The sequence below is a fragment of the Herpetosiphonaceae bacterium genome, assembly GCA_036374795.1.
Lineage (GTDB): Bacteria > Chloroflexota > Chloroflexia > Chloroflexales > Kallotenuaceae > LB3-1.
This window is the reverse complement of sequence record DASUTC010000270.1, coordinates 1-44,243: the sequence shown is the minus strand read 5'-3', so window position 1 is coordinate 44,243 and position 44,243 is coordinate 1. Positions and strand designations below refer to the sequence as shown.

General features: G+C 63.4%; 42 protein-coding genes. 23 read left to right on the top strand and 19 right to left on the bottom strand.

From position 1 onward, the window contains the following. Positions 1-363: S4 domain-containing protein (locus tag VFZ66_20930; protein HEX6291662.1), on the bottom strand; the 363-nt coding region annotated here is incomplete at its 3' end. 408 nt (positions 364-771) lie between these two features. On the opposite strand from VFZ66_20930, the gene VFZ66_20925 reads away from it, so the two are divergent. From VFZ66_20925 to VFZ66_20910, 4 genes are all read left to right on the top strand, one after another. Then, complete coding sequence (locus tag VFZ66_20925; protein HEX6291661.1) at positions 772-1,575, top strand: DUF72 domain-containing protein; 804 nt, start codon at positions 772-774, stop codon at positions 1,573-1,575. A gap of 296 nt (positions 1,576-1,871) precedes the next feature. Next, positions 1,872-2,357: a hypothetical protein gene (locus VFZ66_20920; GenBank protein HEX6291660.1), complete on the top strand. Its 486-nt coding sequence runs from the start codon at positions 1,872-1,874 to the stop codon at positions 2,355-2,357. A gap of 531 nt (positions 2,358-2,888) precedes the next feature. Continuing rightward, entirely contained in the window at positions 2,889-3,215 is a 327-nt protein-coding gene (locus VFZ66_20915) for a protease inhibitor I42 family protein (GenBank protein ID HEX6291659.1), read from the top strand. Positions 3,216-3,291: 76 nt separating this feature from the next. Next, on the top strand, positions 3,292-4,311 hold the full coding sequence (locus tag VFZ66_20910; protein ID HEX6291658.1) for a C1 family peptidase: 1,020 nt from the start codon (positions 3,292-3,294) through the stop codon (positions 4,309-4,311). Positions 4,312-4,450: 139 nt separating this feature from the next. Here the strand turns inward: VFZ66_20910 and VFZ66_20905 are convergent, their stop codons facing one another. After that, positions 4,451-5,260, bottom strand: a complete 810-nt coding sequence (locus VFZ66_20905) for an isopentenyl phosphate kinase (protein HEX6291657.1) — start codon at positions 5,258-5,260, stop codon at positions 4,451-4,453. Positions 5,261-5,537: 277 nt separating this feature from the next. Between VFZ66_20905 and VFZ66_20900 the strand changes: the two genes are divergently transcribed. Then, positions 5,538-6,281 carry a response regulator transcription factor gene (locus VFZ66_20900; protein ID HEX6291656.1) on the top strand — a complete coding sequence of 248 codons (744 nt, stop codon included), beginning with the start codon at positions 5,538-5,540 and terminating at the stop codon, positions 6,279-6,281. A gap of 37 nt (positions 6,282-6,318) precedes the next feature. On the opposite strand, the gene VFZ66_20895 is transcribed toward VFZ66_20900, so the two are convergent. Both VFZ66_20895 and VFZ66_20890 read right to left on the bottom strand, forming a co-directional pair. Then, a complete protein-coding gene (locus tag VFZ66_20895) occupies positions 6,319-7,290 on the bottom strand; it encodes a squalene/phytoene synthase family protein (protein ID HEX6291655.1) in 972 nt (323 codons plus the stop codon). Between the two features lie 77 nt (positions 7,291-7,367). Then, complete coding sequence (locus tag VFZ66_20890; protein HEX6291654.1) at positions 7,368-8,300, bottom strand: cobalamin-dependent protein; 933 nt, start codon at positions 8,298-8,300, stop codon at positions 7,368-7,370. Between the two features lie 171 nt (positions 8,301-8,471). Between VFZ66_20890 and VFZ66_20885 the strand changes: the two genes are divergently transcribed. The 4 genes from VFZ66_20885 (at position 8,472) to VFZ66_20870 (ending at position 12,870) form a co-directional block, all read left to right on the top strand. Then, positions 8,472-8,726, top strand: a complete 255-nt coding sequence (locus tag VFZ66_20885) for a YggT family protein (protein HEX6291653.1) — start codon at positions 8,472-8,474, stop codon at positions 8,724-8,726. Positions 8,727-8,801: 75 nt separating this feature from the next. Beyond that, positions 8,802-10,418, top strand: coding sequence for a fused MFS/spermidine synthase (locus VFZ66_20880; GenBank protein HEX6291652.1), 1,617 nt, complete (start codon positions 8,802-8,804; stop codon positions 10,416-10,418). A 142-nt stretch (positions 10,419-10,560) separates the two neighbouring features. Next, positions 10,561-10,941 carry a hypothetical protein gene (locus VFZ66_20875; protein HEX6291651.1) on the top strand — a complete coding sequence of 127 codons (381 nt, stop codon included), beginning with the start codon at positions 10,561-10,563 and terminating at the stop codon, positions 10,939-10,941. Positions 10,942-11,109: 168 nt separating this feature from the next. Next, entirely contained in the window at positions 11,110-12,870 is a 1,761-nt protein-coding gene (locus VFZ66_20870) for an amidase (protein HEX6291650.1), read from the top strand. A gap of 117 nt (positions 12,871-12,987) precedes the next feature. On the opposite strand, the gene VFZ66_20865 is transcribed toward VFZ66_20870, so the two are convergent. The 5 genes from VFZ66_20865 to VFZ66_20845 form a co-directional block, all read right to left on the bottom strand. Then, positions 12,988-13,977, bottom strand: a complete 990-nt coding sequence (locus VFZ66_20865; GenBank protein HEX6291649.1) for a histidine kinase — start codon at positions 13,975-13,977, stop codon at positions 12,988-12,990. A 139-nt stretch (positions 13,978-14,116) separates the two neighbouring features. Further along, positions 14,117-14,755, bottom strand: a complete 639-nt coding sequence (locus VFZ66_20860; protein ID HEX6291648.1) for a response regulator transcription factor — start codon at positions 14,753-14,755, stop codon at positions 14,117-14,119. A gap of 32 nt (positions 14,756-14,787) precedes the next feature. After that, entirely contained in the window at positions 14,788-15,951 is a 1,164-nt protein-coding gene (locus VFZ66_20855; GenBank protein HEX6291647.1) for an alpha/beta hydrolase, read from the bottom strand. Positions 15,952-16,016: 65 nt separating this feature from the next. Further along, complete coding sequence (locus tag VFZ66_20850) at positions 16,017-16,442, bottom strand: VTT domain-containing protein (GenBank protein HEX6291646.1); 426 nt, start codon at positions 16,440-16,442, stop codon at positions 16,017-16,019. 185 nt (positions 16,443-16,627) lie between these two features. Then, on the bottom strand, positions 16,628-17,272 hold the full coding sequence (locus VFZ66_20845; protein ID HEX6291645.1) for a DUF305 domain-containing protein: 645 nt from the start codon (positions 17,270-17,272) through the stop codon (positions 16,628-16,630). Between the two features lie 146 nt (positions 17,273-17,418). Here VFZ66_20845 and VFZ66_20840 point away from each other — a divergent pair, with 146 nt between their 5' ends. Then, entirely contained in the window at positions 17,419-18,015 is a 597-nt protein-coding gene (locus VFZ66_20840; protein HEX6291644.1) for a DJ-1/PfpI family protein, read from the top strand. A 10-nt stretch (positions 18,016-18,025) separates the two neighbouring features. Here the strand turns inward: VFZ66_20840 and VFZ66_20835 are convergent, their stop codons facing one another. Next, positions 18,026-18,916, bottom strand: a complete 891-nt coding sequence (locus VFZ66_20835; protein ID HEX6291643.1) for a LysR family transcriptional regulator — start codon at positions 18,914-18,916, stop codon at positions 18,026-18,028. Further along, positions 18,913-20,295, bottom strand: coding sequence for an L-seryl-tRNA(Sec) selenium transferase (selA, locus tag VFZ66_20830; protein HEX6291642.1), 1,383 nt, complete (start codon positions 20,293-20,295; stop codon positions 18,913-18,915). The genes VFZ66_20835 and selA overlap by 4 nt, the downstream gene beginning before the upstream one ends. A gap of 10 nt (positions 20,296-20,305) precedes the next feature. Between selA and VFZ66_20825 the strand changes: the two genes are divergently transcribed. The 3 genes from VFZ66_20825 to VFZ66_20815 all read left to right on the top strand — a co-directional run bounded on the left by VFZ66_20825 (position 20,306) and on the right by VFZ66_20815 (position 22,573). Further along, positions 20,306-20,545: a hypothetical protein gene (locus tag VFZ66_20825; protein HEX6291641.1), complete on the top strand. Its 240-nt coding sequence runs from the start codon at positions 20,306-20,308 to the stop codon at positions 20,543-20,545. Between the two features lie 151 nt (positions 20,546-20,696). Beyond that, the gene (locus VFZ66_20820) at positions 20,697-22,055 is read left to right on the top strand and encodes a M20/M25/M40 family metallo-hydrolase (protein HEX6291640.1); all 1,359 of its coding nucleotides are present in this window, start codon (positions 20,697-20,699) and stop codon (positions 22,053-22,055) included. A gap of 83 nt (positions 22,056-22,138) precedes the next feature. After that, positions 22,139-22,573 (top strand): CBS domain-containing protein, encoded by a 435-nt coding sequence (locus VFZ66_20815; GenBank protein HEX6291639.1) that lies wholly within the window; start codon positions 22,139-22,141, stop codon positions 22,571-22,573. A 61-nt stretch (positions 22,574-22,634) separates the two neighbouring features. Here the strand turns inward: VFZ66_20815 and VFZ66_20810 are convergent, their stop codons facing one another. Beyond that, positions 22,635-23,798 carry an aminotransferase class I/II-fold pyridoxal phosphate-dependent enzyme gene (locus VFZ66_20810; GenBank protein HEX6291638.1) on the bottom strand — a complete coding sequence of 388 codons (1,164 nt, stop codon included), beginning with the start codon at positions 23,796-23,798 and terminating at the stop codon, positions 22,635-22,637. 99 nt (positions 23,799-23,897) lie between these two features. Next, positions 23,898-24,164 (bottom strand): hypothetical protein, encoded by a 267-nt coding sequence (locus VFZ66_20805; GenBank protein ID HEX6291637.1) that lies wholly within the window; start codon positions 24,162-24,164, stop codon positions 23,898-23,900. 130 nt (positions 24,165-24,294) lie between these two features. On the opposite strand from VFZ66_20805, the gene VFZ66_20800 reads away from it, so the two are divergent. From VFZ66_20800 to VFZ66_20780, 5 genes are all read left to right on the top strand, one after another. Next, positions 24,295-25,560, top strand: coding sequence for a carboxypeptidase regulatory-like domain-containing protein (locus tag VFZ66_20800; protein HEX6291636.1), 1,266 nt, complete (start codon positions 24,295-24,297; stop codon positions 25,558-25,560). 111 nt (positions 25,561-25,671) lie between these two features. Continuing rightward, a complete protein-coding gene (locus VFZ66_20795; GenBank protein ID HEX6291635.1) occupies positions 25,672-25,914 on the top strand; it encodes a carboxymuconolactone decarboxylase family protein in 243 nt (80 codons plus the stop codon). A gap of 36 nt (positions 25,915-25,950) precedes the next feature. After that, entirely contained in the window at positions 25,951-26,241 is a 291-nt protein-coding gene (locus VFZ66_20790) for a hypothetical protein (protein HEX6291634.1), read from the top strand. A 92-nt stretch (positions 26,242-26,333) separates the two neighbouring features. Beyond that, on the top strand, positions 26,334-27,887 hold the full coding sequence (locus VFZ66_20785; GenBank protein HEX6291633.1) for an acyl-CoA carboxylase subunit beta: 1,554 nt from the start codon (positions 26,334-26,336) through the stop codon (positions 27,885-27,887). A 154-nt stretch (positions 27,888-28,041) separates the two neighbouring features. Beyond that, positions 28,042-28,401 (top strand): STAS domain-containing protein, encoded by a 360-nt coding sequence (locus VFZ66_20780; GenBank protein ID HEX6291632.1) that lies wholly within the window; start codon positions 28,042-28,044, stop codon positions 28,399-28,401. Positions 28,402-28,517: 116 nt separating this feature from the next. Here the strand turns inward: VFZ66_20780 and VFZ66_20775 are convergent, their stop codons facing one another. Next, positions 28,518-29,369: a bifunctional 5,10-methylenetetrahydrofolate dehydrogenase/5,10-methenyltetrahydrofolate cyclohydrolase gene (locus VFZ66_20775; protein ID HEX6291631.1), complete on the bottom strand. Its 852-nt coding sequence runs from the start codon at positions 29,367-29,369 to the stop codon at positions 28,518-28,520. A gap of 152 nt (positions 29,370-29,521) precedes the next feature. Continuing rightward, entirely contained in the window at positions 29,522-30,382 is an 861-nt protein-coding gene (locus VFZ66_20770; protein ID HEX6291630.1) for an LLM class flavin-dependent oxidoreductase, read from the bottom strand. 789 nt (positions 30,383-31,171) lie between these two features. On the opposite strand from VFZ66_20770, the gene VFZ66_20765 reads away from it, so the two are divergent. The 5 genes from VFZ66_20765 (at position 31,172) to trpA (ending at position 39,776) form a co-directional block, all read left to right on the top strand. Beyond that, positions 31,172-32,863, top strand: coding sequence for a sialidase family protein (locus VFZ66_20765; protein ID HEX6291629.1), 1,692 nt, complete (start codon positions 31,172-31,174; stop codon positions 32,861-32,863). Between the two features lie 555 nt (positions 32,864-33,418). Beyond that, positions 33,419-36,478, top strand: a complete 3,060-nt coding sequence (locus tag VFZ66_20760) for a S8 family serine peptidase (GenBank protein HEX6291628.1) — start codon at positions 33,419-33,421, stop codon at positions 36,476-36,478. Between the two features lie 110 nt (positions 36,479-36,588). Then, positions 36,589-38,124 (top strand): S8 family serine peptidase, encoded by a 1,536-nt coding sequence (locus VFZ66_20755; protein ID HEX6291627.1) that lies wholly within the window; start codon positions 36,589-36,591, stop codon positions 38,122-38,124. A gap of 154 nt (positions 38,125-38,278) precedes the next feature. After that, positions 38,279-38,911, top strand: a complete 633-nt coding sequence (locus tag VFZ66_20750; protein ID HEX6291626.1) for a glycerol-3-phosphate acyltransferase — start codon at positions 38,279-38,281, stop codon at positions 38,909-38,911. A gap of 76 nt (positions 38,912-38,987) precedes the next feature. Continuing rightward, complete coding sequence (gene trpA / locus VFZ66_20745; GenBank protein ID HEX6291625.1) at positions 38,988-39,776, top strand: tryptophan synthase subunit alpha; 789 nt, start codon at positions 38,988-38,990, stop codon at positions 39,774-39,776. Positions 39,777-39,902: 126 nt separating this feature from the next. Here trpA and VFZ66_20740 read toward each other — a convergent pair whose 3' ends face one another. The 4 genes from VFZ66_20740 to VFZ66_20725 form a co-directional block, all read right to left on the bottom strand. Then, positions 39,903-41,858, bottom strand: a complete 1,956-nt coding sequence (locus tag VFZ66_20740) for a UvrD-helicase domain-containing protein (GenBank protein HEX6291624.1) — start codon at positions 41,856-41,858, stop codon at positions 39,903-39,905. 62 nt (positions 41,859-41,920) lie between these two features. After that, a complete protein-coding gene (locus VFZ66_20735; protein ID HEX6291623.1) occupies positions 41,921-42,511 on the bottom strand; it encodes a response regulator in 591 nt (196 codons plus the stop codon). Positions 42,512-42,516: 5 nt separating this feature from the next. Beyond that, on the bottom strand, positions 42,517-43,356 hold the full coding sequence (locus VFZ66_20730) for an SAM-dependent chlorinase/fluorinase (GenBank protein ID HEX6291622.1): 840 nt from the start codon (positions 43,354-43,356) through the stop codon (positions 42,517-42,519). A gap of 366 nt (positions 43,357-43,722) precedes the next feature. Next, on the bottom strand, positions 43,723-44,243 hold a 521-nt coding region (locus VFZ66_20725; GenBank protein HEX6291621.1), incomplete at its 5' end, for a hypothetical protein.

Sequence of the window (44,243 nt, the reverse complement as noted above, 5' to 3'; positions counted from 1 at the left end):
ATCGCCGTCGTCGGTCAGGAGGATCAGGCCCTCGCTATCCGCGTCGAGCCGCCCAACCGGAAACAGGCGGCGGTCGCTTGGCACCAGCCCGACGACGGTCGGACGATCGTGGGTATCCTGCGCGGTCGAGATCACGCCAACCGGCTTATGCACCATCAGGTAGCGATATGGATCGCTCGGCTTGCGCATCTCGACAAGCTGGCCGTCGACGGCGATCACATCGGCCTCAGGATCGACCCGCGCGCCAAGCTCACGCACGACACGACCGTTGACCGTGACTCGCCCGGCCATGATCATATCTTCGGCTGGTCGCAACGCGGCTACGCCCGCTTTTGCTAATACTTTGTGTAATCGTTCAAGCATATCAACAGATCATCTCGTGCAACGTCGCGTAACCTTTTCGTCCCCTTTCGATGTCAGATCGGAACGTCATCCTGGGGGAAGCCTGGTTCGCGGTGCCTGGCCCTACGTGTGCGCGCCCTCGACTGAGGGCGTACCCGTGCGCCGTCCGGCCTGGGGCTTGGGGAGTCCCCCAACATTCCCCACCTTGATGCAGAATCGGCTGTTTTCCACAGATGCGCCCTGATTCTGCACCTGGAATTAGGTTGCTACCTAAGCAAGACTCGCGCCGTGACGGTCTATACGTTCTCTGCGGCAAGAATAGGGCCACGCGCAAGGACAATATCAGGCTATCATACCATGTCGTCGTAGGGCGTGTCGCGCTCGCTGTCACACGGATCGTGTATGATCGTGGTAGGGAGGAACATGATCATGAGCCAGAGCTTGATTCATCTGGGAACGTCGGGCTGGAGCTATGACGATTGGGTCGGGCCGTTCTATCCCACGGGCACGACCACCGCCCGGTATCTCGCGGTCTATGCGCAGCAGTTCAACACCGTCGAGATCGATGCGACCTTCTACCGCTCGCCCAGCCTGACGATGATTAAAGCGTGGCGCGAGCGCACGCCCGCCGATTTTGTGTTTGCCGCGAAAGTGCCGCGCTCGATCACCCACGACCGCGAGCTGGTCGATGTCGAGGCCGATGTGCAGGCATTCGCCGAGATCATGCGAAAATTAGGCGATAAATGCGGCCCGCTCCTGTTTCAGTTTGCGCCATCGTTTACCGCCGAGCATTTCGCCGATCTGGCCGCGCTGCTGCCCGCGCTGCCCTCGGATCTGCGCTGGGCGGTGGAGCTACGGCATAAGAGCTGGCTATCAGAGCCGCTCTACGATCTGCTGCGCGCGCATAACGTGGCGCTGGCGCATGTCGATCTGCCGTGGATGCCACGGACCACGCCGGTTACGGCGGATTTCGGGTATATCCGCTGGCTCGGCGATCGGCGAATGATCGCCGATGACTTTAGCTATGTGCGGCCTGAACTTGAGCGCGCCGCCGATCTTGACTGGTGGGCACGTCAGATCGGGCGGATGCTTGAGCGCGGCCTGCATGTGTTTGCCTATGCCAACAACCACTATCAGGGACACTCGCCGGCGACGATTCGCGCGATGCAGGCGCGGCTGCATCTGCCGGTGAGCGCGCCCCAGGAGTCGCTTGAACAGTCGCAGCTCTTCTGAGCCGTTCTGTGCAACAATTTGTGCCCGGCAGCGTCATAGCAGCAGATTGGAACCAAGGAGTTAACGCTATGCTCTGCACAAAATGCGATACCCCCAATGACGAAAATGCGCGCTTTTGTCGAATCTGTGGTACGACATTCTCTGCTCGCGCGGCTCAGCCTGCCGCTCCGCAGCCGACGTACACGTTCACCAACGCACCGATGACTGGCCCGATCTGTTCATCATGTGTGAGAGCCAATCCAGCGGGCGCGCGCTTTTGCGTCTACTGTGCCTCCCCGCTGAGTCAGCCCGCCGCGATGCCGTACTCTGTGCCGACGATGCAGCCCGCGATGGCGCAGGGCATGACGACGAACGTCGTAGTCAACTACACGCCGCCACAGCCGTTGAGCGTTATCCTTGACAGCAGCACCAACCTATTGCTGCGCGCGATCTGGTTCTTCCTGATCGGCTGGTGGCTTGGCCTGGTCTGGACGATCTTCGCCTGGCTCTTCAATCTGACGCTGATTGGGCTGCCGGTGGGCCTTATGATGTTGAACGCGATCCCGCAGGTAACAACGTTACATCATCAGCCCGGACGCCAGCCCTATCGTTATGCGCGCCCGATGAGTCCTCAGCAGCCATTGGCGCTGCGCGCGATCTGGTTCGTGCTGATCGGCTGGTGGGCCTCGCTGGTCTGGTCAATTATTGCCTGGGCGTTCTCGCTGACATTCATCTTGATGCCGATCTCGTTCTGGATGTGGAACCGCATTCCGACGATCACGACGCTCGCGGCAGAACACTAGAACCCGGTACAGCACAAGCGAAAGGGAGCCTGCACGCTCGCAGGCTCCTTGTTGTATTGGCAGCAACGCTCCGTATCGAGCACGAGGCATCCCGATCTTGGATGCGGCATGTGTAACGAGATCTCTCCGGCCCGTTAACGAGTCGCTACGCACAACAGGGCATCGTTGATGTAGCCTAAACAGGCACAGAATCTCCACCAGCACAGTTCAGATGATGTGGTTTCGCTCTTTCTCAGGTTTGGCGTTCAAACGATGACAAAGCCACGCGCATGTATCGATAGCATCGGGCGTACGGATGAGCCGAAGATCTAGTGTGGCGGTACGGCTCGACGAAGATGCCGCATGGCGGCTCGATGATATGTCGGTACGATCCAACAGATTGGACGTGCTACCAGTATGAACTGGCGCATAAGAATGTCAGTCCGCGCACTTGTGATCCGCATTGCTCTGGTCCTCTTGCTGACAGGCTGTAGTCAACAGCTCGTCCCGGCAAGCAACACGCCAGAGTCATCACCTCATGGTTCGGCAACTATGGAACCAGTACCAGTATTTCGTGATCCGGCACAGCCGGTCGACGTGGCGCTTGGGCAGGTGTTCACAATCAGGCTTGAGTCCAACCCAAGCACCGGCTACCAGTGGCAGCTAGCCCAGCCGGTAGACGAGTCGATCGTGAAGCTAGAGGGGTCGGAGTACCAGCCGCCAGCTACCGTGCTGCCCGGAGCAGGCGGCACAGAGGCGTGGACATTCCGCGCGGTTGGTCAGGGCGAAACCTCGATCGCCTTGAAGTATATCCGGCCCTGGGAAAAAGAAACGCCGCCTGCCGAGCAACAGACCTTTGCTGTTGTTGTTCACCAGTAAGACATAAAGGAGGTGCCGATTCTAACCTCTCGTGAGCTGATGGCTTAAGCTTCGGCAACATACAAGGAGGTATGTTATGGTCGTCCAAGACGTCGCAGCTCAAAAAGACCTTCGCATAGAACCAACGCCGCTCCCCTCGCCAGCGTTCACGCCCGTCTTCAATGCAAAGATCGAGGTGCCGGAAACCGGCGCAGTTGTCGGCACGGGCTGGCTGCCCCCGGTTCCCGATATGCGGGACTATACGACGGAGCAGCCGGAGATTGCCAAGATTCAACAGGCGCTAAAGATCGCGCCGATGATGCGGGGCAATCTGGCTACCTTGCCGACGATCGTCGATCTGCGCCAGTGGTGCTCTCCGATCGAAAACCAGGGCAGGCTCGGCTCATGCACCGCTCATGCGGCGGTCGGGATCGTCGAGTACTTCGAGCGCCGCGCCTTTGGAAAGCACCTGGACGGCTCGCGGCTCTTTGTGTACAAGACGACGCGCAACCTGATGGGCGTCGCAGGTGATACCGGAAGCTGGCTGCGCTACACGATGGGCGCGCTGCGGCTGTGCGGCGTGCCGCCGGAAAAATACTGGCCCTATACCGATCGCACACAGCCCGGCCCGAGTCACGAGCGGACCTTTGACGAGGAGCCGTCGTCGTTCGTCTATGCACTGGCCGAAAACTACGAGTGCCTGAGGTATTTTGCCCACGATCCGCTGGGCCAGAACCTCCAACCGGCGGCGGTGCTTGAAAGCGTGAAGCGCTATCTCGCCGCAGGAATCCCCTCGATGTTCGGCTTCTTCGGCTTCCCGTCGTTCGGCGCTGCGGATGTCACGGGTGGCTTCCCCTATCCGGGTCCGAGCGAGCGCGCCATCTGGGGCCATGCGGTCGCTGCGGTTGGCTACGACGATACCCTCGTGATCACGAACACGCAGCACAACATTAAAACCAAGGGCGCGCTCCTGCTGCGCAATTCCTGGGGCACCACCTGGGGCGATCACGGCTACGGGTGGCTGCCGTATGACTACGTGTTGAATCGACTGGCGATCGATTTCTGGTCGATGCTGGCGATGGAGTATGTGAACACGGGCGAGTTCGGGCTAGACTAGATCGCGGCGCTGTATGCGACGAGCCGCTAAAGCGTCTGCGGCAAGGAGGTCTGACGCCTTCGCCGTGGGCACCTGAGTAAAAAGGCGGCGTAATCACTGCCAGGGCGACGCAATAGTCAGCCCTGGCAGTGGCTATGTCCTAGCGCCTGATCAGCGTGCCCGCGTCGATCGCCTCGCCGTACAGCGCGCGCCGCAGGGCCGTCGGCTCCACGCCAATCAGCAGCACGTCCAGCCCTGGCACCGACTGTACCAGGCTCCACATCTGCGCGACCTTGGCGGCCATGCCGCCGGTGACATCAGTGCCGTGCGACGCGCCCGTCTGCTCCAGCACCGTCTCGATGTTGGCAGCGCTAATCTGCGCGATCCGCACGGCGGTGGGATCATGGCGGGGATCGGCGGTGTAGACTCCGGCCTCGCCGACCAGCACGATCCGTCGGGGCTGGATCTGAGGCGCGAGATAGGCGAAGAGCTGCTCGGTTGAAATAATCGCCGCGCCCTGAAGACGATCCAGCACCACATCGCCGTACACCACGGGCACGATCCCCACGTCCAGCAGCCGCTCAATCACCGGCAGCGCCAGCTCGCGCAGCGTGCCGCCCTCCGCGCTCGCCGATGCTAGCGGCTGTACGCCTACGGCGCTGACTCCGGCCTCCAGCAGCGCGGCAACGACGATCCGGTTGAGGCGGCCCATCGCGTCGGCAACGCGCGCCACGCCCTGCCAGCCCAGGGCATCATGGACGCCATGCTGCGTGCCGTACTGCTGCGCCCAGTAATGCCCGAACGAGCCGCCGCCGTGGCCGATCAAGAGCCGCAGCTCGGGCTGCTCCCGCAGTGTGGCCGCGATCGTCGTCGCGACGGTGTGCAGCGTGGCGGTGTCGAGTGCTTCGGGCTGCGTCTTGTCGGTAAGGATCGAGCCGCCCAGCTTGATGAACATGCATGTTGTACTCATATTTGAAGATCCAGCCGTATCGTTAAGCATGTTTTTCAGTTTCTTTAAGTGAATCCTTCGTTTCTCGTGCGGGCTCGAGGAGCCTGTGCGGGAACCAGCCGATTCTGCATCGGAACGGGGAATACTTGGGGGACGCCCGCGCCGGGTATCATGTGGGGCGCCATGCCCAGAGGGCACCCGACATGACACCCGCATGACACCCGCATGACACTCGCCCCGGCCTGATGGCACACTACGGAAGGCCCTTGATGTATTCGTTGCTCCGAATGAGGTTGCTATGCTGCACCCCCTCCCTACCCTGGCTGGCATGAGCATTCAGGCATCGGCCAGCTCTCGTCCTATCCACCAGCATACCGCATTCCCCATGAAGGCCGAGCTGTGTAGCCGTGTCCTGATCGTCGACGATCACAGTCTCTTCCGCCGGGTTGTGCGCGATGTCCTCGATGAACATCCGCAGCTTGCCGTCGTTGGCGAGGCGGCAAACGGCACCGGCGCGCTTTCGTTGGCGCTTGAGCTGGTGCCCGACATTGTTGTGCTGGACATGAACCTGCCGGACATCGATGGTATCACAGTCACGCGACAGCTGGTGCAGGCGCTACCTCAAACGCGCGTGGTGATCCTCACGATCGCCGCGAACGACGATCTAATCGTCGCGGCGGTGCGGGCGGGCGCCTTTGGCTTCTTGACTAAGGACATCGAGCCGGATGCACTGGTACGCGCGATTGCGGGTGTGATCGATGGGCAAATCGCGATGTCGCGGCAGACAGCGGCGCGGGCGCTGTTTCATTTTCAGCGCGCCAGCCACGCCGAGGCTTCGCCGGTTGCCAGCTTGACGGATCGTGAGATCGAGGTGATGGATCTGCTCGCTGAGGGCGCGACCGACCGACAGATCGCCGATCGGCTGGTCATTGCCGAGTCGACGGCCAAAAAGCATGTGCAGCATATTCTGCGCAAGCTCCAGGCGCGCAACCGGGCTGAGGCGGTCGCAAAATACCGCCAGGATCGAGCGCGGCTGCGCTAGCGCGCTGGCGGCTGTGGATCTTCGCCAGGAATGCCTTTTAGCAGGGCAGGTCGGTATGACCAGACCGCAAGCGTTGCACCTGATAGCGAATCGTCGGCAGCATGGCGATCTTTTCCAGCGCCGAAAGATGCGCGCGTCTCGTAAATACGTCGAAGTCATTGGCGACGATCTTGCGCAGAATGCCACGGTAGAGCAGCGCTGCGGCGGCGACCGCCATCTGCCCATCGTGGTCGAGCAGCGCAATGCCGGGCCAGCTCATGTGGTACAACTGCCCGGCGCGCTCGATCTCGTAGCGCATCAGCGCCCGAAAGCGGTCATCGCGCACGCCGTCGAGGATCTCCGCCTCGCTGAGGCCAAAGCGCCGCAGGTCCTCCAGCGGCAGATAAATTCTGCCGCGCCGCGCATCCTCGCCAATATCGCGCAGAATGTTCGTGAGCTGGAGCGCGATGCCCAGCCGAATCGCATAGACCTCGGCTCCGGGCGCGAACCCGATAATCCGCATCGAGAGCAGGCCCACCACGGACGCGACGCGGTAGCAGTAGACCCACAGCTCGGCGAACGTCTCATAGCGCTGGATCGAAAGATCCATCGCGACGCCGGCCAGCAGCTCGTTCGCCAGATCGCAGGGCAACTGGTAGCGCTCGCAGGTATCGGCCCAGGCCAGCAGCACCGGCTGGTCGTGGGGCGGGATCGGGTGCTGGACGTTGGCGACCCACTGCGCCAGCGCGCTGGCAGCATCGACATTGGTGTCGACTGCGTCGTCCGAGGTGCGGCAGAAGGCATACAGCGCCTCCATCGCCCGGCGCTTGGGCTGTGGTAAGAGGCGCGACGCCAGGAAAAAGCTTTTGGAGTGAACGCGGGTGAGCGCTCGGCACGCGCGATAGGCGGCGGCGAGCGAGGAGGCCGTTCGCGGCGTCGGGTGGCGGTGGTAGTGTGCGGTTCTCGGCAGGGCTGCCAGGTAGTAGTGCGCCGGATAGATTGTTAGCCGTGCTTCTTTTGGTGCTTCCATACAACCTGCTTTCTCCCTGAGATGATCCTCACGTCGATCTGAGCCAAACAGAGCGCAAAGACCTTCAGATCGGATCGTCAGCTACCACTGCGCCTGGTGGTCAACACCGCCCCGATTTGCTCGGCAGCCGCCACGCCATTGCCATCCAGAAAGTGAATAGCTTGCTCCTCCAGCGAAGAATCGGCAGCTCCCCTGCCGCCAATGAAGATTAAGGTCTGTGGATGCGCCTGCTGAATCTGCCGCGCCATCTGTACCGCGTGATCGGCGGTGGTCGGCGTGGTCGTCGAAATACAGACAATCTCAGGATGGACATGCGCCATCGCTTGTTGCAGCGCCTCGATCGGCACGTCCGCTCCCAGAAAGACGACTTTGTAGTTGCGCCTTACCAGGAATAGTGCCAGCAGCAGCAGGCCGAGATCGTGCTGCTCGCCCGGCGCGCACGCGGCGATGATCGTGGCGCGTCCCTCGGACACGTCGTAGATATTCAGCAGCGCGAGGAGCTTGCGGCGCAAAAACTGGCTTGAGAAGTGCTCCTGCGCGACCGAGGCCGTGCCCACATGCCACATCTCGCCGATGTCGACCAGCGTCGGCTGGATGATGTTGATGCAGGCATGGTCGAGCGGGTACAGCGCGAAGGCCTCGCTTAAGACGAGGTCCGCGGCGGGCGCGTCGAACTGCAAGAGCGCATTGCGCAAGTCCAGGCGTAGCGCCTCGAACGAGCGCGGCTGATCGCTGACCAGCGGTGTTGCCGTCTCCGTCTCCAGCAACGCAATCGCCTGGCTGATCGTCAGGCCCTCGCTGGTCCGATCGCGCAGCCAGCGAATCGTCGCGATATCGCGATCCGAGTAGAGCCGCTGCCCGCCCTCGGCCCGCTGCGGGTGGGGTAGGCCGTAGCGCCGCTCCCAGGCGCGGAAGGTATCGGCGGGCACGCCCGTTTCACTCACCACCAGTTTTGTGTTATATAACGGTGTGGTCGGATAGTTTTGCAAAAAACGCGAGGAGTTAGCCATGTCGATCTGCTCCTTATGGTTTTAGTATAGCATTCGACCAGTGTGTGTCAATGCTTTGCAAATAGTTTGTCGAAGATCTCTGGCAGACGAGCCATGCTATAATGGAGGCGTATGCCGCGCAACGGGCGCGGCAGGACATGAGCCAATGCTGCTGCAAGGATGGCTGACCACATGAACGGATTTTTCGCAACGTTTTTTCAGTTGCTCTTTAATGCGCTCTATATCGCAATTATTGGCCGAATTTTGCTCAGCTTCATCGATCAGAGCGGCCAGATGCGCATTAGCCAGATTTTGTACGAGATTACGGAGCCGATCTTAGCGCCGCTACGCCGCATTATTCCCTCGGTCGGCTTCATCGATTTCAGCCCAATGGTGGCGATTTTACTTCTGAGCGTGCTGCGCGGCTTAGTGCTGAGCGCATTCTAGTGTAGAATCACGGCATGAGGCCGATGTGGCCCATGCTCCGGCAACCATCTGCTCTACGAGGAGAAACACGTTTTCGTGCGACAACGAGCTTTTTTGATTGCCGCCGTCTTAATCGGCGGCATTTGTTCGCTTGGGATCGAGCTAACCGCGTCGCGGCTGCTCCAGCCGTTCTTCGGCTCGTCGCAGTTGATCTGGGCCAATGTGATCGGCCTGACGCTGATCTATCTCACGATCGGGTATCGCCTGGGTGGTCGGCTGGCCGATCGCCGACCCGATCAATCGGTGCTGGCGCTGATCTTACTGGCGGCAGGGCTGAGCACTGCGCCGATCCCGCTGCTGGCCCGTCCGATCCTGGCCTGGTCCGCGTCGGCGTTTACCACGTTTTCGGTTGGCGTCTTCTTCGGCTCGTTCTTTGGCGTGCTGATCCTGTTTTCAATCCCGATCATCCTGCTGGGCATGGTTTCGCCGTTCGCGATCCGGCTGAGCATGCAGGATGTGAAAACTGCGGGCAGTACGGCTGGCTCGCTGTACGCGCTCTCGACGATCGGCTCGATCGCTGGCACGTTTCTGCCGGTGCTGCTGCTGATCCCGACGATCGGGACGAATCTCACGTTTTACGTCTTTGCGCTGACGCTGGTCGTGCTGGGCGCGCTCGGTATGCGGCGGCGCGTGGCGCTGGTGGCGATTCCGGCGGTGATCCTGCTGGCGATCATGCAGCTTGGCCTGCGCGGCATTCGCGAGCCGTTCTGTCGCGGCTGTACGTCGCTCTTCGAGACGGAGAGCACCTACAACTATATTCAGGTGGCCGAAAATAATTACGGTCCCGGCGGATCGCAGCAGATCGGCCTGATCTTGAACGAGGGCCAGGCGATCCATTCGATCTACAACACGCGCTACTCCGAAACCAAGAATCCCGCCGATCTGCTGACGAACGGCCCGTGGGATTTTTTCAACGTCGCGCCGTACGTCTATGCCAATCGCGCCAAAGCCGATGTCGATAGCCTGCTGATGATCGGCTCGGCGGCGGGCACGATCCCGAAGCAGTTTGTGGCGTTCTACGGCAAGGATGTGCGGATCGACGCCGTGGAGATCGACCCCGAGATCGTCAAGGTCGGGCGCAGGTATTTCGAGATGGAAGACGAGTCGCTGCCGAACTATAACGTCTATACCGAGGATGGACGAGTCTTTCTCAATCGCACGCGCGAAACCTACGACGTGATCGGCATGGACGCCTATCACCAGCCGTACATTCCGTTCCACCTGACGACCCGCGAGTTCTTTCAGGAGGTCGACGCGCATCTGTCGCCCGATGGCGTGGCGGTGGTCAACGCGGGCAAGCCCGGCACCGACTATCGGCTGGTCCATGCGCTCGCCAGCACGATGCTCTCGGTCTTTCCGCAGGTCTTTATCCTCGACGTGCCCTCGTTCGGCAACAGCATCGTGATCGGCGTGAAGCAGCCGGTCGGCGACGGCGTGACGAACTTCACGGCGAATATGCAGCGTATGGACGATGCCGTGCTGCGCTTTGTGATGGAGCAGGCGCTGGATGGCTCCGCGCCGCCCAAGCTGCCGCTGCGTGAGTGGACCGAGCGGGATGCCGCTGAGGTGCTGGCCTTCACCGACGACTGGGCTCCCGTCGAGTCGGTGATCGATCGCATTATTCTGCGGGCGGCAGAGAGCGGGATACAGTAGCGGCGAAAGAACCAAGAACCAAGAACCGAGAACCAGCCCCTCCCCCTCGCCTATGCAATGGGAGAGGGGTGGGCGGGTGCCCTTTGGGCGGCGATTGGGGTGCGGGCCTGAACTTGAAACTTGAAACTCGATCTAAAGAGCAATGACTGAACAGAAACAACTTCGTACGCCGCGTGGCGTGATCCTGATCGCCACATTGCTGATCATCGGCGCGTTCTTCACCGGCGGAGTCGGGTTGCTGGTCCCGACGAGCACATTGAGCGAGGCGGGCTTGCCGCGCTCGCTGCTGCTGAGCGGCGCGCTGATCACCAGCGTGCTGGCCTATGGTCTGCTGCGGATGCGGCGCTGGGCCTGGGGCGCGACGCTCTCGTTTGTGCTGGTGCAGGGCTATTTCATGCTGCTGAACACGCTGATCGACGGCGTGGTGCAGTACGCGGGGCTGCTGCTCCTGCTTGGCATCGGGATCTACCTGCTGCGGCCAAACGTGCGCACGGTCTTTTTTACGCAGCGCGCGGCACGCTAACACGTCTCGGCGGCTTCGATCGATACCGGGGGCACGTATGCCAGAGCATGGCTGCGTGTCCCTTTTGCATGGCTTGGATACCGCAATGTGATGCTTGTAAAACCATCTTATTCTATGCTACAGTGGCTCGCACATCGGTCCTTTTTGGAGGGATAAGGAGGGACCATCATGTCAGGACACGACCCGGAGCCGAGCAGCCAGAAGCTCAGTCGGAGGACCTTCCTGAAATGGAGCGCAGCGGCAGCCACGTTGCCGCTCCTAGCGGACCTGGCAGAAACCTCGGCGGCAGGCGCCCATGAACTCTCTCGTATCTCGTCTGGCACGGCAGGAGCAGTGAACGATCTGGAGGAGGTGACGATCGCCGAATTGCAGGCGGCTATGGCGGCGGGCAGCTTGAGCGCGCGCCAGCTTGTCCTGCGCTACGTCCAGCGCATCCAAACGCTCGATCAGTCGGGGCCGCAGCTTCGCTCGCTGCTCGAAGTTAATCCTGACGTGCTTGCACTCGCCGATGAGCTGGATGCCGAGCGCAAAGCCAAAGGCCCGCGTAGCCCGCTCCACGGTATCCCGATTCTGCTCAAAGATAACATCGATACGGCGGATACCATGCTGACCACAGCCGGATCGCTGGCGCTCGTCGGGTCGAAGCCCCGGCAGGATGCCTTCGTTGCGCAGCGGCTGCGTGAGGCGGGCGCGATCTTGCTTGGCAAGACCAACCTGAGCGAGTGGGCTAACTTCCGCTCGACGCGCTCGTCAAGCGGCTGGAGCGGACGCGGGCGGCAGAATCTCAATCCGTATGCCCTGGATCGTAATCCGTGCGGCTCCAGCTCCGGCTCCGCCGCGGCAGTGTCCGCTAATTTTGCAGCCGCCGCCCTTGGCACCGAAACCGACGGCTCGATTGTGTGTCCTTCCTCAGCCTGTGGCGTGGTCGGGATCAAGCCGACGGTCGGGCTGGTCAGCAGAGCGGGCGTGATCCCGATCGCGCATAGCCAGGATACGGTCGGGCCGCACGGACGCACCGTTGCCGATGCTGCGGCTGTCCTCGGCGCACTCACGGGCGTCGACCCGCGCGATCCCGCCACGCAGGCCAGCGTGGGAAAATCGTACAGCGACTACACGCAGTTTCTCGATCCCAACGGTCTAAAGGGCGCGCGCATCGGCGTGCCGCGTCAGGGATTGTTTGGCTGGAGCCAGGACGCCGATCGGATCACCAATGCCGCGCTTGGGATCATGCAGGCGATGGGCGCGGTGATCGTCGATCCCGCTGATATTCCTTCGATCAGTGACATTGCTTCCAGCCCTGTCGAGTTCGAGGTGCTGCTCTACGAGTTCAAGGCCGATCTGAATCTGTATCTTGCCACACGCGATCCCAATCCGCGCTATCCGAACAGCCCCGTGATGCGCACGCTGGCCGATCTTATCGAGTTCAACCGGGCGACGGCTGCGGTGGAGATGCCCTACTTCGGCCAGGAGATCTTCGAGATGGCGCAGGCCAAAGGCCCGCTTAGCGATCCAGACTATCTGAAAGCGCTTGAGACGAGCCACCGCCTATCTCGTCAGGAGGGCCTCGATGCCGTGCTGGACAAGTACCAGCTCGATGCGCTTGTCGCTCCGACCGGCAGCCCCGCCTGGCCGATCGATCTGATCAACGGCGATCATTTTCTTGGCGGCAGCTCGTCGCCCGCCGCGATGGCCGGGTATCCGCTGGTGACGGTTCCGGCGGGCTATGTGGCCGGGCTGCCCGTCGGGATCACCTTTATGGGACGCGCCTTCAGCGAGCCGACGCTGATCAGGCTGGCGTATGCGTTCGAGCAGGCGACCAAGTTCCGGCGCGCCCCTCAGTTCCGCCCATCGATCGGGCTCCAGCGCAGGTCGAAGGTGCCGTCAACCACCACGAAGCGCAGGTTTCATGCGCGGAAGAAATCCAAATAGTCACGCGGCGATGGACGAGCGGATCAGGCAGCGCGGCTGCCGCTCCCGATCTGCCGGAGTCTGGTTGAAGAGCCTCGGTAGCTCCTGCCGGGGCTCAGTTGTTGCTGGCATCGCCTGCTAAACGTACCGCTCCGGCTGCGCGACGAAGAGATCGCGGCAGGCGGGCGAGCAGAAGCGGTAGAGCTGGCCGTTATACGTCGCGCTCAACGCCTCCGGCCCCACCAGCATGTTACAGATGGGGTCGCGACCGTCGACACCGGGATAGGGGATGTGGATGTGCAGCCGCGTGCCCTGGCCCGGCGCGCTGCTGATCTCGACCGCGCCGCCGACCAGCATGGCGCGCTCTTGCATGCCGAGAATGCCATAGTGTCCGCGCTGCGCGCGCGCTTCGCCGGGCGTGCTGTTGGGCGGCGTGAAGCCGCGCCCATCGTCAACGATCGCCACGTCGAACATATCCGGCCCATAGGTGAAGCTAAAGGTCGCGCGCTGGGCCTGGGCATGATGCCGAATGTTGCTCCATGCCTCCTGAATGATGCGGAAGAGCGCCAGCTCGCTTTGTGGATCGAGCCGTCGCTCGGAGCCGTACACCTGCACCGCGACCTGCGGCCCTTGGTCGCTGTTGCGCTTGAGCAGCAGCTCCACGGCGGGCAGCAAGCCCAGCTCTTCCAGCGCGGGCGGTCGCAGATCGCCGATCATGGTGCGGACGGCCTGCACCATCGACGTGATCTCGGAGCGCAGCGCTTTGAGCCGCTCCTGGGCTAGCGCCGGATCGCGTTCCAGCGCGCGCTGCACCCGCTCGACGCCCTGGCCCAGCGCGACGAGACGCTGGACGGTATCGTCGTGCAGCTCGCGCGCGAGCCGCCCGCGCTCCGCCTCTTGCGCCGTGGTCAGCGCCGCGATATAGTCCTGCATCCCGATCTGCGCCTGCTCGACGTGCGCGCCCATCACATCCATCGCGCGCCGCAGGTCCTCGACCTCGCGTGATCCTCCCACGGGCTGTCCCAGCGAGCTAAAATCGCCGCGTGTCATTGCCTCGGCGCGGCTCTGCAACTCGCGGAGCGGCCCGATATGCGGATCGCGCGGCTGCCATCGTTTGCGTCGTCTCATCATGGTTCCGAGTTTCAGGTTCAAGGTTTCCTTGCTCTCTGCTCTTGGTTCTTGGTTCTCCTGTTCCCTTGTTCTCCGTTTGTGCGCCGGGCGCCCGGTCTGGCACCCGCGTGGCACCCGGCTCTTTGTTATTTGTGCTTCACTCCCCCAGCCGCAGAAGCCCGCGTTGCAGCGCAGCCGTCACGGCCTCGGTGCGCGAGGCGACTTCCAGCTTGGCGTAGATGTTGGCGAGATGATTTTGCACGGTCCGGTCGCTGATGTCGAGGTCGTGGCCGATCTGCTTGTTGGTCAGGCCGCGCGCCGCCAGACGCAGCACCTCCAGCTCGCGCTCAGTCAGCGTCTCGGCAGGCTGCGCTGGATGCGCGACGCGCGCGATGATCCTGGGCGCGATTGCCGGATCGAGCGCGGAGTGTCCCGCCGCGACGGTACGAATGGCCCGGATCATCTCGCTCGACTCGGCGGTTTTGAGCACGTAGCCGCTGGCTCCGGCCTCCAGCAGCCCGAAGATGTACGGATCATCGTCGTAGGCGGTGAGCGCGAGCACTCGCACCTTGGGCGCGGCGCTGCGGATACGCCGGGTAGCATCCACGCCGGAGAGCTGCGGCATCTTAATGTCCATTACGATCACATCGGGCTGAAGCGCGGTCGCCAGAGCTACTGCTTGCAGGCCATCGCTGGCCTCGCCGATCACCTCGATGTCGGGCTCTTCCTCAAGAAACTCCCGCACGCCTTTTCGCACGACGCTATGATCGTCGGCCAGTACAACTCGAATCGCCATGGATGCATCCTCGGACGCGCCTGATCGAACGATCAGCGCTGCGTCACATATGTGTCTAAAAACTTGAGCATGAGCGGCTGCGCGATCTGCGATCCCCAGCCGTTGAAGTTATAGTCGAAGCCGTGCTGGGCATACGGAATGAACACCGCCTGATGCGGCACATTCGCCGCCTGGAGCCGCTCGGCGAGCAGCTCGGCGTGATGCTGGCCTACCAGTTGATCTTGCCCGCCATGCAGCAGCAGCGTCGGCGGTGTGTCTGCCGCTACGTGATTGATCGGCGACGCGATGGCAAACCGATCGGCTGCGGTCTGCGGATCGCCGCCGAGAAATCGCCGCAGCGTGCCCGGCCCGTCGATCACGTCAGGATTGGCCGGATTATTGTAGCCCCAGACAAGATCGGCGGGGCCATACAGCGAGATGACCGCCTGCACGTCTGGATCGGGCACGTCGCAGCCCGGCGGCAGCGCTGGCACCTGCGGCGTGTAGGCTGCAAGCAGCGCCAGATGCCCACCGGCGGAGCGGCCCAGCAGCGCGAGCCGCTGCGGATCGACGTTGTACTGCGCGGCGTTACGCTTGACCCAGCCGATCGCACATTTGACATCGCCCGTCGCGCTCTGCCAGTTCGGCTGCGGCGCGAGACGATATTGAATATCGAAGACCACATAGCCGTGCTGCGTCAGCCACCAGTTCCAGCGCGGAAAGTCGCTCTTATCGCCGCCGCTCCACGAGCCGCCGTGGACCACAATCACCGCTGGTCGGGGCGTGGCCGCAGGCGCGGCGGGCTGGTACACGTCCAGCATCAAGGGCTGCTCCGCGACAGTGGCAAATGCGATCGTCTGCGGCTGGCCCTCCGGCAGGTCGCGCGTGCCGAGCAGATAGCGCCGCAGCGACAGTTGGAGATCGTTCGCACGCGCGACGGGCTGCGACTGAAGCAGGGGCACCAGCGCAATTGCCGCCGCCGACAGGCCAAGCACCAGCGCGATCGAGGCCGGCCAGCGGCTGCCAAGCGCAAGCGCGGCAAGGCCAAAGCCAGCGCCCGCCAATCCGATCGCGCCAAACCAGAGACTCCACTCGCTCGCGCCCACTGCCACCAGCCAGAGCTGATACAGCGGCGCGGGCACGACGATCCAGAGCGTGATCACGATCGCGCCGAGGCTGCACAGTAGTCCAGGTATCACCAGCATCAGCCGTAGCATGCGTGCTCCTTGCTGGATGTATTGTACTCCGACATCGCGCATGGTGCGGTAGAGGTGGTCGATCCCTAGAGCGCAGCCGCCAGCCAGGCGACGGCCAGGTAGCGCAGCGCTTTGCCGAGGATCACCCAGAGCGAGAAGGGCTTGAGCGGCACGCCCAGCGCTCCGGCCAGGACCACCAGGCCATCGCCGAGGATCGGCACCCACGAGAGCAGCAGCGCTGGAGCGCCGTAGCGCCGCAGCAGGCGCGCTGCCCGCTCACGGCTTGTGTGCTGCGGCTGGTTGCTGCCCAGCACGCGGGCGGCACGCGCCGCAATCCAGTAGGTGGTGCATGCTCCCAGGTAGTTGCCGGTTGTCGCGACCAGCACGGGCGCGCTGATGTGCTGGTAGGTTCGTACAAGGATCGCCAGAGGTGCTTCAGAGCTGAGGGGCAGGATCGTCGATGCGAGAAAGCTCCACAAAAATAGTCCGGCGTATGCCAGCAAGACGGGCATGATGTGGCCTGTTCCAAGTTTCAAGTTTCAAGTTTCAGGTTCCAAGTTTCGAGTTTCGAGTTCTCGCTTTGTTCTCTTGTCCCCCTTGCTCGTTTGTTCGTTTGTTCTTTGCGATGGTACGCTCAAGACGATGAGCGGGCACATCGATCGACATGCCCGCCATGCTCATTGTAGCCGCCAGCGCGCTAGTTGGCAAACCACTGCTGCTGCCAGGACTTCATCTGGGCGATCTCGGCCTCTTGCGCCTTGATAATCTCGGCGGCAAGCTGTTTGATCTCGGCGTGCTCGGCCCTGGTCTGCGCCTCCTTCGCCATATCGATCGCGCCCTGGTGATGCGAGATCATCGCCTCGATGAAGCGGAGATCGAAGGGCTTGCTGGTATCGGCGCTGATCTCCATATGACCCATTGGCATGCCGGTGCCGCCCGTCACCTGCGAGCCGGGATACCACGCCTCGCGCCAGGCTCCCATCTGCTGAATTTCCTTGTGCTGCGCGTCGATGATGTTCTGCGCCAGCTGCTTGATCTCGGCGCGCTCGCTCTGGCGGATCGCCTCCTCGGCCATCCGGATCGCGCCGTTGTGATGCTCTACCATGCTGTCGATAAACTGCGCGTCGAATGTATCTGCAACCTGCGTCGGGGCCTCGCCGGTATAGCCGGGCGGCGGTGGCGCGGTGTCGTGATGATCGCCCTCTTTGCCCGCGCCGTGGCCGTGATTGCCGCCGCCGGTGGTGAAGATGGCTCCGCTGTCGGGCGCTGCCTGCTGGCCGCACGCGCTGAGCGCCAGCACCAGGAGTGCGCCGGAAAAGAATCGTCGGTGTTGCTTGTTCATCTAGCTCCTCGTCGAATGGAATCCCGGAACTGCCTCGAAACAGTGTACGATAAAGGCAGTGCAGTTGGATATGGAGAATCCAACCTAATGATACCAGCCATTTTGCCTATTGTTAACCTTTAATTTAGTTTTGGAGGACATCGCAGGTGAGTCAGCCACGCAACGTAGCAATATTGATCTTCGACGAGGTCGAGGTCTTGGATTTTTGCGGGCCGTTCGAGGTCTTTGCCGTCACCGGGCGGTCGCGTGAGGCAGCGCCCTTCAATGTGTATACCGTCGCGGAGCGGCTGGAGCCGGTGCTGGCGCGCAACGGGCTGAGCATCAATCCGCGCTACTCGATCGCCGATTGCCCGCAGCCGGATCTGCTGATTGTGCCAGGCGGCCTCGGCGCGCGCAGAGAGATGTATAATCCGGCGCTTATCGAGTGGATCAGGCAGCGCGCGGCACCGGCAGAGCTGGTGCTTTCGGTGTGTACGGGCGCGCTGCTGCTGGCAAAAGCCAGGCTGCTGGATAACCTCACAGCAACAACACATCACGTCGCGTTCGATCTGCTGCGGGAGGCCGCGCCGGAGACGGAGGTTCGCGAAGATCAGCGCTTTGTGGACAACGGCAAGGTGATCACCTCAGCCGGGATCTCGGCGGGCATCGATATGTCGCTGCATGTGGTCGCGCGGCTGCTGGGGCGGGATGCGGCTCAGGAGACGGCACGCCAGATGGAATATCGCTGGCAGCCGGATGCATGACCGAGGGGAGCTACTCGAAGGGCTTTTCGAGCAATTCGATAAAGACCTGCGCCACGGGCGAGAGCGTGCGGTCGCGGCTGTAGACGTAGTTGAACGTCCGCCGAAGCTGAACATCGGCCAGTGGCAGCGCCCGCAGCATATCGTTGGCGACCTCGCGGCGGACCGCCAGCTCAGGCACCACCGACACACCCAGGCCAGCCTCGACGCAGCGCTTGATCGCCTCAAGGTTGCCGAGCGTAATCATTCGCTCAGGCACGATCCCGCGCTCGCGCAGCAGCTCTGTTACGGCAGCCTGAAGCGCCGATCCTTCTTCGCGCAGCAGCAGCGTCCTCGATTGCAGCTCGGCCAGGCCGATCGCGCGCCGCTCGGCCCACTCGTCGTCGGGCGGCATGATCATCACCAGATCATCGCGGAGAAACGCATGGATCTCCAGCGCCGGATGGCTGAGCGGCGCGCCGACGACCGCTAGCTCGACGCGGTTGTCCACGACGGCGGCGATCAGTTGCTCGGTGTTGCCGACCTGGACCTGCACCACCACATCGGGCCGCTCCCAGCGCAGCCGCGCCAGCAGATCGGGCAGGACGTAGGTCGCTAAGGTGTTGCCCGCGCCCAGCCGCAGCGTTCGGGCCGATAGCCCCGCCGCCTCGCGCGTGGCCGTCTCTGCCTCGGTCGCCAGCGCCAGCAGCCGCTCGGCGTAGGGCAGCAGCGCGGCTCCGGCGGGTGTCAACTGCACGCGGCGGCCCAGCCGCTCGAACAGCGGCGTGCGCAGGCTGCGCTCTAAAACCTGAATCTGCTGGCTAACCGTCGGCTGGCGCAGATCAAGCTCGTCTGCGGCGCGGGTAAATGATCCCGTGCGAGCCACGGCGGCGAAGATGCGCAGCTTCGGCAGATCGAGGATCATGAGCGTCGTGACTCCTCATGCAGGGCTGCCAGAAGCGCCTGGATCAGCGCATCGTCCTGATCAGGCAAGACCGTGCGCAGATCGAGCAGCAGACGATCGTCGGCGATGCGGCCCACGACGACGGGATCGCCACCTCTGAGCCGCGCGTGGAGCGGATCTGGCAGCGCGCTGATCGCCACCGCCCAGCCCGGCAGCGTCGCGCCCGGCAGCGAGCCGCCCCCCACCGCGCTCTCGCAGGCGCGTGCCTCGACCGCAGCGAGGCCCTGCCCGCGCAGCCGCTCGACGATCGTCACGGCCCGGCTGTGGAGCGATTCGAGCGGCGCGCTGATCATCTGCCAGACCGGAATCTCCTCCTCGGCTCGTCCGCGCAGGTAGCTTAGCAGCGTCGCCTCAAGCGCCGCGATCGTCAGCTTGTCCACACGCAGCGCGCGCAGCAGCGGATGCTTCCGCAGCCGACCGATCAGCTCCGCAGCGCCGACGATCAGGCCAGCCTGCGGCCCGCCCAGCAGCTTATCGCCGGAGAAGCAGACGAGATCGCAGCCCGCAGCGACGCGATCCTGGATCGTGTCTTCGGCAGCCAGGCCGTAGTGCTCAGGCCGCAGCAGCGAGCCAGAGCCCCAGTCGTCGATCCACAGCACGCCCGCCTCGTGCGCAAGATGATGCAGCTCCATCTCGTGCGGCTCGTGAGTAAAGCCCACGACGCGGAAGTTGGAGCGATGCACTGTGAGGATCGCCGCCGTGTCGGGCGTGATCGCGGCGGCATAGTCGTGGGTGTAGGTGCGATTGGTCGTGCCTACCTCGACCAGCCGCGCGCCGCTCTGGCGTAGCACATCGGGGATGCGGAAGCCGCCGCCGATCTCGACGGCCTGACCGCGTGAGATGATCACCTCTTTCCCCGCGCAGAAGCAGGTCAACGTCAGCAGCACGGCAGCGGCGTTATTGTTGACCGCCAGCGCAGCCTCCGCGCCCGTCAGCCGCGCCAGCAGCTCGGTCAGGTGATGGTAGCGCGAGCCGCGCGCACCGGCAGCCAGATCGTACTCCAGGTTAGAGTAGCCCCGCCCGACCGCCTGCATCGCCGATAGCGCCGCCGCGCTCAGCGGCGCGCGTCCCAGGTTGGTCTGCACGATCACGCCGGTCGCGTTGATCAGCGGGCGCAGGCTCGGCTGAGTCAGGCGCGCGACTGTCTCACGCACCTGCCCGGCAAGCTCATCGAACGACGGGGCGGCCTCGCCCTGCGCGATCGTGCGGCGGGCCGTGTCTAGCACCATCCGTGCGACCTGGACCACCTCGGCGTGAGGCAGCGTCCCATTGATCTGCTCTTCGACCGCGCGGACCAGCCGGTCGACCGATGGTAGGGCACGATGTGCTGTGTTGCTCATGGTTGTGTCTATGTTTCTACTCGATCTCGCCTATTATTCGAGCGTCTCCGCGCCGCGTCTGGCTGAGCAAGATGCGTACACGCAGCCTGCCGCGCGGCAGAGGGAAGATCGCGGCGTACGACGGTATATGGTAGCACGCTGCGCAAGTGAGTATCATTGTGGTATGGCAAAAAATGAATCAGCCGCGCTGCTGCCATTTGATTCTGTGGAGGCGTTAACAAACTACGTCGATACCCATGATGCAGCCTGAGTCAACGCCAGAACGCGCTTATTTTGCTTAATGATCAGCCGACCGCCTGCCTGCTGGAAGCGGTCGGCTTGTTGTCGTCCGCGCAGTTGACAGCCTGCAAGATCGTACACTACGATCACAACCATATTTTTAGATGTGCAAGGAGAGCCTGATGTCTCAGTCTGTAGCGCCCGGCACGATCGACTGGCAGGCGGTCGACGACGAGGTGATCGACCATCTGCGCGCGCTTCTTCGGCTCGATACCCGCAATCCCCCAGGCAACGAGATCCGCGCCGCCGAATATATCCGCGATGCGCTGGATCGGGAGGGTATTCCGTACGAGATCGTCGGCCCCAGCCCGGATCGGGCGACGATCGTGGCGCGGCTCAAGGGCGATGGCTCGGAGCAGCCGCTGCTGCTGATGTCGCACACCGACGTGGTGGCGGTAGAGCCAGACAAGTGGACGCACGACCCGTTTGCCGCCGACATCGACGACGGCTTCATCTACGCGCGCGGCGCGCTCGATATGAAGCACATGGTGACGATGGAGCTGATGACGATGCTGCTGCTGAAGCGTTCGGGCCTGCCGCTCAAGCGCGATGTGATCTACATGGCGGCGGCGGACGAGGAGGTCGGCGGTCATCAGGGGGCGGGCTGGGTCGTTCGCAACCGGCCCGATCTGATCCAGGCCGAGTACGCGCTGAACGAGGGCGGCGGCGCGGGCACCGAGATCAACGGGCGGCGCTACTACACCGTGCAGACCGCCGAAAAAGGCACGGCGCGCTTCAAGCTGCGGGTGCGGGGCACGCCCGGCCACGGCTCCGTGCCGCACGACGACAACGCCGTGCTCAAGCTGGCCGAGGCGCTGATCAAGCTGCGCCGCCAGCCCTTGCCGGTCCACTTCACCGCCTCGCTGCGCGGCTTCATCGAAGGCGTTGCCGGCGTGCAACCTGCGGATGTGGCCGAGGCGCTGCGGGCGGTGCTCGCCGATGAGGCGCAGGCCGACGCGGCGATCGATGCGCTGCCCTTCGACCAGTCGTTCAAGCTGCGGCTGAAGGCGACGATCCGTAACTCGATCTCGCCGACGATGCTCAGCGCAGGATCGCAGATCAACGTGATCCCGTCGGTGGCCGAGGCCGGGATCGATGGACGGATTTTGCCGGGCTGGACCCACGCAGCCTTCGAGCAAGAGCTGCGCGCAATCGTCGGCGATGAGGTCGAGATCGCGTGGCTGGACCCGCAGACGGCCCTGGAGGCCGATCCGCAATCGCCGCTGTTCGATGTGATCGCCGCCGTCCTGCGGGAGCACGATCCTGAGGCGACGCCGATCCCCACGCTGCTGACTGGCGCGACAGACGCGAAGCATGTCGCGCACCTTGGCACCAAAATCTATGGCTTTGCGCCGAGCCTGTACGAAGGGCCGTCCGAGTGGAATCGGATTCACGGCCACGATGAGCGCGTGAGCGTGCGCTCGATCCGGTGGGGCACGCGCGTGCTCTACGAGATCGTCGAGCGCTTCGCCAGGGCATAGCGCCAGCGCGGAGTGTGGTAAGCGTGCCGCTCTCCGCACACGTTCGGCACCGACACCCACAGGTGGTTTAGGAGGAACGCAGCATGACGAAAACCATCAAGCAGCTTTTGCAGACCAAAGGACACGATGTTTGGTCGATCACGTCGGTTGCCTCAGTCTTCGATGCGATCAGGGTGATGTCCGACAAAGGCGTTGGCGCGCTGCCCGTTGTGGACGCAGGAAAGCTGGTTGGGATCATCTCGGAGCGCGACTATGCGCGCAAGGTCATTCTTCAGGGCAAATCCTCCAGAGATACCCCGGTCAGCGCGATTATGACCGCCAAGGTCTACTACATTCGCGCCGAACAGTCGATCGAGGAGGGCATGGCGCTGATGACCGATAAGCGTATCCGGCATCTGCCTGTCTTCGAGAACGACCAGATGATCGGCATCGTGTCGATCGGCGATCTGGTCCGCGAGATTATCTCGAATCAGGAATTTTTGATCGGACAGCTTGAGAACTACATCACCGGCGGCTAATCGACGGGCGCGCCGGTCTGGAGCGAAGGGGCGTAGCGACACGCCCCTTCCGGCATCACGGCTACGCCAGCACGCTGACAAAGCGCTCGATTCGGTCGAGCGCCTCCTCGATCTGATCCATCGACGTGGCGTAGCAGGCGCGGACGAAGCCCCTGCCGCTTGGCCCGAACGCATCGCCGGGGATCACGGCCACATGCTGCTCGGTCAGCAGCCGCTCGGCAAACTCCTCGCTGGTCAGTCCCAGGTGATCGACACGTGGAAATGCATAGAACGCGCCCTGCGGCTCGAACGTCGGCAGCCCAATGCGGTTGAAGCCGCTGACGATCACCTGCCGCCGTCGATCGTACTCCGCAATCATGCGCTTGACCTCGGCCTCGGCCTCCGGTATCTGCAACGCTGCCAGCGCGGCGTGCTGGCTCATCGTCGGCGCGGACATGATCGCGTACTGGTGGATCTTGCGCACGGCGGCGGTGATCGTCTCAGGCGCGGCCAGGTAGCCCAGCCGCCAGCCGGTCATCGCATAGGCTTTGCTGAAGCCGCCCAGCAGGATCGTGCGCTCGTGCATGCCTGGCAGCGCGGCAAAGCAGGTATGCTGCACGCCGTAGACCAGCCGATCGTAGATCTCGTCGGAGAAGACCAGCAGATCGTGTCGCGCGGCTACCTCGGCCACCTCTTGCAGCCGCTCGCGGCTCATCACCGCGCCGGTGGGATTGTTGGGATAGCCGATCAAAATGCCCTTGCTGCGCGGCGTGATCGCGGCCTCGATCGTCGCGCCCGTCACCTGGAAGTTATCCTCAACGCGCGTCGGCACGTACACCGGCACGCCGCCGGCAAAGACCACGCTGGGGCCGTACGCGACGAAGCTCGGCTCAGGGATGATCACCTCATCGCCGGGATCGATCAGCGCCAGCATCGCGTTTTGCATCGCCTCGCTCACGCCCACGGTGATCAGCAACTCGTGCTCAGGATCGTACTCGACGCCGTAGAGCTGCTTGAGATGCGCCGCGAGCGCCTGCCGCAGTTCGAGCAGCCCGGAGTTCGAGGTATAGGCGGTGTAGCCCTCCTGGATCGAGCGAATCCCGGCCTCGCGGATCACGTCGGGCGTGACGAAATCGGGCTCGCCGATGCCGAGCGAGATGACCTCCTTCATCGTGGCGGCAATATCAAAAAAGCGGCGAATACCGGACGGCGGTACTGCCTGGACACGCTGAGAAAGCAGCGCCATTGTATCAAGCTCCTTTACGCTACAATGCCTCTATTCAGCCCTATTATGGGCAGCACCGTCCTTGAGAGCAAGTGACAATGCTTGTCTCCCGCTCCGATATTAGCTGATCTCATCGGCGATCGGACGCCCGGCTACCGCCAGCTCTGCCTGGAGCCGGTCGAGCGTTTGCAGCAAGGTGTGGCGCTGCTCGCTAAAGCTACGCAGGGCTGCCTGGGCGGCGGCATACTGCTGCTCGGCCTGGTGCAGCAATTCATTGACCCGATCGGCGTCTTTGACATCGGCGGCGTTGCAGCGCGCCTCTTCGAGCAACGAATTGATCGATCCCATCAGCTGGCCGTGAACGTCGGTAAACCATGCGTCACTCATAGTCGGCGATTCCTTTCTGCTTCGTTGTACTTGCAAGTATAATCCACTTTGTGGGTGTGTTCGCCGGGCTGGATCGCATCACAGTCCAGTCGCGCCCCGATGCCGCGCTCAGTAGTGTGAAAGGCTCTTGATGCGTCGTCGTATTCTGCTGATCGTCGTCTGCGTGGCGCTCCTTGCGGGCGCGTACCTGATCACGACCGACCATCCGCGTATCTGGCCGTACCGCCACGCGGCGCAATACCTGCTGCTCCAGCGCCTTGGCCGGGTTCGACCGCCCGACGCCACACAGCGCGGCACGCTGCGCGGCGTGGTGCGCTCCTCGTTCGGCCAGCCGATCGCCGGAGCGACGGTGCTGGTTGCCGCCGCCGACGGCACGCCCTTCGCCGCCGAAAGCGACGCGCAGGGCCGCTATGTGCTGGCTGATGTCCCCGCCGACAGCTATATTCCGGTCGCGGGCGCTCCCGGCTTCGAGGACGTGGCTGTGCGTACGCTGCTGGGGATCAGCGTGGCCGCCGGAAGCACCACGCCGCTGGATCTCACGCTTCGTCCGCGACCGCCTGCCGATGTCACGCCGCCGACGGATGTCATACTGGGCGATCCGCAGGGCTGGCACGTCGAAAAGCCGCTGGCCGCCAGCGCGATCCGGCGGCAGATCAGCTTTCGCGCCGATGATCGATCGAATCAACTGACGTTCTTGTACACGCCCGACGACGGCGCGACCACGCCGCTGCCGACGCTGCTGGCGGTCTATCCCGGCCCCGCCGACACCTGGGAGAGCGTGTCGCTGCCGCTGGCGCAGGCGGGCTATGCCGTGATCGCGGTCGGGCCGGAGTACGCGCTCGATCTCGAAGCCGATGTCGACGATCTGGAGCGGGTGATCGATCTCGCCAAAGCGGGGCGGCTGCCGCGCGCCGACGGCTCGCGCATCGGTGTGCTGGCTGGCTCGTACAGCGGGCTGCATGTGCTGCGTCTGGCGGTGCGCGCGCCGGGCACGATCGACTCGGCGCTGCTGCTCGGCCCGCCGACCGATCTCTTCGAGCTGCGGCGGCAGTTCGAGGCGGGCACGTTCTCGCCGCCGTTCGGCCTCGATCAGGCGCTGATCGCGCTGGGGCTGCCCAGCAGGGTGCCGGAGCGCTACTGGCGCTACTCGGCGCGCTACCACGCCCGCGACATCGACATACCGCTGATGCTGATCCACTCCAAGGAGGACGAGGTGGTGCCCTTCACCCAGTCGCAGCTCCTGGCCGACGAGCTGCGGCGGCTCGGTAAGCCGCATGAGCTGAGTATTTTGGAGGGCATGGGCCACTACCTGCTGGCGACCGAGTACACGCCCGCGATCGGCGATCTGTTCAACACGACGACCGATTTTTTTGCCCGCACGCTGCGCTCGGATTGATGGCGCTGCCGCTTCGACAAGACGACGCGAATCGTCGATAATGAAGCCTGATAGAGAGAACAGATCAGCAAAGAACTCGGTTGTTCTTTGTGCTCTATAAGGAGGTCATCTATGCCACGTATCGAGCCGCCACGCGCCGAAGAGATAACGCCTGAGGCACACGCTGTCTGGGAGGCGTTTTACCATAAACGGGGCAGCGTGCCCAACATGTTCCGCACGCTGTCGCTGCGTCCCGACATGGCGCGGGCGACCGCCGCGTGCATGGATGCGATCCTGGGCACCGGAACCGTCGAGCTGCGGCTCAAGGAGATGGTCGCGGTGCGCGTCAGCCAGCTCAATACCTGCGCCTATTGACTGGCCTCGCACTCCGCGCTGCTGCGGAACCTGGGCGTGTCCCAGGATACGATTGATCTGATGGACGATCCCGCCGCCCGTGAGCGGTTCTCGCCCCGCGAGCAGGCCGTGCTGCGGCTGGCGGAGCACGTGACCCAGGACGCGAAGCGCTTCGGCGATGTGCTGTGGGAGGAGCTGAGCCAGTTCTTCGATCCCGCTGAGATCATGGAGCTGGTGGCGGTCGCCGGAATGTTCAACTTCTTCAACCGCTTCAACGACGCGCTTCAGGTCGAGATTACGCAGCCGGGCTGGCCTGGCGCGGAGCCCCCGGAGCGCAAAGCGCCATAAGCGCTGCGGAGCGCCGCCAAAATCGGCTGCGCCGCATAGTTTCCCGAACCAGGCGCGCTTCCGCGCTCGATACTCAGTAGAAGGGATGCCGTGTGACCAAGACGACTCAGCAAAAGATTGAAGAGCTTCGGGAGCGGCGCAAGCTTGCGGCCACGACCGACCCTGAGGCTGCCAAGAAGCAACATGCGCGCGGCAAGCAGACCGCCCGCGAGCGGATCGATATGCTGCTCGATCCGGGCTCGTTCGTCGAGCTGGATGCGCTCGCCGTGCATCGCTCGCATAACTTTGGCCTGAACCGGGTGCATCCGCTCGGCGACGGCGTGATCACCGGCCACGGCACGATCGATGGACGCCCGGTGTGTGTCTTTTCGCAGGATTTTACGGTCTTCGGCGGCTCGCTCGGCGAGGTCTTTGCCGAAAAGATCGTCAAAGTGATGGATCTGGCGCTGCGCATGGGCGTGCCCTGCATCGGCATCAACGATTCGGGCGGCGCGCGGATTCAGGAGGGCGTGGTCGCGCTGGGCGGCTACGCCGAGATCTTCTACCGCAACGTGATCTCGTCGGGCGTGATCCCGCAGCTCTCGATCATCGCGGGGCCGTGCGCTGGCGGCGCGGTCTACTCGCCCGCGATCACCGATTTTATCCTGATGGTCAAAGGCACCTCGCAGATGTTCATCACCGGCCCTGAGGTGATCAAAAGCGTCACCGGCGAGGAGGTGGGCTTCGAGGAGCTGGGCGGCGCGATGACCCACAACAGCCGCTCCGGCGTCGCGCACTTCGCCGCCGAGGACGAGGCCGAGTGCTTCGACCAGCTGCGTACGCTGCTGTCGTTCTTGCCCGCCAACAACATGGAAGATCCGCCCTACGTGCCGCCCACGGACGATCCCGAACGGACGGATGAGGAATTGCAATCGATCGTTCCCGACTCGCCCAAGAAGCCGTATGATATGCATCAGGTGATCGCCAGCGTGGTGGACGACGGCTTTTTCTGCGAGGTGCAGCCGTTCTGGGCGCAAAATCTGCTGATCGGCTTTGCGCGGCTGGATGGACATGTGATCGGCGTGGTCGGCAATCAGCCGCTGGCGATGGCCGGCACGCTCGACATCGACGCCTCGATCAAAGGCGCGCGCTTCGTCCGCTTCTGCGATGCGTTCAATATTCCGCTGGTGACGTTCGTGGATGTGCCGGGCTTTCTGCCGGGCACGCAGCAGGAGTACGGCGGGATCATCCGCCACGGCGCGAAGCTGCTCTACGCCTACTGCGAGGCGACCGTGCCGAAGCTGACGGTGATTACCCGCAAGGCGTACGGCGGCGCGTACGATGTGATGGCCTCGAAGCATATTCGCGCCGACTTCAACTTTGCCTGGCCCACGGCGGAGATCGCGGTGATGGGCGTGGACGCGGCGGTTAAGATCATCTTCCGCAAGGAGTTGGCCCACGCGCCCGACCCTGAGGCCCGGCTGGCGGAGCTGGTCGACGACTACCAGCAGCGCTTCGCCAACCCGTATGTCGCCGAGGAGCGCGGCTATATCGATCAGGTGATCGAGCCGCGCGAGACGCGGCCAGCGCTGATCAAGGCGCTCAGGCTGTCGCGGACGAAGCGGCAAAGTCTGCCGCCACGCAAGCATGGCAACATTCCGCTGTAGTCGCTCGCGGCTACAAGCGACGATCAGCGCCGCAGAGCCGTGGTCGTGAGGTGCGGATGAGGTTACGCTGTCAATCGGGCGGCAGGCACGCGCGGGAAACCGCATGATCGTGCCGCCATGACGACGACGAAGACGCTTGAGGCAAGGAGCCACTATGGCTTTTTTAGAGGATGCGTTAGAAGTAACCAGTCGTCGCCACGGCAATGTAACAGTGATTGACATCAAAGGCGATGTGACGACGTTCGCCGATGCCAAGATTACTGAGGCATACACCGGGGCGACGGAGGCAGGCGCGCAGCAGCTTGTGCTCAATTTTCATCACAGCAACTACATCAACAGCGCAGGCATCGCGATCCTGATTCGGATCGTGACGAGCTGTGGTCGGAATGGGCAAAAGCTGGCGATGAGCGGCCTCAACGAGCATTTCCAGAAGATCTTTCGGATGGTCGGGCTTTCGCAGTACGCCGACATCTACGAGACTGAGGAGCAGGCCGTCGCGGCGCTGAGCGGCTAGGCCGAGGGACGAAAGAACAAAGAAACAAACAAAGAACAGAGAACAACTATCAAGTAACGTGTTGGACGGCGAAGAGCAGTTTTTTGTCGCCGTCCAACTTATCCGATAGTCTAGCGCTACATTCCCAAGCTCTGCTCTGCGGCGCTGATCACGTTCCGCAGCAGCATCATGTTGGTGACAGGGCCGGTGCCGCCCGGAACCGGTGTGATCGCGCCCGCGACCTCTACGGCGCTCGCGTAGTCCACGTCGCCGACGATCGTCTTTGGCCCAACCTCGTTGATCCCGAAGTCGATCACCACCGCGCCGGGCTTGAGCATCGAGCCGTGGACGATACCGGGCTTGCCGACCGCCACGACGACGATGTCGGCGTCGCGCAAGATCGCGGCCAGATCGGGCGTGCGCGAGTGGCCGATCGTGACGGTCGCATGCTCCTGAAGCAGCAGCAGCGCCATGGGCTTGCCGACGATGTTCGAGCGCCCGATCACCACCGCATGTTTGCCTGCGATCGGAATGTTGTAGCGCCGCAGCAGCTCCATGCCGCCCGCCGGAGTGTTGGGCACGAACGCGGGCAGGCCCATCGCAAGCCGCCCCAGGCTCAGCGGATGCTGGCCGTCCACGTCCTTGCTCGGATCGATCGCAGCGATAACTTCGTCGGCGCTGAGGTGTTTGGGCAGCGGCACCTGCACGATGATGCCGTGCGTCTCCGGCTGCGCGTTCAGCGCGTGGATCTGCGCCACGAGCGCCTGCTGCGTGGCATCGGCGGGCAACTGGACGAGCTCAAAGGCAATCCCTACCTGCTGGCAGGCGCGCCTGATCGCGCGAACGTACCAGTCGGAGGCGGCATCGCCTGCGATCTGGACCACATCCAGCCGGGGCGTGAGGTTGTGCTGGCCGAGCCGCTCTCTATCGGCGCGCAGCTCGTCGCGGAGTGCGGCGGCGACAGCGGTGCCGTCGAGAATAAGTGCCATAGTTAGTCCCTGTTCCTGCAAGCGTATCGTCAGCATGATAGGAACAATCGGCGGCGCTGTCAAAAGCGACGATGAATAGAAACAGGGGATCAACCTTTGTTCCTTTGATCTTTTGATCTTTTGTTCTTTGTGCCTGGTTCTTGCGCTCCCCGCTATGCTTTTGGCGGCCCGCGCCGGATCAGCATACGCGCCTGATCGGGTGTTAGCTCCCAGGGCAGCACGTCCTGAACGATCCAGGTAGCCCCGGCTGCCGCGAGCGCGGCTACCGCCTCCTGGGCTGTCGCCGCGTCTTCCTGCCAGAGCGAGCGGCTGATCACCAGATCGTAGGGCGCGGTTCTCGCGCGCTGCCCATCGATATGTTCGAGCATTGTCCGCACACCATCCGGCGACGCGGGGCGGGCTATCGTGGAGTCTGGGGCGTCGGCCTCGGCGAGATAGTACGCGCCGTCCCAGCGGGCGGCTCGGCGCAGCGAGGCGGCGTCGGCCTGGTCTACCGCTGCCCAGATCGGGATGCGCTGCTGGACGGGCCGAGGCAAAAAGACGATCTCCTGAAGCTGATAATGTTCGCCGTCGTAGCCGAACGGCTCGCCGCTGCACAGGCCCGACACGATCTCCAGCACCTCATCGAGCTTGCTCGCGCGCGCCTGCGCTTCGTCTGCTACGCCCAACTGCGCGGAGTCTGTTGGCCCTGATTGATCCAGCCCAACGCCGAGGATCAGGCGCCCGCCCGAAAGCTGATCGAGCGCCACGATTTCACGCGCGACTTTCCATGGGCGGCGGTGATCGAGCGCTATCGCCAGCGGCCCGATCTTGATGTGGCTGGTACGCAGCGCAATCGCGGCCAGCGCGATCCAGGGATCGGTCACGGCTGGGACATGATCGGGATTGAGCGGGAGAGACTCCCAGACAAAAACACCGGCCCATCCCGCAGCCTCGGCCTCGTGCGCTAGTTCGCTGAGAAGACGCGGATCGCTGTACTCGCTGATGATCGGCAGATGTATGGCGTAACGCATATGCTGCTCCTGGTGTAGATGAGATCGATCGTAGGAAACGCGCGGAACGTGCAGAGCTGATCAGCATTGCATTGCGGTGCGCGACGACGCGATGTGCTTGTGGAATTTGGCTGTGATAGCAGACCGACGCCGCGCTGCATAGGCCGACTGGAAGGGTAAAGCTCTAGCGCGACCGTCGGTGTCTGCCGTGGTGCGATCGGCAGCTTGCTAAGCAGTATAGCAGACTCGTAGCCGATTAATCTACAGGCGCGTAGAACGTATTACGGACATATGCCCGGCAAGCGCAGGATCGCCACTGCCGGGATAGGGTGTAGGCTGGTGATAGCCGTGCAGGTTCATTCGGGCATCTTGACGATGCTTCTATTGACATTCAGTTTAAGGCGCCTATAATCGAAGAGAGATCTGGTACTTTAATCCCGCCCTACGATGCCCCCTGGTCGCCAGACATGCCACCCCATATCAATCTGATTGAATACGGAGCGGTGCTGCTCCAACCACGCCTAAAAGATGCGGTACCGCTCCGCTGAAGGCTCGGAGTTATAGACGGCGTATCTCCTGTTGGCGGCTCATCGGCATCTATTCCGTTTAATCGCATGATGCTCTGACGCGCCGCATGTGCCTACGACAGCGGAAGCGGTGTTCCCGATCTATGCCCCAGCGCGGCCAGTTCCTCAAGGAGGTGATGCCTCGCGAGCGCTGCCGATCACGTGAGCGTGCGAGATCTTCCGCCGCATCGCTCACGGGTTTTACGTCGAGGGTGTATGGTTTTTTAGTGAGAAAGGACAGCCTATGTACCGCTCACACGCAGCCCTGAAGCGTTCGATCGCGGTGCTGCTGCTGCTGGCGCTGGCGCTGCCCGCGTTTGCCGCAGGCGACACCGAGGTTTCAGTAGGCAGCCCCTCAACGCCCTTCCCACGCAACAAGCAAAACGAGCCGGCGGTTGCGGTTAACGCCGCTAATCCGATGATCCTGGCGGCAGGCGCTAACGACAATATCGATCTGGCTCCCTGCAATGGCAGTAGCTGCCCCTTTACCGACGGCGTCGGTGTTTCGGGAATTTACTTCTCGCTGGATGGCGGCATGACCTGGGTCCAGCCGACCTACACTGGCTGGTCGGCGCGCACGGGCACGCCCATGGTTGGGCCGATCGGCACGCTGCCCTGGTTCTACGAGAGCGGCCTGGCATCCGATGGCGATCCCGCGCTGGCATTCGGGCCGCGCCCCGGCCCGGACGGCTCGTTCTCGTGGAGCAACGGCGCGCGGCTGTACTACGCGAGTCTTGCCAGCAACTTTAGCGCCGAGCGCGAGGAATTCGCGTTCAAGGGCTTCGAGGCGATCACCGTTTCGCGCACCGATAATCCGGCGGCGGCGGCGGCGGGCAATAAGAACGCCTGGATGTATCCGGTGATTGTCACGAAGCAAAACGCGGCGCTCTTCTCCGACAAGGAGCAGATCTGGGCCGATAACGCCGCGTCCAGCCCATACTTCGGCAACGTCTACGTCTGCAACGTCGGCTTCCGCAGCAGCGGGCGGGGCGGCGCTCCAGAGCCGGTGCTCTTCGCGCGCTCGTCCGACGGCGGCGATTCCTGGCATACCCGTCAGCTTTCGGCGGCGACCAACACCAACCAGACCGGCGGACGGCAGGGCTGCGCGATCCGCACCGACAGCGAGGGCGTGGTCTATGTCTTCTGGATCGGCACCGAGATCCAGACGCGCGACGGCGTGCAGTACATGGCGCGCTCGTTCGACGGCGGCCAGCGCTTCGAGCGTCCGCAGGTTGTAGCCCGCGTCGTCGATGTTGGCGCGTTCGATCCGGCGCAGGGCCGCTTTACCTTCGACGGTATCGCTGGCGCGCGTACGATATCCTTCCCCAGCGTCGATATTGCCAACGGCGCGCCGACCGGCGCGGACGCGACCGATCGGATCGTGCTGGCGTGGCCGGATGCCCGCAACGGCCTCAACCATGAAGAGGCGCTGATCCAGTACTCCGACGATCGCGGCGAGAGCTGGTCCAACCCGGTGAATGGCGCGGTGCCGAGCGATCGGCCAGACTTCCCCGCCGTCGCGATCTCGCCTGACGGCCAGGATGTCTATCTGGTCTATATGGCCTTCCTCGATCCGTGGCGCACCAACACCAGCGATCCGCGCCGTATGCAGGGCGTAGTCCGTCACGCCAGCAGCAGCCTGACGGGCTGGTCGACGCTCCATCGGGGTGCTATCGGCGATGCGCGCGGATCGAGCGCGAACGGCCTGACCTCTGAGTTCCTGGGCGACTACAACTACGTGGTTGCGACGCGCGACGACGCCACTGCGGTCTGGAACGATGTGCGCGAGGCCGCGGTCTGCGCGGCGATCAACGAGTATCGCCAGTCGCGCCTGACCAGCAGCCCGCTCCCGGCACCCGCGCCGCTGGTCGTCTGCCCTGCCACCTTCGGCAATAGCGATATTTTTGGCGGCACGTATGCCGACCCAACGCCATAGCTCGGCGGCTGGCGGCAGCTTGAAGCTCGACGTGGCGTGTTCAGCCGCGTCACGTCGAGCAGGAGTACTCCTTGGGATGCGAGAAGATACTTCTTTCTAAAAAGAAGTAGACATTTATACTGGTTAATGTCGAGTATGCATCCTATTTGACATTTGCCGGACATTCGGTATAATTTGGTCATCCAAGCGCGGGTACTTTAGTACCGCTACAACCCATGACCGGATCGTCAATTTCCTTACACACAACTTACGACTGATTTGATAAGTAACAGTACTGCTTGATTACGTTCGATCGCTCGCTTTGATCGACTGATCAATGGTGTTGTTTCCGTGCCTTGTCGTATCAGTCCGTCATCGTCTTACCTCTCATCACTATCGGCTTATTCGGTATCGGATTCCATCTCGGTTCTCAGTTGGCTATCCTGAGGAGGAGCCTTCATGTCTACCCCCTTTAAGCGGTTGTTTGGTTCAATCTCCGCATGCGCTCTTGCGCTGTCACTGGTCCTTCCTGCTGGCGCTGCCCCTGCTCAGCAATCACAGAAGCCGCAGTTTTCGATGCATAACCGCGAGCTGCTTCAAGAAGCTCAGGCGCAAGGCAAGACGACGGTCACGCTGCTGATCGCCTCGCAGCCGGGCGCGAACAAGACGGTTGTGAGCGGCCTGGCCGGTCTTGGCGGCGTCGTGCGCTTCCGCGATGACGACATCAGCTATATTCGCGCCGACGTTCCTATCGCCCAGGCTCAGGCCGCCGCGCAGTTGAACGGCGTGGAAGCGGCTGACCTCGACGAAGTCATTCAGCTTGACGATCCCCGGCCTGAGGGCGCTGTTCCCGTGACGCCGCAGCCTGCTCCGGGCGCGAGCACCCCCCGCATCAACGCCTACATGCCTATTGGCGACATCGGCGCGGCGCAGTTTATGACCGCCAATCCCAACTGGGACGGTCGTGGCGTGACGGTCGGCATCGTTGATACGGGTATCGACCTCGATCATCCTGCGCTGCGCACCACCACCACCGGCGAGCGCAAGGTTGTCGATTGGGTCACGTACACCGATCCCTTCACCGACAACGATGCGACCTGGGTCAATATGCAGGATCAGGTCAGCGGCAGCACGTTCAGCTATCAGGGCGTGACCTACACCGCACCGGCCAATGCCTCCTACCGCATCGGCCGCTTCAACGAGCGCGATCCACGTCTCGGCGGCGAGGTCGGCAGCGATGTCAACCGCGATGGCAATCCTACCGGCAGCAGCGGTATCTTCGCCGTGCTGTGGGATACCGCCAGCAACAATGTCTATGTTGACACCAACCAGAACAACAGCTTTGCCGATGACCAGGCGATGACCGACTACCGCGTGCGCAACGACATCGGCACCTTCGGCACGGATAATCCGGCGACCGCAGTGCGCGAGGCGATGCCGTTCGTGGTCCAGACCGACGGCAAGAATAAGGTCGTCAACATCGGTATCGTTTCGGGCGCGCACGGCTCGCACGTCGCCGGTATCGTCGCGGCCAACGGCATGTTCGGCGGCGAGATGAGCGGCGCGGCTCCTGGTGCGAAGCTGGTTTCGGTGCGTGTCTGTCTGTTCATCTCCGGCTGTACGGCGCACGCGCTGATCGAGGGCATGACCTGGGTTGCCAAGCAGGGCAACGTCGATGTGATTAACATGTCGATCGGCGGCCTGCCCGCGCTCAACGACGGCAACAGCGCGCGCAACACGCTCTACAACCGCCTGATCGAGCAGTACAACGTCCAGATGTTCATCTCGGCGGGCAACAGCGGCCCTGGTATCAACACCATCGGCGATCCGTCGGTTGCCAGCAACGTGCTCAGCGTCGGCTCGTACATCTCGAAGGCGACATGGCAGCGCAACTACGGCTCCGACTCGGCCTACGACGATAACCTGCACTACTTCACGTCGCGCGGCCCGCGTGAGGATGGCGGCTTCAAGCCCAACATCGTCGCGCCCGGCTCTGCCGTCTCGACGGTTCCCACCTGGCAGCTTGGCGGCCCGGTTGCAGGCACCTTCATTCTGCCTCCAGGCTATGCCATGTTCAACGGCACGTCGATGGCAGCACCTCAGGCGGCAGGCGCGGCAGCGCTGCTGGTCAGCGCGGCCAAGCAGGCAGGTGTGCAGGCGCAGCCCGCGCAGCTCCGCCAGGCGCTCACCTCGTCGGCTCGCTTGCTCGACACCAGCCGGTTCCAGGTCTTCGATCAGGGCAATGGTCTAGTGAACGTCAGCGCGGCCTGGGATCTGCTCAAGACCAACATCAAGACCGCCGCGATCACCTCGTCGGTGCCGGTCAACACCCTGCTGAGCGGCTTCCTGCGCACGCCGGGCTACGGCCAGGGCATCTACGACCGCGAGGGCGTGACGATTGGGCAGAGCTACACCCGCGAGTACACCTTTACCCGCACCAAGGGTAGCTCGGCTCCCGTCACCTACAACCTGAGCTGGCTCGGCAACGACGGCACCTTCAGCTCGGCTGGCTCGATCGCGCTGCCGCTGAACAAAGCGGCCAAGCTGCTCGTGACGATCAATCCGGCCTCGGCAGGCTCGCACGCCGCGATCCTGAACCTGGATGATCCCTCGACCACCGGTATCGACTACCAGACGATGAACGTGGTGATCGCGGCTGAGGGCTTCAGCGCCGACAATAACTACACCATCACCAAGACCGGCACGGTTGGTCGCAATCAGTCGCTGCGCTACTTCTTCCGCATCCCGGCTGGCACTCCTGCCTTCAAGGTGGACTTCTCTGGCCCATCGGGTGCTGCTGGCACCGGCCAGGCGCGCTTCCTGCGCTGGCACCCGTACGGCGTCGGCATCGACTCGAACGCGAGCACGGCGTGCTACATCCCTGCCGCTGCCGCTGGATGCATTGCGACGAGCCGCACGACATCCAATCCGCAGGCGGGTGTGTGGGAAGTCACGGTCGATGCGCGCCGTACGTCGGATGCCGCTGAGGTGCCCTTCACCCTGACGGCCTCGATCCTGGGCGCGACAGTCTCGCCGAACCCGGATGTGATCGAGAGCGCGCAGGTCAACGTAGGCGTCAGCCGCAGCTACACCTTCACCAACCTGTTTGGCGCCTTCACCGGCAACGCCGCAGGATCGAGCCTGGGCAGTGCCCAGATTGCCCGCCCGACGATCGCCAACGGTGGACGCCAGGAGTATCAGGTATCGGTCGATGCAGGCTCGACCTCGCTGACCGCGCGCATCGGCAATCCGTCCGACGCGAACGCTGACCTCGACCTGTACGTCCTCAAGAATGGCGTGGTGCTCGGCCAGTCGTCGGACGGCGACTCCGAGGAGGCGGTGACGATTGCCAACCCGTCGGGTACCTACACCATCCGTATCGATGGCTACGCGGTTCCGGCTGGCAGCACGGCCTACGATTACCTGGACGTGTTCGCTAACGCTAAGTTTGGGACCATTGCCGTGACGGATGCCAGCGCGCTCCGCCCGGCAGGCGCAACCTGGAGCGCTCCGGCGGTGGTGACGGCGAAAGCAGCTCCGGCTGCGGGCCGCATCCTGCTCGGCAACGTCCTCGTCCGCTCGGAAGGCATTACGATCGGCTCGAATGAAGTGCGCGTGCTGAGCGTCACTGAGTAGGCCAACCAGTAGTCAGCGACACCCCCTATCAACGGCGATAGGGGGTGTTGTTTTTGAAGCGCGGCGTACATCCGGTGTGCGCCCGGCACCTCGTACAACGGAGGCTTCCCATGCGTCAGGTCTTGAGGTTCGCAGCAGTACTCGGCCTCGTTCTTGCCAGCGTTTTTTCGACCACCTTCAGCGTCGGACCGGCTCAGGCTGCCGGGACGATGCAAACCTATATCGTGCTGTACAAGGCGGAGGCAGTTCCCACCGATGCGGCGGCGATCATCGCTAGGGCGGGCGGCGAGCTGGTTCATAGCTACGGCGAGATCGGCGTGGTCATTGCCCGATCCGACAACGCCGCGTTCCGCAGCCATCTGCTGGCTGACAGCCGCATCGAGAATGCGGCGGCGACAACCGGCTTTGGCATGCGCCTGCAGGAGGATACTGTCGAGGGTGGTCCGGCAGGCGATCTGCCCAACGTGCCCGCCGCCGACGGCGATAATCTCTCCGGCTTGCAGTGGGATATGCGCCAGATCAAGACACCTGAGGCTCATGCTATTACCGGCGGCAGCCGCGCGGTGCTGGCCGGCGATCTGGATACCGGCCTCGACTATCGCCACCCCGATCTCGCGCCCAACATTGATTTCTCCAAGAGCGTATCCTGCGAGAGCGGCGCTCCCAACCAGGACCCCAATGCATGGGACGATCGCCAGGGACACGGCACGCACACCGCCGGTACGATCGCTGCGGCAGCCAACGGCGTCGGGATTGTGGGCGTTGCGCCAAACGTGCGCATCGCCGCCGTCAAGACCAGCAACGACGAGGGCTACTTCTTCCCGCACATGGTTGTCTGCGCGTTTATGTGGGTCGGGCAGCAGGGCTTTGACGTGGTGAACAACAGCTACTTCGCCGATCCGTATCTCTACAACTGCCGCAACGAGGCCACGCAGCGCGCGATCTGGAAGGCCGAGCAGCGCGCGATCCGCTTCGCTCAGTCGCGCGGCGTGACGATCTTCGCCTCCGCAGGCAACGATAACCACGACATGGCGCATCCCACGGTCGATGAAACCAGCCCGTCGGATGGCACGCCGCTCTCGCGCGAGATCACGAATGCCTGTCTGCGCATTCCGACCGAGCTGCCCGGCGTGATCACGGTGACGGCGGTGGGTAATCTCGGCCAGAAGGCGTACTACTCCGATTATGGCGTGGGTGTGATCCAGGTGACGGCTCCAGGCGGCGACCGCCGCTTCCAGGTAACGCCGGAAGCGCCGAACGGTCGCATACTTTCGACCTATCCGGCCAGCCGCTACAACCCGGCATCGCCGCTGATGCTGCGCGATTGCTCGGTCAGCCCGTGCGGCACCTATGCGTATCTCCAGGGTACGTCGATGGCCGTGCCGCACGCCACGGGTCTGGGAGCGCTCGTCGTCAGCCGCTTTGGCGATGCGCAGAATGCGCAGAATGGCACGCTGCGGCCCGGTCAGGTTGCGGGGATCATCAACCAGACCGCCGATCCGATCGCCTGTCCGCAGAACCCGTTCGATCCCGGTGGCACGGGCGCGTTCCTGGCCGAGTGCCAGGGCGGCGAGGGCTACAACGGCTTCTATGGTCATGGGCAGATCAACGCGCTCCGCGCCGTGCTCCACGACATGGGGCAATAAGCAGCGATGCGTACGCGGCGGCTCCTGCAATGGCGCAGGAGCCTTGCCTTGGCGACGGCGGCTGGGATGCTCCCAGCCGCCGTCTGTGCGTGCCAGCGATCATTGACGGCTCGATACCTGTTCGCTACAATCCGCGCAGGATGGAGAAACTACCATGCTCAGTCCGACACTGCTTCTGCTCCTGATCGTTAGTTTTTTGATCGGCGCCGTGCCGTTTGCGGTGGTCGTTGCCAGGGGGATACGCGGCGTTAACATCCAGCGCTCCGGCAGCGGTAATGCCGGGGCGATGAATACCTTTCGCTCGGTGGGGCCGGTGGCTGGTGTGCTGGTGGCGCTGCTGGATGGCGCGAAGGCTGCTCTGGCGATGTATCTTGGCCTGCGCGTGCTCGGCCCGGAGGCGGCGGCGCTGTGCGGCGCGGCGACGGTGGCCGGGCATTGCTTCTCGCCGTTTCTGATCTTTGCATCGCGGCGCGAGCGTGGCAGCGGCTGGAAGCTGTGGCTGCGACGGTCGGGCGGCAAGGGCCTGGCCTCCGGCATGGCGGTGCTGCTGCTGATCGATTGGCGGCTGGCGCTGATCATAATCGCGATCTTCTTCGTCGCGCTGCTGCTGCTGCGCAAGGATGAAACTTGGCCGTCGATGATCGCGGTCGCCAGCACGACGCCGCTGGTCTGGTGGTGGACGCGCGCCGAGGCGCTGACGGTCGCGGTGCTGCTGGTCAGCATTGTTGTGATTGTCAAGCATCTGCCGGACGTGCGCGAAGGATTCTTCGTCGATCAACCGACCTGATATGGACATTATCGCCGCGCGCCAGTTCCAGATTCCGCTCTGGCAGGTGCCCACGGCGCTCAGGATCGAGCAAGCTATGTCACGAATACGTTCAAGCTGGGAAGCGTTGGCGGCGGCGCGGCGACGTGCGCTGATTTTGTATCTGACGGTCGGCTTTCCTGAGCGCGAGTCGGCGCTTAATCTGGTGCCGCGCCTGATCGCCGCAGGTGCCGATATGGTCGAGCTGGGCGTGCCCTTCTCCGATCCGCTGGCCGACGGCGCTACTGTGCAGCGGGCCACGGAGCGGGCGCTCAAGAACCGTGTCAACGTCGCCTACTGCCTCGAAACGGTGCGGCTGCTGCGCGAGCGCGGCGTTCAGGTGCCGCTGCTGCTGATGGGCTATCTCAACCCGCTGTTGCAGTACGGCCTGGAGCGCTTCTGCGTCGAAGCTCAGGCGGCGGGTGTCGACGGGCTGATCATCCCCGACCTGCCGCCCGAAGAGTCCGCCGAGCTGCACGCGGCCTGTCGCGCCCATGATCTCGATCTGATCCTGTTTCTCGCGCCCACCTCGACCCAGGAGCGGATCGCGCATGTCGCCGAGCAGGCATCGGGCTTTATCTACTGTGTGTCGCTGACCGGCATAACCGGCGCGCGCGCAGAGCTACCCGCCGAGCTGCCAGCGTTTCTGGCGCGGGTGCGCGCCCAGACGCAGACGCCGCTGGCGGTGGGCTTTGGTATCTCGCGGCCTGAGCACGCGCGGCAGGTGGCGCAGGTTGCCGATGGCGTGGTCGTCGGCTCGGCGCTGCTGAACGTGGTCGAGCAGGCGCAGGATGTCGAGGCGTTTGTGCGCGGCCTGCGTGCGGGAGTCGATACGGAGGCACTCTAAGGGAACAAGGGAACAAGGGAACAAACGTTTTAAGCCTTTGTTCTCTTGTTCTTTTGTTCTTTTGTTCTTGCGTCCCCTACACCCCCGGCCTGATGATCCCGGTTCTTGGTTCTTGGCTCCTTGGTTCTATCGTTTCTCTCTCGCCCGCTCCTGCCCGTAGGCGATGATCTCGTCCAGAAAGCGCGAGCGTTTGAGCATCTGGCCGCGCTGCCGACCACCGGCCCACGAGAGCCAGACCTGCTCACGGGCGCGAGTCAGGGCGACATAACAGAGCCGCCGCTCCTCCTCGATGCCGCCGCTCTCGGCAAAGGCGCGCTCATGCGGCAGCGTGCCTTCTTCCAGCCCCGCGATAAACACGATCGGCCACTCCAGGCCCTTGGCGGCATGGACCGTCAGCAGTTGGACCGCGTCGCGCTCGTCCTCTTTGTCGTCGACCGCCGTCATCAGTGCGATCTCCTGCAAGAACGACGAGAGCGAGTCGTGCTCTTCGGCGGCAGTTTGTAGCTCCTGCACATGGCTCAGCGCATCGGGCCGATCGGCTTCGGGCAGGCTGGTTTTGATCCAATGGTCGTAGCCGCTCTGCGCCAGCACATCGGCGATCAGATGCGCGGGCGGGTAGCTGCGCTCCGCCTTCTGCCGCCAGCCGCCGAGCATCTGCGCGAATGTGCGCAGTGCTGTTGCCGCGTTGGGCTTGAGATTGGCGTAGCAGCGTCCGTCGAACAGGGCCATACCGGGCGCGAGGCCGTGCTCCGCCGCGTTGGTGGTGAACTGCTCGATCGTCACGCCGCCCAGGCCACGCGCGGGCAGGTTGATGATCCGCGCCAGCGAGAGACTATCCGCCGGGTTGGCGATGGCGCGCAGGTAGGCCAGCAGATCGCGCACGACACGCCGATCGTAGAAGCCGCTGGTGCCGCGCACGCTGTAGGGAATGCGCGCGTGACGTAGCGCCTGCTCCAGGCCACGGCTCATATGCCGCGTCCGAAACAGCACGGCGATCTCGCGGGGCCGTCGACCGCTGCCGATCAGCTCGCCGATCCGCCGCGCGACCCACTCCGATTCTTCGCGGCTGTCTTTCAGCTCATGGATTTTGATCACGCTGCCCGGCACGCCCGGCCCCTGCGCGGCGCGGAGCGGCAGCACACGGATTGCCTCGGCGTGGCGGATCACCGCATGGGCCGCGTCGAGCACCTGCTGCCGCGAGCGATAGTTGGTGATCAGCTCGACCACATGCGCTTGGGGAAAGTCCTTGCCGAACTGGCTGATGATCGTATGATCCGCGTTGCGGAAGCCGTAGATGCTCTGCTGCGCGTCGCCCACGACAAACAGCGAGCGCGGCTGCGTCATCGTCAGCAGCGTGACGAGGCCATGCTGCGCCCGATCGGTGTCCTGGTACTCGTCCACCAGCACATGCTGCCAGCGCGCCTGATGCTCGGCCAGCAGATCGGGATCGTCGCTGAGCAGGCGGTAGGGCAGCAAAATACAGTCGTCGAAGTCGATCGCGTTGTGCTTGCGCAGGCTGCGCTGGTAGCTGTCGTACAGCCCCGCCACGTACGCCGCCTGCTGGTCGCCGCCAGCCATGCGCAGCGCAAGCTGCGGCGTGAGCAGCCGACTTTTGAGCCGCGAGATCCGTCTGAGCACCTGCTCCGGCTCCAGCATGAGCGGCGGCCTGCCCCGCCACGACTCAAGCGCCGACTGGGCGAGCTGGCGCTGCTCCTCTTCGCCGTAGATCGAGAAATCTTTGGTGTAGCCTTTGAGCCGTCCGGCCAGCGACTCGCGCAGGATGCGCAGGCCGACGCTGTGGAATGTGCCTGTGGTGAGGCCACGGCTGCGCTCTTTCAGCAGCTCGCGCAGCCGTCCGCGCAGCTCAGTCGCGGCTTTGTTGGTGAAGGTGACGGCGAGGATCGACGACGGCGCGATCTGATGCGCGGTGATCAGATAGTGGATGCGTAGCGTCAGAACGCGGGTTTTGCCGCTGCCTGCTCCGGCGCGCACCAGCACCGGCCCGATCGGCGAGATTACCGCCTGGCGCTGCTCCGCATTCAGGTCAGGATAGAGTAGCTGTGAATGTGTCGGTCGTCGCATAGCGCGGGTATAGTACCATGTCCTGCCCGCCGATCGCGTACGCGGGCCTGATAGACCACGCGCTACTTCGAGCGTTTTGCGCGCAGCAGATCGCGTAGCTGCTGCGCATGCTTCAGCACCAGGGTCAGATCTTGCCGCAATTCGGCGGGCAGCGTTTCATCGACGAGGTGAAGCTGGACCAGCCCGATGATGCCCGCGAGCTGGTTGTTGATCTCGTGTCTCGCTCCGCCCCGATCGCTGGCCTCGCCAGGCTGCGCGGCGCTCTGCTGGAACATCCGCCGCTCGCGGGCGCGGTGGAGCGCGGCCATCACCAGCGACAGCGCGCCCGGCTTGAAGAGCCAGTCGTACACGCCCAGGCTGAGGCCGGTGTCGATGACTTGGGGCGGCGGCGGCTCGCTGAGTAAAATAATCGAGAGGTTGGAGTGGCGCTGGTGGATCCGCCGGGCCAGATCGAGCGCGCTCTCGATCGGCGACAGATCGATGACGACGGCATCCCACGGCTGCGCTTCGATCAGCTTGAATACCTCGCGCGCGGTTTGCACCATAGCAACCGCATGACCGGCCTCGGTCAGCGGAATCGCCACGGCTGCGATCGTCGGCTCACTATCGACGACCAGCACGACTCGAAGGGGTGGAGCATGCGGATCGATCATGATACCTACATTCTGCTATCGTCAATGCCACGGATACGAAAGCGGTCGCCTATATCAACGCCGAGCAACCGCGCCGCGTTACCGTTGCGCACGGAAATTTCGACATGCCCGCTGCTGCCGATTAAGCACATCGGTACGCCCGTTGGACCGTCCGAGTAGGTGCGGAAGAGGCCCGCAAGCTGCTGATCGATGATCTCGACGACAATCCGCCCGCCGATGCCGTGATCGCGCAGGTGGCTCTGCGTCACGTTGGTGATGCAGTTGCCGAAGCGATCGACGTGGATGATATGCCCCTGGAGGATCTGTCTGGCGTACGGCTGCGGCGTCATCAACTGCGCGGGCGTCAGCCCATCGATCGGCCTGCCAAGCGCGGCCAGCGGCACGCCCGCGACGATATGCGCGGCTACCGGAGCGAAAATATCGCGGCCATGAAACGTGGCGCTGATATGCGGCAGCCAGAAGCGCGCCTCGGTCAGCTCGATGATCCGCACGTCGCCGCCCCACTCGCGGTACAGGTCCTCGATCACCAGCCCGAACAACCCGTTGTCGGGACCGACGAAGGCGACATCCGGTGTTTGAAAAGCAATCGCGCGGCGGCTGCTGCCAACGCCGGGATCGACAACCGCGACATGCACCGTGCCGCGCGGAAAGTAGCGGTAGCCCGTGCTGAGCAGATACGCGCCCTCGACGATGTTGCCCGGCCTGATGCCGTGCGTGTAGTCGATGATCTGTGTCTGGCGGGTGATGCTCAAGATCACGCCCTTCATGATCCCGACATACGTATCTTCCAGCCCGAAGTCGGTTGTCAGTGTCACAATGCCGCTTGGTTGAAACCCACCGGTCATGCTGGCCGCTCCTTGAGAACGATGCTTACTCTCGGTGCTGCTCGAAACCTGCTGTGTTCGATTCTGTGATGCAAGGTTAACATGACCGGGCACACTTCGTAAAGTACGCACCAGCCCTGGTGTAGCGTTGAAAGTTTTGAGCTCTGAGTTCAGGAATCAGCGGTCCGGGGCAGGGGCCGGGTTTCGAGTTCAACGTTTTGGGTTGTGGCCCTCACCACGCCCAGAGGATACCCGCCCTGCCCCACGATCACGCGGGCCTCCGCCTTCGCGGCCATACGAGAGGGAAGCAGTTGGTTCTCGGTTCTCGGTTCAGGGCGCCCTCCGGGCGTCTTGATTCTCCGTTTGTTCTTTAGTTCTTGCCCCGCGCTACACGCTGTTGATCTCGCCGCGCAGACGCCCAAGCACGCCGTCGATCGCGGCCAGCTCCTCGCTCAGGCCGCTGAGCTGATCGCGCTGTGCCCGCACAAAGCGGGTGTACGGCCCGATCGCCTCACGAATCCGCGCCGCCGACGCCTCTAGCTCGCTGTTGACCTGCCGCGTGACGGAGCGCGCAAGCTGGTCGCGCAGGTCGCTGACCTTCTGGTGAAAGTCGCGCTTGGCCTGCCGCCGCTTGTTGGGAATGATGTACAGGCCCATCCCGGCGATTGCCAGCGAGGCCAGAATGCCGGTAGCATCCAGCAGCGCGCCATGCAGAACGGCCAGCAGAATGCCGCCTAATCCAACCGCGCCCACCTCGACGACGGCGGTGGCGGTCATGGCGCTCTGCACGCTCTGCGCCAGCTCATTGGCCTCGGCCTCGCGATCGTAGGTGCTGACGACCTGCCGCGCCGTCTGCCCGACCGATGCCAGCAGCGCCGCGCGGTTGTAGTCGAACGACGTGCCGATCT

Coding starts and splice junctions, on each gene's coding strand:
- VFZ66_20865 (HEX6291649.1), bottom strand. CDS start 13,977: ATGAGACGACGCAAACGATGGCAGCCGCGCGATCCGCATATCGGGCCG.
- VFZ66_20870 (HEX6291650.1), top strand. CDS start 11,110: ATGTCAGGACACGACCCGGAGCCGAGCAGCCAGAAGCTCAGTCGGAGG.
- VFZ66_20760 (HEX6291628.1), top strand. CDS start 33,419: ATGCATAACCGCGAGCTGCTTCAAGAAGCTCAGGCGCAAGGCAAGACG.
- VFZ66_20885 (HEX6291653.1), top strand. CDS start 8,472: ATGAACGGATTTTTCGCAACGTTTTTTCAGTTGCTCTTTAATGCGCTC.
- VFZ66_20845 (HEX6291645.1), bottom strand. CDS start 17,272: ATGAACAAGCAACACCGACGATTCTTTTCCGGCGCACTCCTGGTGCTG.
- VFZ66_20855 (HEX6291647.1), bottom strand. CDS start 15,951: ATGCTACGGCTGATGCTGGTGATACCTGGACTACTGTGCAGCCTCGGC.
- VFZ66_20780 (HEX6291632.1), top strand. CDS start 28,042: ATGGCTTTTTTAGAGGATGCGTTAGAAGTAACCAGTCGTCGCCACGGC.
- VFZ66_20740 (HEX6291624.1), bottom strand. CDS start 41,858: ATGCGACGACCGACACATTCACAGCTACTCTATCCTGACCTGAATGCG.
- VFZ66_20915 (HEX6291659.1), top strand. CDS start 2,889: ATGGAACCAGTACCAGTATTTCGTGATCCGGCACAGCCGGTCGACGTG.
- VFZ66_20755 (HEX6291627.1), top strand. CDS start 36,589: ATGCGTCAGGTCTTGAGGTTCGCAGCAGTACTCGGCCTCGTTCTTGCC.
- VFZ66_20905 (HEX6291657.1), bottom strand. CDS start 5,260: ATGAGTACAACATGCATGTTCATCAAGCTGGGCGGCTCGATCCTTACC.
- VFZ66_20765 (HEX6291629.1), top strand. CDS start 31,172: ATGTACCGCTCACACGCAGCCCTGAAGCGTTCGATCGCGGTGCTGCTG.
- VFZ66_20730 (HEX6291622.1), bottom strand. CDS start 43,356: ATGACCGGTGGGTTTCAACCAAGCGGCATTGTGACACTGACAACCGAC.
- VFZ66_20925 (HEX6291661.1), top strand. CDS start 772: ATGAGCCAGAGCTTGATTCATCTGGGAACGTCGGGCTGGAGCTATGAC.
- VFZ66_20850 (HEX6291646.1), bottom strand. CDS start 16,442: ATGCCCGTCTTGCTGGCATACGCCGGACTATTTTTGTGGAGCTTTCTC.
- VFZ66_20770 (HEX6291630.1), bottom strand. CDS start 30,382: ATGCGTTACGCCATACATCTGCCGATCATCAGCGAGTACAGCGATCCG.
- VFZ66_20800 (HEX6291636.1), top strand. CDS start 24,295: ATGCGTCGTCGTATTCTGCTGATCGTCGTCTGCGTGGCGCTCCTTGCG.
- VFZ66_20825 (HEX6291641.1), top strand. CDS start 20,306: ATGTTTCTACTCGATCTCGCCTATTATTCGAGCGTCTCCGCGCCGCGT.
- VFZ66_20810 (HEX6291638.1), bottom strand. CDS start 23,798: ATGGCGCTGCTTTCTCAGCGTGTCCAGGCAGTACCGCCGTCCGGTATT.
- VFZ66_20910 (HEX6291658.1), top strand. CDS start 3,292: ATGGTCGTCCAAGACGTCGCAGCTCAAAAAGACCTTCGCATAGAACCA.
- VFZ66_20815 (HEX6291639.1), top strand. CDS start 22,139: ATGACGAAAACCATCAAGCAGCTTTTGCAGACCAAAGGACACGATGTT.
- VFZ66_20805 (HEX6291637.1), bottom strand. CDS start 24,164: ATGAGTGACGCATGGTTTACCGACGTTCACGGCCAGCTGATGGGATCG.
- VFZ66_20920 (HEX6291660.1), top strand. CDS start 1,872: ATGCCGTACTCTGTGCCGACGATGCAGCCCGCGATGGCGCAGGGCATG.
- VFZ66_20875 (HEX6291651.1), top strand. CDS start 10,561: ATGACTGAACAGAAACAACTTCGTACGCCGCGTGGCGTGATCCTGATC.
- VFZ66_20890 (HEX6291654.1), bottom strand. CDS start 8,300: ATGGCTAACTCCTCGCGTTTTTTGCAAAACTATCCGACCACACCGTTA.
- VFZ66_20750 (HEX6291626.1), top strand. CDS start 38,279: ATGCTCAGTCCGACACTGCTTCTGCTCCTGATCGTTAGTTTTTTGATC.
- VFZ66_20820 (HEX6291640.1), top strand. CDS start 20,697: ATGTCTCAGTCTGTAGCGCCCGGCACGATCGACTGGCAGGCGGTCGAC.
- VFZ66_20895 (HEX6291655.1), bottom strand. CDS start 7,290: ATGGAAGCACCAAAAGAAGCACGGCTAACAATCTATCCGGCGCACTAC.
- VFZ66_20795 (HEX6291635.1), top strand. CDS start 25,672: ATGCCACGTATCGAGCCGCCACGCGCCGAAGAGATAACGCCTGAGGCA.
- VFZ66_20860 (HEX6291648.1), bottom strand. CDS start 14,755: ATGGCGATTCGAGTTGTACTGGCCGACGATCATAGCGTCGTGCGAAAA.
- VFZ66_20835 (HEX6291643.1), bottom strand. CDS start 18,916: ATGATCCTCGATCTGCCGAAGCTGCGCATCTTCGCCGCCGTGGCTCGC.
- trpA (HEX6291625.1), top strand. CDS start 38,988: ATGTCACGAATACGTTCAAGCTGGGAAGCGTTGGCGGCGGCGCGGCGA.
- VFZ66_20735 (HEX6291623.1), bottom strand. CDS start 42,511: ATGATCGATCCGCATGCTCCACCCCTTCGAGTCGTGCTGGTCGTCGAT.
- selA (HEX6291642.1), bottom strand. CDS start 20,295: ATGAGCAACACAGCACATCGTGCCCTACCATCGGTCGACCGGCTGGTC.
- VFZ66_20900 (HEX6291656.1), top strand. CDS start 5,538: ATGCTGCACCCCCTCCCTACCCTGGCTGGCATGAGCATTCAGGCATCG.
- VFZ66_20775 (HEX6291631.1), bottom strand. CDS start 29,369: ATGGCACTTATTCTCGACGGCACCGCTGTCGCCGCCGCACTCCGCGAC.